Source organism: uncultured Sphingorhabdus sp. (genome assembly GCF_937872355.1).
Lineage (GTDB): Bacteria > Pseudomonadota > Alphaproteobacteria > Sphingomonadales > Sphingomonadaceae > Sphingorhabdus_B.
Map to the genome: position 1 here is coordinate 1 of NZ_CALMSV010000135.1, position 54,848 is coordinate 54,848.

At 59.1% G+C, this 54,848-nt stretch carries 44 protein-coding genes, 1 tRNA gene and 1 pseudogene; 34 read left to right on the forward strand and 12 right to left on the reverse strand.

From position 1 onward, the window contains the following. Both Q0239_RS08335 and Q0239_RS08340 read right to left on the reverse strand, forming a co-directional pair. Positions 1-1,124 (reverse strand): serine hydrolase (locus Q0239_RS08335; protein ID WP_298601089.1); only part of this gene is annotated, 1,124 nt, incomplete at its 3' end. Positions 1,125-1,134: 10 nt separating this feature from the next. Beyond that, a complete protein-coding gene (locus tag Q0239_RS08340) occupies positions 1,135-2,211 on the reverse strand; it encodes an A/G-specific adenine glycosylase (protein ID WP_298601091.1) in 1,077 nt (358 codons plus the stop codon). A gap of 21 nt (positions 2,212-2,232) precedes the next feature. Between Q0239_RS08340 and Q0239_RS08345 the strand changes: the two genes are divergently transcribed. Genes Q0239_RS08345 through smc form a run of 4 tightly spaced genes read left to right on the forward strand, consistent with a single transcriptional unit; the run spans position 2,233 to position 7,729 of the window. Continuing rightward, the gene (locus Q0239_RS08345) at positions 2,233-2,772 is read left to right on the forward strand and encodes a DUF721 domain-containing protein (protein WP_298601096.1); all 540 of its coding nucleotides are present in this window, start codon (positions 2,233-2,235) and stop codon (positions 2,770-2,772) included. Between the two features lie 6 nt (positions 2,773-2,778). Next, complete coding sequence (locus Q0239_RS08350) at positions 2,779-3,501, forward strand: thioredoxin domain-containing protein (RefSeq protein WP_298601099.1); 723 nt, start codon at positions 2,779-2,781, stop codon at positions 3,499-3,501. Between the two features lie 28 nt (positions 3,502-3,529). Next, the gene (locus Q0239_RS08355) at positions 3,530-4,273 is read left to right on the forward strand and encodes a thioredoxin domain-containing protein (protein ID WP_298601101.1); all 744 of its coding nucleotides are present in this window, start codon (positions 3,530-3,532) and stop codon (positions 4,271-4,273) included. A gap of 27 nt (positions 4,274-4,300) precedes the next feature. After that, positions 4,301-7,729 carry a chromosome segregation protein SMC gene (gene smc / locus Q0239_RS08360; protein WP_298601105.1) on the forward strand — a complete coding sequence of 1,143 codons (3,429 nt, stop codon included), beginning with the start codon at positions 4,301-4,303 and terminating at the stop codon, positions 7,727-7,729. Positions 7,730-7,732: 3 nt separating this feature from the next. Here the strand turns inward: smc and Q0239_RS08365 are convergent, their stop codons facing one another. Both Q0239_RS08365 and ubiA read right to left on the reverse strand, forming a co-directional pair. Continuing rightward, entirely contained in the window at positions 7,733-8,752 is a 1,020-nt protein-coding gene (locus tag Q0239_RS08365; RefSeq protein WP_298601108.1) for an aldo/keto reductase, read from the reverse strand. 15 nt (positions 8,753-8,767) lie between these two features. Next, on the reverse strand, positions 8,768-9,673 hold the full coding sequence (ubiA, locus tag Q0239_RS08370; protein WP_298601111.1) for a 4-hydroxybenzoate octaprenyltransferase: 906 nt from the start codon (positions 9,671-9,673) through the stop codon (positions 8,768-8,770). Positions 9,674-9,725: 52 nt separating this feature from the next. Between ubiA and Q0239_RS08375 the strand changes: the two genes are divergently transcribed. The 8 genes from Q0239_RS08375 (at position 9,726) to Q0239_RS08410 (ending at position 21,119) form a co-directional block, all read left to right on the forward strand. Beyond that, the gene (locus Q0239_RS08375) at positions 9,726-10,478 is read left to right on the forward strand and encodes a 16S rRNA (uracil(1498)-N(3))-methyltransferase (protein WP_298601115.1); all 753 of its coding nucleotides are present in this window, start codon (positions 9,726-9,728) and stop codon (positions 10,476-10,478) included. A 106-nt stretch (positions 10,479-10,584) separates the two neighbouring features. Continuing rightward, positions 10,585-13,704, forward strand: a complete 3,120-nt coding sequence (locus Q0239_RS08380) for a GEVED domain-containing protein (protein ID WP_298601117.1) — start codon at positions 10,585-10,587, stop codon at positions 13,702-13,704. A 79-nt stretch (positions 13,705-13,783) separates the two neighbouring features. Beyond that, positions 13,784-14,755: a proprotein convertase P-domain-containing protein gene (locus Q0239_RS08385; RefSeq protein ID WP_298601121.1), complete on the forward strand. Its 972-nt coding sequence runs from the start codon at positions 13,784-13,786 to the stop codon at positions 14,753-14,755. A gap of 69 nt (positions 14,756-14,824) precedes the next feature. Continuing rightward, the gene (locus Q0239_RS08390; protein ID WP_298601124.1) at positions 14,825-16,198 is read left to right on the forward strand and encodes a glutamate--cysteine ligase; all 1,374 of its coding nucleotides are present in this window, start codon (positions 14,825-14,827) and stop codon (positions 16,196-16,198) included. A gap of 176 nt (positions 16,199-16,374) precedes the next feature. Then, positions 16,375-18,597: a TonB-dependent receptor gene (locus Q0239_RS08395; RefSeq protein ID WP_298601127.1), complete on the forward strand. Its 2,223-nt coding sequence runs from the start codon at positions 16,375-16,377 to the stop codon at positions 18,595-18,597. A 138-nt stretch (positions 18,598-18,735) separates the two neighbouring features. Next, a tRNA-Trp gene (locus tag Q0239_RS08400) sits at positions 18,736-18,811 on the forward strand. Positions 18,812-18,896: 85 nt separating this feature from the next. After that, positions 18,897-20,252 (forward strand): MFS transporter, encoded by a 1,356-nt coding sequence (locus tag Q0239_RS08405; RefSeq protein ID WP_298601130.1) that lies wholly within the window; start codon positions 18,897-18,899, stop codon positions 20,250-20,252. 9 nt (positions 20,253-20,261) lie between these two features. Next, complete coding sequence (locus Q0239_RS08410) at positions 20,262-21,119, forward strand: phytanoyl-CoA dioxygenase family protein (protein ID WP_298601133.1); 858 nt, start codon at positions 20,262-20,264, stop codon at positions 21,117-21,119. 9 nt (positions 21,120-21,128) lie between these two features. On the opposite strand, the gene Q0239_RS08415 is transcribed toward Q0239_RS08410, so the two are convergent. Both Q0239_RS08415 and Q0239_RS08420 read right to left on the reverse strand, forming a co-directional pair. Then, on the reverse strand, positions 21,129-22,202 hold the full coding sequence (locus Q0239_RS08415) for a phytase (RefSeq protein ID WP_298601136.1): 1,074 nt from the start codon (positions 22,200-22,202) through the stop codon (positions 21,129-21,131). Beyond that, positions 22,202-24,559, reverse strand: a complete 2,358-nt coding sequence (locus Q0239_RS08420) for a TonB-dependent siderophore receptor (protein ID WP_298601139.1) — start codon at positions 24,557-24,559, stop codon at positions 22,202-22,204. The genes Q0239_RS08415 and Q0239_RS08420 overlap by 1 nt, the downstream gene beginning before the upstream one ends. Positions 24,560-24,830: 271 nt before the next feature. Here Q0239_RS08420 and secE point away from each other — a divergent pair, with 271 nt between their 5' ends. The 5 genes from secE to Q0239_RS08445 all read left to right on the forward strand — a co-directional run bounded on the left by secE (position 24,831) and on the right by Q0239_RS08445 (position 29,669). Next, positions 24,831-25,028 (forward strand): preprotein translocase subunit SecE, encoded by a 198-nt coding sequence (gene secE, locus Q0239_RS08425; protein WP_298601141.1) that lies wholly within the window; start codon positions 24,831-24,833, stop codon positions 25,026-25,028. Positions 25,029-25,061: 33 nt separating this feature from the next. Next, the gene (gene nusG / locus Q0239_RS08430; protein ID WP_298601143.1) at positions 25,062-25,598 is read left to right on the forward strand and encodes a transcription termination/antitermination protein NusG; all 537 of its coding nucleotides are present in this window, start codon (positions 25,062-25,064) and stop codon (positions 25,596-25,598) included. A gap of 100 nt (positions 25,599-25,698) precedes the next feature. Next, the gene (locus Q0239_RS08435; protein ID WP_298601146.1) at positions 25,699-27,255 is read left to right on the forward strand and encodes a type II secretion system protein GspD; all 1,557 of its coding nucleotides are present in this window, start codon (positions 25,699-25,701) and stop codon (positions 27,253-27,255) included. A gap of 189 nt (positions 27,256-27,444) precedes the next feature. Next, positions 27,445-28,560 (forward strand): S8 family serine peptidase, encoded by a 1,116-nt coding sequence (locus tag Q0239_RS08440; RefSeq protein WP_298601149.1) that lies wholly within the window; start codon positions 27,445-27,447, stop codon positions 28,558-28,560. A gap of 176 nt (positions 28,561-28,736) precedes the next feature. Beyond that, positions 28,737-29,669, forward strand: a complete 933-nt coding sequence (locus Q0239_RS08445) for an acyl-CoA thioesterase II (protein WP_298601152.1) — start codon at positions 28,737-28,739, stop codon at positions 29,667-29,669. 83 nt (positions 29,670-29,752) lie between these two features. Here the strand turns inward: Q0239_RS08445 and Q0239_RS08450 are convergent, their stop codons facing one another. Further along, entirely contained in the window at positions 29,753-30,250 is a 498-nt protein-coding gene (locus tag Q0239_RS08450; protein WP_298601156.1) for a cupin domain-containing protein, read from the reverse strand. A 39-nt stretch (positions 30,251-30,289) separates the two neighbouring features. Continuing rightward, positions 30,290-31,051 carry an iron-containing redox enzyme family protein gene (locus Q0239_RS08455; protein WP_298601159.1) on the reverse strand — a complete coding sequence of 254 codons (762 nt, stop codon included), beginning with the start codon at positions 31,049-31,051 and terminating at the stop codon, positions 30,290-30,292. Between the two features lie 330 nt (positions 31,052-31,381). On the opposite strand from Q0239_RS08455, the gene rplK reads away from it, so the two are divergent. The 3 genes from rplK (at position 31,382) to Q0239_RS08470 (ending at position 33,859) form a co-directional block, all read left to right on the forward strand. Continuing rightward, entirely contained in the window at positions 31,382-31,813 is a 432-nt protein-coding gene (gene rplK, locus Q0239_RS08460; protein ID WP_298601162.1) for a 50S ribosomal protein L11, read from the forward strand. A 4-nt stretch (positions 31,814-31,817) separates the two neighbouring features. Continuing rightward, on the forward strand, positions 31,818-32,513 hold the full coding sequence (rplA, locus tag Q0239_RS08465) for a 50S ribosomal protein L1 (protein ID WP_298601165.1): 696 nt from the start codon (positions 31,818-31,820) through the stop codon (positions 32,511-32,513). An 89-nt stretch (positions 32,514-32,602) separates the two neighbouring features. Then, a complete protein-coding gene (locus Q0239_RS08470) occupies positions 32,603-33,859 on the forward strand; it encodes a DUF1343 domain-containing protein (protein WP_298601168.1) in 1,257 nt (418 codons plus the stop codon). Here the strand turns inward: Q0239_RS08470 and Q0239_RS08475 are convergent. From Q0239_RS08475 to Q0239_RS08485, 3 genes are all read right to left on the reverse strand, one after another. Continuing rightward, the gene (locus Q0239_RS08475; protein ID WP_298601170.1) at positions 33,846-35,387 is read right to left on the reverse strand and encodes a sodium:solute symporter; all 1,542 of its coding nucleotides are present in this window, start codon (positions 35,385-35,387) and stop codon (positions 33,846-33,848) included. The genes Q0239_RS08470 and Q0239_RS08475 overlap by 14 nt on opposite strands. A gap of 175 nt (positions 35,388-35,562) precedes the next feature. Beyond that, on the reverse strand, positions 35,563-36,339 hold the full coding sequence (locus Q0239_RS08480) for a sulfite exporter TauE/SafE family protein (protein WP_298601173.1): 777 nt from the start codon (positions 36,337-36,339) through the stop codon (positions 35,563-35,565). 147 nt (positions 36,340-36,486) lie between these two features. After that, positions 36,487-36,918 carry an Rrf2 family transcriptional regulator gene (locus tag Q0239_RS08485; protein ID WP_298601176.1) on the reverse strand — a complete coding sequence of 144 codons (432 nt, stop codon included), beginning with the start codon at positions 36,916-36,918 and terminating at the stop codon, positions 36,487-36,489. A gap of 228 nt (positions 36,919-37,146) precedes the next feature. Here Q0239_RS08485 and Q0239_RS08490 point away from each other — a divergent pair, with 228 nt between their 5' ends. The 4 genes and pseudogenes from Q0239_RS08490 to chrA all read left to right on the forward strand — a co-directional run bounded on the left by Q0239_RS08490 (position 37,147) and on the right by chrA (position 39,152). Beyond that, positions 37,147-37,356: a cold-shock protein gene (locus Q0239_RS08490; protein ID WP_298601179.1), complete on the forward strand. Its 210-nt coding sequence runs from the start codon at positions 37,147-37,149 to the stop codon at positions 37,354-37,356. 2 nt (positions 37,357-37,358) lie between these two features. Next, positions 37,359-37,616 (forward strand): translation initiation factor IF-1, encoded by a 258-nt coding sequence (infA, locus tag Q0239_RS08495; protein WP_298601182.1) that lies wholly within the window; start codon positions 37,359-37,361, stop codon positions 37,614-37,616. Between the two features lie 20 nt (positions 37,617-37,636). Continuing rightward, entirely contained in the window at positions 37,637-37,864 is a 228-nt protein-coding gene (locus Q0239_RS08500; RefSeq protein ID WP_298601185.1) for a hypothetical protein, read from the forward strand. After that, positions 37,848-39,152 (forward strand): annotated as a pseudogene (gene chrA / locus Q0239_RS08505) (chromate efflux transporter). Before Q0239_RS08500 ends, chrA begins: the two are co-directional and overlap by 17 nt. Before the next feature lie 6 nt (positions 39,153-39,158). Here chrA and Q0239_RS08510 read toward each other — a convergent pair. Further along, a complete protein-coding gene (locus Q0239_RS08510; protein ID WP_298601188.1) occupies positions 39,159-40,676 on the reverse strand; it encodes a S8 family serine peptidase in 1,518 nt (505 codons plus the stop codon). A gap of 228 nt (positions 40,677-40,904) precedes the next feature. On the opposite strand from Q0239_RS08510, the gene Q0239_RS08515 reads away from it, so the two are divergent. The 10 genes from Q0239_RS08515 to rpoC all read left to right on the forward strand — a co-directional run. After that, positions 40,905-41,384, forward strand: coding sequence for an RNA polymerase sigma factor (locus Q0239_RS08515; RefSeq protein ID WP_298601191.1), 480 nt, complete (start codon positions 40,905-40,907; stop codon positions 41,382-41,384). Further along, positions 41,377-42,087 carry a hypothetical protein gene (locus Q0239_RS08520; RefSeq protein ID WP_298601194.1) on the forward strand — a complete coding sequence of 237 codons (711 nt, stop codon included), beginning with the start codon at positions 41,377-41,379 and terminating at the stop codon, positions 42,085-42,087. Before Q0239_RS08515 ends, Q0239_RS08520 begins: the two co-directional genes overlap by 8 nt. 93 nt (positions 42,088-42,180) lie before the next feature. Next, on the forward strand, positions 42,181-42,642 hold the full coding sequence (locus tag Q0239_RS08525; protein ID WP_298601196.1) for a hypothetical protein: 462 nt from the start codon (positions 42,181-42,183) through the stop codon (positions 42,640-42,642). A 114-nt stretch (positions 42,643-42,756) separates the two neighbouring features. Next, positions 42,757-43,656 (forward strand): hypothetical protein, encoded by a 900-nt coding sequence (locus tag Q0239_RS08530; protein WP_298601199.1) that lies wholly within the window; start codon positions 42,757-42,759, stop codon positions 43,654-43,656. Positions 43,657-44,033: 377 nt separating this feature from the next. Further along, a complete protein-coding gene (rplJ, locus tag Q0239_RS08535) occupies positions 44,034-44,549 on the forward strand; it encodes a 50S ribosomal protein L10 (RefSeq protein WP_298601202.1) in 516 nt (171 codons plus the stop codon). A gap of 69 nt (positions 44,550-44,618) precedes the next feature. Further along, on the forward strand, positions 44,619-44,996 hold the full coding sequence (gene rplL, locus Q0239_RS08540) for a 50S ribosomal protein L7/L12 (protein WP_298601205.1): 378 nt from the start codon (positions 44,619-44,621) through the stop codon (positions 44,994-44,996). 95 nt (positions 44,997-45,091) lie between these two features. After that, on the forward strand, positions 45,092-45,628 hold the full coding sequence (locus Q0239_RS08545) for an adenine phosphoribosyltransferase (RefSeq protein ID WP_298601207.1): 537 nt from the start codon (positions 45,092-45,094) through the stop codon (positions 45,626-45,628). After that, positions 45,625-46,299: a purine phosphorylase gene (locus Q0239_RS08550; protein WP_298601210.1), complete on the forward strand. Its 675-nt coding sequence runs from the start codon at positions 45,625-45,627 to the stop codon at positions 46,297-46,299. Before Q0239_RS08545 ends, Q0239_RS08550 begins: the two co-directional genes overlap by 4 nt. Positions 46,300-46,512: 213 nt before the next feature. Continuing rightward, positions 46,513-50,685 (forward strand): DNA-directed RNA polymerase subunit beta, encoded by a 4,173-nt coding sequence (gene rpoB / locus Q0239_RS08555; RefSeq protein WP_298601213.1) that lies wholly within the window; start codon positions 46,513-46,515, stop codon positions 50,683-50,685. Positions 50,686-50,768: 83 nt separating this feature from the next. After that, positions 50,769-54,848, forward strand: a 4,080-nt coding sequence (gene rpoC / locus Q0239_RS08560) for a DNA-directed RNA polymerase subunit beta' (RefSeq protein WP_298601216.1), incomplete at its 3' end; no start/stop codon positions are given.

A 54,848-nucleotide genomic window follows, 5' to 3' on the forward strand; every position in this document is an offset into this window, starting at 1 on the left:
GTTGCACCGCGGCCGACGCGCCCGCCTGCGCCGAGGCCCGCGCCATGGGCAAAGGTTCCGTCAGTGCTGACACCGGCCGGTAGCAGGTCAGACATTCCAAGCGCGGCTATTTCAGGCGCCATCACCCGCGCACCGTCCAACTCGCCGCCGTTCAGCAGCATCGCCAGAAAGCGATCATAATCGCGGGTCGAACAGACCAGCCCGGCCCCGCCAAAGGCAAAGGCGGGCTTGTCGAGATAGATACTGGTTGCGGCAGGATCAATCGGGATCAACGCGCCGCCAAACACCGCATAGTTGGTGGCAAAGCGTTTCACCTCGGATTGCGGCACCTGAAAATAGGTACTCGACATTTTGAGCGGATCGAACAGGCGCGCCTTTAGGAAGGCTTCAAACTCCATGCCGCTCGCGACTTCGATCACCCGGCCCAGCAGGTCGAGCGAAATCGAATAGCTCCATTTGGTACCCGGCTCGGCAATCAGTGGCAACTTCGCAACGCGCTCGGCAAAGGTCTTGAGGTCCGGCGTCGGAGCGCCGGGTTCAAAGCCCGGAATTGGCATCCGGCTGATCGCGCCGGGGGTGATGCCATTGTCCATATAGGCCTTTAAGAGCGGCCCCTTGGTGATAATCGAATAGCCAAGCCCAGCCGTGTGCGTCAGTAAATGACGCAGCGTGATCTGTGTCTTTGCGGGCGCAGAATCGAGGCTGCTGTCGGGGCTGGTGAGCACGCGCATCTGGCCAAATTCGGGCAGGAAATCGGCAATCGGTTGATCGAGCTTTATTTTGCCATCGCCGACCAGAATCATCGCCGCCATGCCGGTGACCGGCTTGGTCATCGAATAGACACGGAACAAGGTGTCGATATCGACCGGTGTCGGATCGCCAATGGCCAATGTGCCGGCCGCAACGATTTCAGGCGCCGCAACACCGCGACCGATGGCCGCGACAACACCCGCCGCTTTCTTGCCTGCAACATAGCCCTCAACCTGCGATTTTAGAGTCGGATATTCCTGCGCGAGGAAACTCCATGCAGGTGTCGGCAGCATAGTCGCCATCGCGCCAAGCCCGGCCATCGAAAGGAAACCGCGACGGCTGGGTTGCATCAACGCTGTTTGTGCTTCGGACATGCTCTCTCCTCTAAAATTTCTCTCTCGCTCTGATGGCAAGCTTAGCTGCCTTGCTGAATAAGGTCGGCAAACCGGCGCTGTCCAATGATTTCAGCGGCCACCATTCGCCCGGCGGCAAGCTGCTTTCTTCGACCGGCGCTGCCGTAGCGGCAAGCCGCAACGTCAGGCGGAAATGGGTGAAGACATGCGCGACTTCGCCCGGCACAGCATTCCAGTTGGCCGCAAAAGGCGGCTGCGAGTCGCCATTTGCGCGGGAATTCCAGCCATCATCGGGCAGGCTGCGCATCCCGCCGAGCATACCGCGATCAGGTCGGCGGACCAGCCAGACATGATCGTTGCGTTCAATCCACCAAGCGGTGCCCGCGCGTTCGGGCTTGGCCTTCTTGGGGCCCTTGCGGGGTAGCGTCTCGGCGAACCCCGCCTTATGTGCCACACAACGCGATTGCAGCGGGCAGAGCAGGCACTGGGGGTTGCGCACTGAACAAAGACTTGCCCCCAGATCCATCATCGCTTGGGCGAAATCGCCGGGCCTGTCGTCAGGCGTGATCGCGTCTACCGCTATGCGTATCTCCGGTTTCGCGGCAGGCAACGGCGTTTCGATAGCGAACAACCGCGCCACCACCCTTTCAACATTCGCATCGACCACGGAGGCGCGTTCGCTGAATGCAATCGCGGCAATCGCGGCTGCAGTATAAGGCCCGATGCCGGGAAGCTTCGCCAGCGCAGCTGAATGTGCAGGGAGTTGCCCGCCATGCTCCACGACCACTGCGCGAGCGCATTTCAGCAGGTTCCGCGCGCGGCTATAATAGCCCAGCCCCGCCCATGCGGCCATGACATCGGCATCGTCGGCAGCAGCCAGCGTGGTGAAATCCGGCCAGCGGCGCGTGAACTTTTCGAAATAGCCGATGACTGCGGCAACCGTGGTCTGTTGCAGCATCACCTCTGACAGCCATACCCGATAGGGATCGGGCGGCGGCATTCCGGGAGGTGATCGCCAAGGGAGCTCACGCGCATGCCGATCATAATGGCCGAGCAAGGCGCTGGCGATATCCCCAGAAAAGTCATCACGCTGTTGGACGGAAGCCATGCAAAATGCGATAACCGGCTCATGGAGGAAGGCAAGCCATCAACCGCAGCCAAAAAGGCAAAAGCTGCCGCCAAGCCCGTTTTTGAACGGCGGCGCGGCGGCGAAGCGCGCGCGGTTTCCGATCTTGTCCCCGACATTGGCCGCGCCGCCTTTCGCCGCTTTGGCTTTGTACAAAGCTCGGTCGTTAGCCGCTGGGATGAAATTGTAGGCCCGCGCTATGCCGATGTGACCGCCCCTGAAATGATCCGCTTTCCCGCTGGCCAAAAAGCCGGTGGTACGTTGGAGCTGGTGGTCGAAGGTGCGCATGCGGTGATGATCCAGCACGTCATCCCTGAAATCATCGAGCGGGTGAACCGCTTTTTCGGCTATGATGCCGTGGCCAAGGTGAAGATGCGCCACGGGCAGGTGCAACGCACCGAACCCAGGCCGAAAGTCAGCGCGGCACCCGTTCTTCGCGCGCCGTCTGCTGAGTTGGGGGATTCTCTTCGCGAAATTGCCGACCCGGAATTGCAGGCAGTCCTCCAGAATCTGGCAAAAAGCCTTGCCAAAGAGGGCGAGTGAATGCAGATGCAGCGGTCCAATTTAGAGGCAAAGATGGCCACCCGATTCCCGACTGTTTTCCGTACATCGCTGATCCTGATCGCTGCCGCAACGCTGGGCAGCGCGGCGCTGATCGCAGCCCCCGCAAAGACCAACTGGCTGCTGGCCTTCAGCACCACGGCCAAGGGCAGCCATGTCATCGGCAATCCCGCCGCGCCGACCAAGCTGGTCGAATATGCCAGCTACACTTGCGGCCATTGCGCGCATTTCGAAATCGACGATGCGCCTCAGATCAAGAACCAGTTTGTCGCAACCGGCAAGGTCAGCTTTGAAATCCGCAATCTGGTGCGCGACCCGATGGATTTGACCGCTGCGATGCTCGCGCGCTGCGGCGGCAAGGGGCGCTTTTTCGGCAATCACCGGCACCTGATGGCAACGCAGGCGCAATGGGCCAATGGCAGCATGCTCGGCAAGGCGACGATTGCCTTGCTGGAGGCGAAGAATATCGTCGGCTTCATGCAGGGCGCCTATACCGAACTCGGGCTGGACAAGATCATGGCACAGCGGGGCGTCACCGCTGCGCAAGCCAAGGTCTGCCTCGCGGACAAGGCGGCGTTTAATGCGGTTATCGCGATGACCGACGAAGCCACCGAAAAACTGAAAATCAACTCGACGCCGACCTTGCTGGTCAATGGCAAGGTCATCGAAGGTCACGACTTCGCGACCATCAAGACCCATCTCGCTCCCTGAATTTCAACGACGCAAAGGACATCAAAATATGCGCAGTCTGAAAATCCTCACCGCTTCCATCGCCGCGCTGGCCCTCGCATCCTGTGGTGGCAGCGAAACTGGCGAAGCACCCAAGGGCGAACCGGTAACCGCCGTCGCTCCGCCCGCTGGCAAGCAATGGATCGATGTAGTCAGCAAGACGGCCGAGGGCGGCTATCTGATCGGCAACCCCGATGCAAAAATCAAACTGGTCGAATATGCTTCGCTCACCTGCCATGTCTGTGCTCAGTTCAGCAACGATGCTGGGACCGACCTGCACGACAATTTCATCAACAATGGTAAGATTTCCTACGAATTCCGCAATTTCGTCCGCGATGAATTTGACCTTATGGCGGCGCGCGTCACCCGTTGCGGCGCGAATGAGGCGATGCTGCCTTTGACCGAACAGTTTATGGGCTTCCAGGAAACATTGTTCGAAAATGCCAACAAGATCGGCACCGACAAGGCACTGGAAGCGAAAATAACGTCGCTAAAGGGTGGCGAGCGCTTCTTTGCCCTGGCAGATGCCGTGGGTATCGTTGAGTTCTTTGCCCAGCGGGGTGTTTCGCGCGACCAGAGCAAGGCCTGCCTTTCCGACACCGCCGAAATGCAGAAACTTGCCGACCTGACCGCCGAATATGGCAAGAAATACACCATCCAGGGCACGCCGACCTTCTATCTCAACGGCGCGCGCCTCGACGTGACCGCGTGGCCGCAGGTCAAGGGCAAGCTGCAAGAGGCTGGCGCGCGGTAAGCCTTCGGGCACCGCGTCGGGGGACATATGCGGATCAAGCGGCTCAAACTGACAGGCTTCAAAAGCTTTGTTGAGCCAACCGAGCTGCATATCGAGGCCGGGCTGACCGGTGTGGTCGGCCCCAATGGGTGCGGTAAATCGAACCTGCTAGAGGCCCTCCGATGGGTGATGGGTGAAAACTCGCCCAAGTCAATGCGCGGCGGCGGGATGGAGGATGTGATCTTCGCCGGCACCGCGCAACGCCCGTCGCGCGATTTCGCTGAGGTCACGCTGCTCGCCGAACATGGGCCTGATGAGAATATCCCCGGTATAATTGCCAATGACGACGATCAGGAACTCGAAGTCGTCCGCCGGATCGAACGTGGCGCGGGCAGCGCCTATCGCGCCAATGGCCGCGATGTGCGTGCGAAAGACATCGCACTGATCTTTGCTGACGCGGCCACCGGTGCGCACAGCCCTGCGCTGGTCAGTCAGGGTCGAATCGGCTCAATCATTTCCGCCAAGCCGCAAGAACGGCGCATGATGCTCGAAGAGGCGGCTGGGATTTCTGGCCTGCATGTGCGCCGCAAAGATGCCGAGCAGAAATTGCGCGCGGCAGAGACCAACCTCAATCGCTTGGCGACGATATTGGGCGATATGGATGCGCGCGCGCAAAGCCTGAAGAAACAGGCGCGACAGGCCGAGCGTTACCGCAAATTGTCGGGTGAGATCACGCAGGCCGAAGCACGGCTGATCTTCGTTCGCTGGCGAGAGGCCAAAGCATCGGCGGAAGCTGCACGGGCGGAAGCCGACGCAGCTGGCAAAGCGGTCGAGGAGGCCTCTATCCGCCAGCGCACTTTGGCCGAACAGCAGCAGGATGCTGTCCGCAAGCTGGCCGATGACCGGGCTGCGGCGATGGCGGCGCGTGATGCGGCGAGCGATCTATCGAATCGGCTGGTGCAACTCACCGGCGAACGCGACAGGCTGATCCAACGTCAGGCAGATCTCACCGCCCAAGGCCGTCGTATCGAAGAAGATGGCGCGCGCGAGGGCAAGTTGACCCATGACGCCGCTGAGGCGTTGGCCCGGTTGCAGGCTGAAGCCGCAACGCTCGCCGAGACAATCAAGGCGAGCGAGGAAGAACGTCCACGGCTTACCCGCGCACTTGATGATTCCGAACGCGCAACGCGTGAAGGCGAAGTGAAACTGGCCAAGGCAGTGGCCGAGCAGGCACGAGCCGAAGCCGAACTGCGTGTTGCCGAGGCAGCGCTGAACAATGCCCGAGCCCGCGTCGACCGTGCCGAACGGGACAAGGCGCGGCTCGACGCAGAGAGGTCAGCGCTCGGCGACGAGGCCGAACTGGCGACGGTGCGGGATAAAGCTCGCGACGAGGCCGGGCGGTTGCAGGTCGAGCTTGAGCAGCAGGCGATGGCGATCGAAGCCGCCGAGACCGCACGTGCAGCGCTGGTTGCTGAACGCGATGGCGCACAAAGCGCTCTCGCCAGTGCCAAGGCCGATCTGGCTGCCCTGCTAAGTGAGAAGAACGCTCTCGAACGCGCAACTTCAAAAAGCAGCGACAACCGTGCGCTCGACCGCATCAAGGTCAAGCCCGGCTATGAACGCGCGCTGGCGGCAGCGCTGGGCGACGATCTGAACGCAGCAGTTGGCGGAGTTATCGGACGGCGCTGGCAGGGCTTCACGTCGGTTCCACCAAAGCTATCGGGCGAACGCCTCTCGGATGTGGTCGAGGCACCCAGCGAACTGGCGCTGCGCCTAGCCATGGTGCGCGTGGTCGACACAGACGATGGCGCGATGCTGGAGATAGGCGAGCGACTGGTCACCCGCGATGGCAAGCTGCGCCGCTGGGATGGCTTTGCCGCCGAGGATGATGGTGCAGCGGCAGCAGAACAACTCGAACGAGCCAACCGATTGGAGGCTCTATTCGAAGCCATTCCGGCAGCGGAGGCCAAAGCCAATGAACAGGCCGCCGTTCTCGATGCGCTCGGAGAGCGAATCGTTGCGGCGCAGGATGAGGCACGGCGTGTAGCTTCGGCACAGTCGGCAACCGAAACCGCGCTGCGGCAAGCGCTGCGCGATGCCGACCGGGCCGAGGACGCGCTGACGCGCGCACAACAGGCGGCGACAGCACTGGCCGAGCGGAGCGAGCTGGCCGAACAGGAAGCCACGCAAGCCCGACTCGAATTTGAGTCAGCCGACAAGGCGCGCGCCGAACTGCCTGACGGTGAGCAGCAACGTGCACTTGTTGCCGCGCTGACCAGCGAAGGAGAGTCGTTACGGCAATTGTTCGTGCGGGCGCAGGCCGACCTTTCCGGCCTCGACCAGAAAATCGCACAGCAGCGGGAACGGCGTGCAGTGGCGCAGGCCGAAATTCGCGGCTGGCAGGAACGGGCGGGTGAAGCCGAGCGGCGCATCGCCGAAATGAACAAACGCAGCGCTGAAATTGCGAGCGAGCTGGAAACGATTGTCGGCAAGCCCGATATCATCGCGCACGAACTGACCACGCTGGAAGCTGACAAGGCGGCGGTAGGCGAAAAACTCGCCGCGCTACAGGCTGCCGAGCAGGCGAGCGAAACCTCGCTGAAGGCGCTCGAAGCCCAATTGGCTGCGGCTGCCGAAGCCGTATCCACCGCACGTGAACAACGCGCCGGGGCCGAGGCCCGCGCCGAAAATCAGGACGCCCGCCGCCGCGAAATGGCCGGAATATCAGGCGAGCGCTTCGAATGCCCGCCGCCGCTGTTGCCTGAGAAGCATGGCTTTGAAGAAAGCGAACTCGGCGATGCGTCGCTGGAATCAAACGGTCTGGAAAAGCTGCAATTTGATCGCGAACGGATCGGCCCGGTCAATCTGATCGCCGCCGACGAACTGGTCGAACTCGAAACCGAAATCGAGAAGGGGCAAAGCGAAAGCGAGGAACTGACGCAGGCCATAAATCGGCTGCGCGGCTCGATCGGCAGCCTCAATCGCGAAGGCCGCACCCGCTTGCTTGCCGCGTTCGAAACGGTCGACCAGCATTTCCAGCGGCTGTTCACGACATTGTTCAATGGCGGCCAGGCGCACCTCGCGCTGATCGACAGCGATGATCCGCTCGAAGCGGGCCTCGAAATCTTTGCGCAGCCGCCAGGCAAGAAACTGCAATCGCTGACGCTGCTTTCGGGCGGCGAACAGGCGCTGACCGCCGTTGCGCTCATCTTCGCGCTCTTCCTGACCAATCCCGCGCCGATCTGTGTGCTCGACGAAGTGGACGCTCCACTCGACGACGCCAATATCGAACGCTTCTGCGATCTTCTCGACGCGATGACGCGCGAAACCGATACCCGCTATCTGATCGTCACCCACAATGCCGTGACGATGAGCCGCATGCACCGCCTGTTTGGCGTGACGATGGTCGAACAGGGCGTATCGCGCCTTGTCAGCGTCGATCTGGGCGGTGCAGAGCAGTTGTTGGCGGCGGAATAACCCCTACCCCATAGGGTAGAGGATTTCCTTAGTCACCTTGTGGATGGCTTTCATCACATCGGCGGGCAGAACCAGATCATTAGCCGCAAAAATTTCGGCGCATTGTTCTACGCTGCTCACCCCGACGATGGTCGAGGCGACGAAATCATGCTGTTTCGACCATGCGGTCGCCAGCGTCACAGGTGACATCCCGGCTTCCTTGGCAATCTCCAAAATCTTGGCGGTCGATTCAAGCGCACGCGGCCCGGCAAAGCGCATGGCCATCGCTGCCTGACGCGCGTCGGCCATATCCATATAGCGGGTGAAGCGCGCCCCCTCGGGGCGGGCGCCATCCTGATATTTGCCCGAAAGAACCCCGCCAGCCAGCGGCGAATAGGGGATCAGGCTGACGCCTTCTTCGCGGCAGACTTGCGCCAGTTCATCCTCGAACCGACGGTTGTTGATTGAGAAATTATTCTGGATCGTCTGGTACCGGGCGACGCCCAATCGCTCGGACGCCTGAATCGACTTCATCAAGCCCCAGCTGGTTTCATTGGAGCAACCCAGAATGCGCACTTTGCCTGCGCGAACCAGCTCGTCCAGCACCTCCATCGTTTCCTCATAGGGTGTGCCATGGTCGGGCCAGTGCGTCTGATAAAGATCGATGTAATCGGTCTGCAACCGGCGCAGGCTGTCTTCTACGGCGACGGTAATCTGCCTCCGGTCGAGTGCCGTCATCCCGCCGCGCTTGGGCGATTTGAACCAGACATGGCTAGGGCCCGAAACTTTGGTGGCGATGATGATGGCATCGCGGTTCTTGCCCTTCAGCCAGCGGCCGACGATTTCCTCGGTGCGGCCAACCCATTTGACATCGGGCGGCACAGGATAGCCCTCGGCAGTATCGAAAAAATTGATGCCTGCGTCGAGGCTCATGTCCATCACGCGGTGCGCGACTGCCTCATCCGCCTGGGACCCGAAGGTCATCGTGCCCATGCAAATGTCGGAAACGACAATCGCGCTTTTGCCCAGCCGCCTGTTGCCCATAAACTCTCCTCCGTTTTAGCCTGAAGCGCCAACGACAAGGCAGGCGAGTGCAACCAGCAGCCCTGTTACCTTGTTCGACCGGAAATGGCCGAGCGCATTGCTCCCATCCTTTTTGAGCGAAGCGATTTGATATGCCAAGTGGAAAGCGGCAGGCGCGAGCGCGACCAGCGCCTGACCTTGCGGTCGCACGCTCCAGACCGCCATGCCCCATCCGGCGAGTGCCAGCAGATAGCAAAGGGCAACTCCGCTGCGGATATGTTCACCCATGCGCAGCGCGGTTGAACGGATGCCGACCAGCGCGTCATCCTCCCGGTCCTGCATCGCGTAGATCGTGTCATAGCCGACAACCCAGAATATCGTGCCGCCATAGAGCCAGAGCATGGCGGCGTCCGCCCTGCCCGTGACCGCCACCCATCCGACCGGCACGCCCCAACTGAACACCAGCCCGAGCCACAATTGCGGCCACCAGGTGATGCGCTTCATGAAGGGATAGGCAGCAACCAATGCAAGGCTGCACAATGCGACGAAAATCGCCTCGATACGCAATTGCACAAGCACCAGAAGGCCGATGCCGCACAGCAGCAACAGCCAGCCCCACGCCGCCTTCATGCTGACCGCGCCGCTGGCCAGTGGCCGGCTTGCCGTACGCGCCACCTTGGCATCAAGATCGCGGTCTACAATGTCATTATAGACACAGCCCGCCCCGCGCATCGCAATCGCGCCGAGCAGCATCCAGAGGACCAGATACCAATGGCTGAACGCGCCGCCAGCAAGTGTCAGCCCATAGACGCAGGGCCAGAAGAGCAGCCACCAGCCAATGGGGCGATCAAAGCGTGCGAGCAAGGCGAACGGCCGAACGCTTACCGGCAACAGGCGGACAAGGCCTTGAATTTCTGTGTCTGGGGGAGCGGTTGCGGACATCGAATCTGACATAACGCCTTGCCCGCTGCTTGTCGAAGGCTATGCTTGGGCGATGGTTCAAACCCCCGCCTGGCCCCCGTATTCAACCCCGCGCCTCTTCGTTGACGAAGCGCTGACGGAGGGTAGCGAGCTGCGCATTGAGGGCGGACAGGCGCATTACCTGTTGCATGTGATGCGGCTGAAAGAGGGCGCGCCGGTCAAACTATTCGACGACCGGACAGGCGAATATCTGGCGACTGTTGCCGCTACCGGTAAGCGCGACCTTGTCGTAACGGTCGAAGCGAAACTGCGCGAGCGGGAGGAAGCGCCTGACCTGTGGCTCTGCCAGGCGCTGATCAAGAAAGATCGGCTCGACTGGATTGCGGAGAAAAGCTGCGAATTGGGGATCGCGCGTTTCGTGCCAGTTCTGACGCAGCGCTGTGTTGCCGACAAGCTGAAAGTAGACCGGCTGCGCAGCCAGATGATCGAAGCCGCCGAGCAATGCGAGCGAACGGCGCTCCCCGAAATCGCAGACCTGTCCAAATTGGATGCGCTGCTGCGGGGCTGGCCATCCGACCGCAGCTTGCTGTTTTGCGACGAACGCGGCGGGGAACCGCTGGCAGAGGTGCTGAGGGCGGGCGGGCATACAAGGTCGGCGATCTTGATCGGCCCCGAAGGTGGCTTCAGCGATGATGAGAATTCCGCAATCCGCGCGCATCCACACGCGGTACCCGTCTCGCTTGGCCCCAATATCCTGCGCGCCGACACAGCCGCGGTCGCGGCCATTGCTGTCTGGATGGCGCTAAACCCTGCCAATGAAGGTTAACGCCCGGCGCACAAATGGTCCGATTTGGCAAGATTTTACATGGCGAAAGCCGCAGAATCGCACGATTGTTTATCATTAATAAAGCAATTGCGGGCAATGCGGGCCTGTGTTTGAAAAGCGTGAAATACAGGAAAAAAACTTTAAACGTGAGCCGGTTGCGCTGCTGCGTATCTGGTTGCACGCCATGTTCGCTGCCATCCTGTGCCTGTGCGCAGGCTTTGCTAGCGCCAACCAGACGCCATCGAGCAGCAGCGGCACGGGACCGGTCACCAAGACCTATCCCGGCACTACCACGATGCAGGTTTCGCTATCCGGCGCAAACTCGGTTATTTTTGACAATTCGATCGCGCTCAATGGCATCGGCGGTGTAACCTCCGCCCAGCTTTCGCCCGCGATTTCGGCTACCACCGATTCCATCGAGATCGACGTCAGTCCCTCGGGATGTTCCACCGCAACTTTGCGTTGCGCCAACCGAGGCGTCATGACGCTGACCTTCAGTCAGCCGGTAACTAATCCGATCATTCACATTTCCGGGCTTGGCGCGAACCGTTCCAGCACGACTTTGTTCCACACCTCACTGGTAATGACGAGCTGGACAGCGGCGGCGAAGCCAACGTTCACAGTGACCAACAGCAATGGCAATCTCTCGATCAGCGGCGACGAGATCCGCTCGACAACGATCAATGGTCAACCTTCCTGCACCACAACGAACCGGGCCGGTTGCGGAAGTGTGCGCATGAATGGCACGATCACATCGGTCACGTTTCAACTCGACATGCTGATGGGCGGCAGCGGGACGGCGACCAATGTGGACGGTTGGAATTTCACCGTATCGCTCGACGAAGATTTCGGTGATGCCCCTGCCAGCTACGATCCGACCGCTGCTGCAAGCCATATCGTAGGCGGATATTATATGGGTGCGGGCGTGTCGGTCGAGAATGCAGGGGTCACCAACCTTAATGGCACACCCGTTACGCCCAGCCCGATCGCCAACGCCACCGCTTCCTCCGATACCAATGATGATGGCGCAACTTTCGGCACGCTTGTGCGTGGATTGGCCTCAACCATCGACGTATCCGTGACTGGCAGCGGCGGGCGGTTGCAGGGCTGGATCGACTGGGCCGGGGATGGCAGCTTTGCGCCCGCGGGGGACCAAACCGCCACCAATGCCGTCGATGGTGGAGCAGGCGAGCCCGATGGTGTAGCCAATGGCGTCATCCGCCTGTCGGTGACGCCGCCTGCCGGGACAACCCAGGTCACGCGATTTGCCCGCTTCCGCTGGTCACCTGCTACCGGTGTCGGCCCGACAGGACGCGGGACGGTCGGTGAAATCGAGGATTATCAAGTCACCATCTATCCGCAGCGTGCCGATCTTTCGTTGTCCAAGACCGTCAGCAATGCGTCGCCCGCACCAGGCGCTTCGCTGAGCTACACGCTGACGGTAACCAGCGAGGCCATAACTACATCGACTGCCACTGCGACCGGAATTACGGTTCAGGACACACTTCCTGCAGGTTTTACTTTTACCAGCGCGAGCGGGACGGGCAGCTATAGTAGTGGAACGGGCGTCTGGACTGTAGGCAGTCTTGCTCCGGGTGCGTCTGCCAGCATTACAATCAATGGTACGGCAACAGGCAGTGCTTCCACGACCGTAACAAATATTGCGCAGATCAGCGCCAGCAGCCTCACCGACCCGGATTCAACGCCCAATAATGGCCTGACCACCGAAGATGATTATGCCACGATTTCGTTCACGACTGCTGGCATCTATAACTGCCCGACGGGATCGACATCGACAGGCTCTGGATATGCCTCCAGCGGCAGCGGCGCATATCTGAATCAAATATTCTGGCTCGACTGGTCGTGCGGTGGGACAACCAGTTTCGCATCCGGGTCGATCATCAATAAAAGCTGGAACGCAGGCGATGGTTTGGTGATTACCGGGCAAGTCACAAACATTACAGGTGCGGCTGTTTCATCCTATTCATCCGGGGGTTGGGGGGGTGACACGCTCGACAATGTATATGGCGGCGTAAATCCGATCGGCTTGGGCGGCGTCGGCGGGCTCGATCCCGCTTATCGCGTAACCTATAGCGCAACTCTCAATGGTGTTTCGGTACCATTGCGCTACATCGTTGCCGACGCCGAGGATACAGGTACCGGTGAATCGATGTCTGTCACCACGACGGGCAGTGCATGGCAGACCGTAGAATCCGTTGGTGCGCTGAATGTATCGCTCGCCGGGACATCGGCATCCTGGTCGGGTAGCGCTGGTAGCAACAACGGAACGATTCTTTTGGAAACAACGGGTTCGACCGTGCAACTCGACACATCGATGGCAAATGTCGGCGGAGAACATTTCGCGTATGGAATATTTTTGCCATTCGATTTTTCCGACGCCCCAACGACTGGTACCAGCTATGGCGCGGCCAACCATCGGACCATTCCGATCCTGCGCATGGGCGCTGGCTATACGAATGAAACCACAGCCTATAATAGCTCCAACGCGTCGGCGGACGTCGATGATGGCGTGACCATTCCCTCGCTCTTCTGGGGTGCTGCATCGTCCATATCCGTGCAGGTTTCGGGCGGCGGCTATTTGTCTGGCTGGATCGATTTCAACGACGACGGAGACTTTGCCGACGCCGGGGAAAAGGTCGCAACCGACATAGTCGACGGCGGAACCGGCGACAGCGATGGCATCGTTAATGGCGTGATTGCTCTCGCCGTTACTCCACCAATTGGCTCGACAGGAACTGCGGTGACGATAGCCCGTTTCCGATACTCCTCGCTTACCTCCGCGCCATCTTCTGGCTTGCACGGCTTTGGCGAAATCGAGGATTATGAGCTCAGCATCGTCTACCCAAGCCTGAGTGTGGTCAAAACCAGTTCGGTGCTTTCGGACGGCGTCAGCGGTTCCAACCCCAAGGCTATCCCTGGGGCAACGGTGCGCTACTGTATCCTCGTGACCAATACAGGATCGGCTACGGCAACCAACATATCGGCAACGGATACTCTGCCAGCCGATGTGACTTATATCGCGGGCAGCCTTGCTTCGGGAACCAGTTGCAGCGGACCCTTCACTCTGGAAGATGATGACAGCAGTGGTACCGATGAGAGCGATCCGTTCGGAATGAACATCGCGGGTACCACGGTTACCGGATCGGCCGGATCGCTCGCCGCCGGCGCGACATTTGCGATGATCCTGCACACAACGGTCGACTAAGCCGTAACCTTAAATCATTGGTTATATTCGTAAACGCATCTTAGCAGGCCGTTAACCCTATTGGGTTATAAAGGGTGTGATGTCCAGCCGTCGGTACCTGTCAGCCCGGCCTGGTTCGCCAGATGCCGCAAAGGCTCCGGAGCACGATGTGGTCCGGAGATGCTGGAATGTTTTCATCTGGTTGGTCGCCCTCTGCGCCTTCCCGCAGACCGCCTTGGCCCAGCTGCAATATACCAACACAACCGACGGCGCGGTGAATGAAACCGCAACCCCATGCACCAATCCGTTGGTCCGCAACTTCACAGTCAGCGAGATTTACACCGTCGCCGACGTTAACATTGGTGTGCTGATGTCACACACCTATCGCGGCGATCTGCAATTCTACCTGCAATCGCCAGCGGGAACACGCGTGCAGCTTATCAACAATATCGGTGCTACGCGCAACAATGTGAATGTGTTGTTCGACGATGCAGCCGCCACCCCCATTTCCAATCATACAGCGAACAATGATACCGCTACTGCGGCCACAGTTGTTCCGCCCTATCAGAGGACCTTCCGCCCGTTTCAGGCGCTGTCGGCATTCAATGGCCAGGAAGCTGCGGGTACGTGGCGGCTCGAAATCTGCGATAGCCTGAACGCGGACTCAGGCACGTTCTTCCAGTCGGATCTGTTCCTGACGGCCGCCCCGGCGAGCATTGGCGTAACCAAGATCAGCTCGGTCGTCTCCGATGGGATCAGTGGATCGAACCCGAAAGCGATACCGGGTGCGATAATGCGCTATTGCATCACCATTTCCAACGCTGGCCCTGGAACCGCCACCAATATTTCGGCGACGGACGCGATTCCGGCAAACATGGCCTATGTCGCCGGATCGATGTTATCAGGATCTAGCTGCGGCACCGCAACGACTGCAGAGGATGACGATGCGAGCGGCGCCGATGAAACCGATCCGATTGGCGCGTCTTTTTCGTCAGGAACCGTAACCGTTAGCCGGGCTGCGCTGTTGAACGCTTCAAGTTTTGCGCTGGTTTTCAATGCAACGGTAAACTAGCCACCGAACCCCGTTCGGCCAGCGTCGAAAATGCTGGCAAAGCCTTGTTGCGCCTCGTAAAGCCTCGCCATGAGCACAAAAACAGTTTCGAATCGCAACGATCCTGTAATCGAAGATCGCGATCAGCTGATCGCCGCAATGGCCAAGGGTGAAAAGCCCAAGGACCGCTGGCGCATTGGCACCGAGCATGAGAAATTCGTCTATTGCACCGGCGATCATCATGCGCCTTCCTATGACGAGCCAGGCGGCATTCGCGACCTGTTGATGGCGCTGACAGAGTTTGGCTGGGAGCCGGTATATGAGGGCGACAATGTGATCGCGCTCAAAGGCGCGGACGGCGCGGTTAGCCTCGAACCGGCTGGCCAGTTGGAACTATCCGGCGCACCGCTTGAAAACCTGCACCAGACCTGCGCCGAAACCGGTCGCCACCTGCAACAGGTGAAAGCTATCGGCGACAAGACCGGAAAGGCCTTTTTGGGGCTTGGCCTATGGCCCGACAAGAAGCGTTCGGATCTGCCCATCATGCCCAAGGGGCGCTACGAAATCATGCTCCGCCACATGCCGCGGGTGGGATCGATGGGCCTCGACATGATGCTGCGCACCTGCACCATCCAGGTCAATCTCGATTATTCGAGTGAAACCGATATGGCGCACAAGTTCCGCACCTCGCTGGCGCTGCAGCCGCTGGCAACGGCACTGTTCGCCAACTCACCGTTCCTCGAAGGCAAGCCCAACGGCTTTCTCTCCTATCGCAGCCATATCTGGTCAGATACCGATCCGGCACGCACCGGCATGCTGCCCTTCGTGTTCGAAGACGGTTTCGGCTATGAACGTTATGCCGATTACATGCTCGATGTGCCAATGTACTTTGTCTATCGCGACGGCAAATATATCGATGCAGCGGGGCACAGCTTCCGCGATTTCCTGAAGGGCGAACTGTCGGTGCTGCCCGGCGAGAAGCCAACAGCGTCTGACTGGGAAGACCATATGTCGACCGCCTTCCCCGAAGTGCGGCTCAAGAGCTTCCTCGAAATGCGCGGAGCCGATGGTGGCCCGTGGAGCAAGATTTGCGCGCTGCCGGCTTTTTGGGTCGGGCTACTCTACGACCAGTCGGCGCTTGATGCGGCATGGGATGAGGTCAAACATTGGACGATGGAGGAACGCGAACTGCTCCGCTCTTCAGTCCCAAAAATGGGCCTTAATGCGCCGATTGGCGGCGGCGGAAAGCTGCGCGACATTGCCGGACGCATCGTCGAGATCGCATCCGCTGGGCTCACCGCACGCAACCGCCACAATAGCGGCGGCGACAATGAAAGCGGCTTCCTGGATCCGCTGCGTGAGGTCGTCGCCAGCGGCAAGACACCCGCCGAAGTGCTGCTCGACAAATACACGCACGAATGGGGTGGAGATATCTCCCGCGTTTACGGTGAAATGAGCTTCTAGACGGGCATTTTCCTACTGTAACATGGATGCAACATAGCGCAGGGAATCTGCCGCAAAAGCGGCGGATTTCCTTGACCTTGCGGCATTTGGTTCTAATGGCACGGCCCAGTTGTAACAGGGACCGGAATACCCTCCTCTTTCATCTCTCATCTGCAATTTCAGGGAGCAGTAGCATCATGCGCACCTTTGCATCGTCTTTTGTGGCCATTGCCATCGCCACCACCAGTTTCGCCACCCCGGCATTCGCGCAGACCGAAGCTGCCGCCGATGAAGGCCTTGGCGAAATCGTCGTCACCGCGCAGCGCCGCGAAGAAAATCTGCAGGACGTTCCGCTTTCGGTCGACGTTGTTTCGGGCGACAAGCTCGCTGCAATCAATTCGGGCGGCGGCGATATCCGCGCCTTTGCCGGCCGCGTTCCCAGCCTGAACATCGAAAGCTCGTTCGGTCGCACCTTCCCGCGTTTCTATATCCGCGGCCTTGGCAACACCGATTTCGACCTCAACGCTTCGCAGCCGGTCAGCCTCGTTTATGACGATGTTGTCCTTGAAAACCCGATCCTGAAGGGCTTCCCAGTTTTTGACGTGTCGCGCGTCGAAGTCCTCCGTGGGCCACAAGGTACGCTTTTCGGCCGCAACACCCCCGCCGGTATCGTGAAGTTTGAAAGCGTTCGCCCCGATGCGGAAGGTGCCAATTACGCCAAGGGCAGCTTTGGCCGCTTCAACTCGCTGTCGCTTGAAACCGGCATTGGCGGACAGTTGAGCGAGCAGGTTTCCGCCCGCGTTTCAGCCATGTATCAGCGCCGCAGCGACTGGGTCGACAATATCTCGACCCCTGCCGACAACGACCTTGAAGGCTATAAGGACTTTGCGATCCGCGGCCAGATCCAGTTCGAACCGACCGAAACCACCAGCCTGCGCGTCAAAGGCCAGTATCGCGATTTCAACGGTACCGCCCGCGTATTCCGAGCCAATATGTTCGTCCCCGGCAGCAATGACCTGCGCGGCCTTGCCAGCGCCGCTGCCGATTTTGATCGCGGCGAAGTGCAGACCGACGGCCTCAACTTCCAACGCATGAAGTTGTACGAAGTTGCCAGCACCTTTGAATGGGATCTTGGTCCAGCAACGCTGACCTCGGTCACATCCTGGTGGAGCGGCAAATATACCAGCCGCGGCGATATTGATGGCGGCACCCCCGCTGGCCCCGGCTTCATTCCGTTCAGCGCCAACTCGCAGGACGATGTTCCCGATCTCGACCAGCTGACCCAGGAAGTTCGCCTTGCATCGAACAATGATGAAGGGCTGACCTGGCAGGCTGGTGTCTTCTACTTCAACGAAGACCTCGCAATCGCATCGTATAACTATGACACGCCAACAGGCACTGTCCCTAGCGTTACCGCACTGCAGCAGCAGAATTCGAAGGCCTGGGGCGTATTCGGCAGCCTGACCTATCCGTTGAGCGAGCAATTCTCGATCACCGCAGGTGCCCGCTACAACAACGACAAGCGTCGTCTGGAAGTTGGCCGTGGCGGCTTCTTTGGTGCAATCGGTACCGGCTTTGCCCGCGTCAAGGATGACAATCTGACTTGGGATCTCAGCGCGACCTACGAAGCGAGCGATGACATCAACCTCTATGCCCGCGTCGCCAAGGGCTATCGCGCACCCTCGATCCAGGGGCGCGCGTTGTTTGTCTTCACCACTGTTCAGGACGCGATCAGCACCGCCGATTCGGAAACCATCCTGTCGTTCGAAGGCGGCGTGAAGGCCAATCTGGGTGGACGTTCGCGCTTCAACCTGTCGGTGTTCAAATATGACCTGAACGATGCGCAGTTGACTGCGGTTGGCGGCGCCAGCAACGCAGCCAAGCTGATCAACGCCGACAATGTCGATGGTTATGGCTTCGAAGCCGAATTCGAAACGCGCCCGGTCGACAATCTCGTGCTGACCGCTGGCCTCAGCTACAACCGCGCCAAGATTGACGATCCCAACGCCTTCATCACCGGCTGTGGTGGCGGCTGCACCGTCACCGATCCGGTGCGTGCAGGCAGCCCGGGCATTTACTCGATCGACGGCAACCAGCTTCCCCAGGCCCCGAAATGGTCTGCCAACTGGACCGCCGGTTATGGCGTTCCGATGGGCAATGGCGAGCTTTATGCCTTCACCGACTGGGCCTATCGTTCGAAGGTCAACTTCTTCCTCTACACCTCGGAAGAGTTTAACGACGATCATATGCTCGAAGGCGGTCTGCGCGTTGGCTACCGCACCGATGCGCTGGATATCGCAGCCTTTGTCCGCAACATCACCAACGATGTCTCGGCCGTGGGCGGCATCGATTTCAACAACCTGACCGGTTTCGTCAACGAACCGCGCATCTGGGGCCTGGAACTCGGCTACAAATTCTGAACCCAAAACAATTTCGAAAGGGCAGGCTTGCACCCGCAGGCCTGCCCTTTTGCATTCCGGTGCATTGTGCCCGCATCTGATGATTGCATCTGGCGCGGAATCGCTTTAAGGGCGCTGGTCTTCGCTTCGGCGGAGCGCAGGAGTTTAGCTCAGTTGGTAGAGCATCGGTCTCCAAAACCGAGGGTCGTGGGTTCGAGTCCCCCAACTCCTGCCATTTCTCTTTTGGCACCATTTTTCGCTTGAACCGCGGCCAAAGCCTATTCACACAGCTGTAAACAACGCTGTGGGAGGAGAATGGCGTGCAAGACGGCAGCGGCTTGACCACCGACAGCAGCAGCGCGGACATTAGCCGCAAGACCGCCATCTATTATTCCGCCAGCGTCGGCCCGATTGCCATCATGGGCCTGCCGCTGTCTATCTATCTGCCACCCTATATCAGCGAAGGCGGGGTCGTGGCTGTGGCGCTGGTAGGCCTGATGTTTTCGATTAGCACCTTGTGGGACGGCGTGGTCGATCCGCTGATCGGAACGATGATTGATAGGAAATCAAAAGGCGACGCCCCGCACCGCCGTTGGATGGCGATGGCTGCCCTGCCACTGATGCTTCTCCTTGCGCTTCTGGTGACGGTTGGCGACCGGCTCGATTTCTGGGCGCTGCTGCCGCTGCTGTTACTTTATTATTCCTGCTATAGCCTGTTCGACGTAGCCCACCTCGCCTGGGGATCGGCGTTGTCCAATGGCAGGTCAGAAGTGAGCGCCCGGCTGTTTGGCGCACGCGAATATAGTGCGAAGCTCGTATTGGTCATTGCCTTCGCCGCGCCTGCGCTGGCCCAATATCTGCTGCCTGATATCAGCCTGCAAGGACGCATCATTGCCTATGTCAGCCTCGTTCTGATCGCGATGCCGCTGGCGTTGATCGCAAACCAAAAGGTGCCTTGCCGGCCCGTGGTCATCGAACCCGGTTTTGGTTGGCGCAGGGAACTCAAGCTGTCCCTGCAATCGCCCTCGCTGCTGCTGATCATGGCCGTGCACTTTCTCAACGCCTTTGCCTTTGGCGCGATGGCGGCGACCTATATCTTCTTTGCTGAAGCCTATCTCCGGCTCGATCAATATGGCTCGCTACTGTTGTTCCTCACCTTTGTCGGCGGTGCGATTACGACGCCGCTTTGGGTTTATGCAGCCCGCAAATTGGGCAAGCCCAAGGGGATGATATTGATGTGCGTAACGCTCGTCCTCCTGCTGATCGGTGGCATGCAGTTACCTCTCGCCGGACAATTGCTGCCATCCGCCGCCTTCACGATCACCCTTGGCGGCGCCTTCATGGGTTTGATCTTCATTTTCGGGATGATTGCGGATTATGCCCCTGTCGATGCGCAGATTTGCGGACGTGACCGCACGGCATTCATCTTCGCCACCGGCAATTTGATGCAGAAACTGGGCAATGCATTGGCACTCACCCTTTCTTATTCGCTGCTCGGCTATTTCGGTTTCGATGCCACCCGCCCGCATGAACATGGAGAGGTGGTGCGCAATATCTGGGCGGGCTTGCCAATTGTGGCCTGGGGTATGGCTGCCTTGGTCGCGCTGTTCCTTGTCCGCCAGCCCTGGGCGCAAGTGCGTCAGTTGCCACTTCCCCACAGGGCCGTGTCGGGTTAGGCTGCGGTCATGGAGAGAGAGAATTGGCAAGAGTCGATCGCCGATCCGGCACGCTTTGCGACGCTGCGCGCACAATATGATCACGACGGCTTTCTGATATTCCCGTCTGTGCTGAGCGCGGAAAAAGTTGCCGCCCTGCGGGCAGAACTTGCGCCGCACCTCGAACAGAACATAGCTGGCCGCAATGATTTCGAGGGGCTGAAGACCAACCGCGTCTATGCGATGCTGGCCAAATCGCCGCTCTTTGCCGACCTCGCCATCCACCCGCTTGTGCTGGCCTTTGCTGAGGCCGAATTGGGCCGCGAGTGCCTGCTCTCCGCCTGCCTTGCGATCAACATCCATCCGGGCGAAACGGTGCAGCCCTGGCATTATGACGACAGCCATTTCCGCCTGCCACGCCCGCGGGAGTCGCTGGGGCTCAGTGCTTTCTGGACGATCGATGAGACCACGGAGGAAAATGGCGCGACAGAAATCCTTCCAGGCAGCCACCTCTGGCCCGAGCAGCAAATAGAAGGCGGCAACACCTTCTCGACATTCAAAGATCGAACCGAAAAGAGCCAGGATGACGACCCCGGCGCGCGGCCCGATGCCGTCAAAGCGGTAATGCCATCAGGCTCGCTGATGATCGCAAAGGGCACGTTATGGCATCGCGGCGGCGCGAACCGGTCGAACAAGCCGCGGCTCATCGTCACGCCGCAATATTGCCCCGGCTGGACACGCACGCTGGAGAATATGAGCCTCGCCGTCCCGCCCGAAATTGCCGTGACCTTGCCCGAGCGCGCGCGTGAACTGATCGGCTATTCGATCCATCCGCCTTTCATGGGCTATGTCGACGGCATGCACCCCGCAAGGCGGCTACCGCACTGAGCGCGAAGCCTATTTGAGCTTGAGCGCTTTCAGCACGTCTGCCCATGCGACATATTTGAAGTTCTGCGTCTCAGGGGCGTTATCGCCATCCTGCACGACAAACAGGCCGCCCGGATAATCTGGTCCAAAATCGCCCAGAACCAGTTCCAGCCCGTCGGTTTCCTGAACACCGTCGACCATGCCATCGCTAATGCGGAAGCGACCGAGATAGCGACCGTCCTTTAGGCGGTAGAGCGTATAGGCATAGTCGCCCTGGCTCGACGCGATCAGATAGCCGCCACTTTTGCCTGACGGCGCAATGGCCAGTCCTTCGGCATCGGCGACCAGCCTCTTGCCATCGGTGCGGCCAAGCCGTTTGGGCTTTTTCGAACCATTGGGCCGGGCATCGAAACGCCACAGGCCGACATCCTCTTCGGCCACATAGAGCAGGCCGGTGCGATCATCGACGACGCAGCCTTCCGATTGGGTGCCCAGCTTCATGCTGCGCACGACCTTGCCGGTCGGCTGTGCTCCGCGAAGGTCGAGTTCGACCTGATCGATGCGGCCATCCTTGAGGAAAAGGAAAGCATAGACCTGACCGTTACTTTTGCGCTGCCAAAGGCACATGCCATAGGCCTCGCCGGGACCAACCGGCAGGCTGCCGATCGGGATCAGCTTCTGCGCAGCGGTGTCCAGCGTGAACAGCGCCGCTGCGGCATTGCCCTCATCACGCCGGTCGCTGGCGACGACGAGCACCGAAGGTTTTCCATTGACCAGCACATTGGCGCGCAGGTCGACATTATTGAGGCGCGGCGAGGGGGTGAACGAGACCGCCTTGCCGGTCATGTCGAACACATGGATGCCAGCCTTCTTGTCGGTGCCGACCACAAGGCTTTTCGCCGGGTCGCTCGGGTGCCGCCAGATTGCCGGATCATCCGCCGCGTCATCGGCCGTGCCAACGGGCGTGGTTTCCGCCCGCGCCTGCACCGATTTGGCCGGCAGCGCCTTTGCAATCAACTGTTCAACCGGGATTTCCACCTCATCCTGGGCGATGGCCGGTACAGCCAGAGACGCCGCTGCGAGAATTGTCAGGGCGCGCACCATCAGAATGCCAACCGCGCCATGACCTGGAACACCGGACCCGCTTCCTCGGCCTCCAGCTCATATTCGTCAAAATCGCGGGCAAGCTGATCGGCAATGGTGGTGAATTTGTTGAAGCGCTCACGCTTTTTGCCGTTCAGCAGGTTCGATCCGACCGCACGGATAGTGAAGCTTTCACCAAACCGCTTTTCGACGAACAGTTCGAGGTCTGCACCATAAGAGGTGAAAATCTCTTCACCCACAATTCGGTCGAACGCCCCGCCTTGCTTGCGATAGGTGGCGCCGAAAGCAGCCCCCAATTTCGGCAGATCCTGGATGAAGCCGAAATTGTAGACATATTTAGATTGGCCATTGAAGCGGCGCTTGCCTTCAAAGTCGGTGATTTCGCTGTCGAGCAGCGAGAAGTTGCCGAAGATGCCGGTGTTTTCGAGGCCGATGAAACCAAGGTTGGTCGAAAGGTCGAATTCGATGCCGTAAACCTTGCCGTCACCGGTGTTTTGCGGCTGCAGCACAAAAGTTCCGGGGCCTTCCGAACCCTCGGTTCCGGTGTTGGCGAGTTCGATGAGATCGCTGACCTTGCGGTAGAACAGGTTGACGCCCACCACGCCGGTACGGCCGATACGATGCTCATAGCCCAGATCACCACCCCATGCAGTTTCAGGGCGCAGCGCCGGATTGCCGAGCAGGTCATTGTCGCCCAGTTCTGCCTCCAGCAGGGCAGGCGAGAGGAAATCAAGCCGCGGACGACGGTTGGTACGCGCGACTGATGCAGTGATCCGGCCGCCATTTTGAAGGTCAATCTTCAGCGACGCCGAAGGCAACAGGAAGGAATAGTCATTGGACTGCTCGGCAAGCGCAGGTGCAACCGTCAGATCGTCCACTGAAAAATCGGTGCTTTCATAGCGTACCCCGGCAAGGAAAGTCAGGTTGCCCGATTTGCCTTCGATTTCGGCATACAGATCGCGCCGGTCTTCCTCTATGATGTTGAGGCCGCCGGGGGGCGACAAAAGCGGATCAGGAACCGTTGCAAATTGCGTCGGATTGGCTGCCTGCTGATTCCATATATGGGCGGCTGTGGTCAGGTTGAAGCGGTTCCGGTCTTCAGCGATGCTCGTGTCGCGATCCTTGTTTTGCACGAACCCACCGACAATCAGTTTGACGTCGTCTGAAAGGTCAAAGGCATGTTCGAGGTTGAACGACAGTTCCTTGTCGGTGATCCGGCGCGCGGTGACATCGCCGGTGAAGCGCGGCGTCGTCCGGTCGAAATCGATCTCATATTCTGTCTCGTCCTGCGCATCGTCAAAACGTGAATAGCCGACCTTGAACTTGGTTTCGCCGAGCGACCATCGATGCGCCAGCTTGCCCGAAAGGCTGAAACTTTCCTGCTCAATGTCGTTCACATTGGCATTGTCGGTCAAAAGGTTGCCGGCGGGCGTCCCGCGTACCGAGCCATTGATGTTGGTCGGGTGGTTATATTCGAAGGAACGTTCGGTTTCGGTTCGATCGGTTTTGACATAATAGCCCGCCAGTTCGAAATCGGTGGTTTCGCCATCAATGTCATAGGATGCGTTGAAGGTATAATCGGTGCCGTCGCGGGTATCGGTCTGGTCTTCACGATTGTCGAAATCGTCGGTGGCGTAATCGGGGTTATTTTCTGGCGAATCCGAATAGCGGAAGCTTGATTTGAGCTTCGGATTGTACCGCCCCTGCACATTGGCACCGAGCAGGATACGGCCCGGGCCGAGGGCACCGCCAAATACCGCTCCGACGCTGGGTTTCACCTCGCCATCGTCAAAGAACAGCGCACCCCCGCGCACATAGCCGCCATCCAGCTGATAGCCGTCACGCAAGACGATGTTGAGTGTACCGGCAACGGCATCGCCGGTTCGGCGCGCCGATGAGGAGCGAACGATCTCAACCTGCTTAATGAGTTCGGCGGGAATGCGGTCGAGGAAGAAGGAACGGTCGGCGTTCGAACCCGGCACCTTTTCGCCGTTTATCAGTATCTGCGTATAGCCCGGCTCAAGCCCGCGCAAGCGCGCTCCATCGCTTTCGATCACATCCGACAGGAAGGTGACCGAAGGCACGCGCTTGAGCGCATCGCCAGCGGTCAGCGGTTCGAAGCGCTGGAAATATTGTTCATCATAAACAAGGATTGGTTCAGCTGCATCGTCACGGTTGCGATAACCAATCTGCCCCTGCACCACGATCTCGCGCGCGGTCTGGATGCCTTCACCGCCTTCATCGACCGGAGCGACCTCTTCCTGTGCCATTGCAGGCGATGCCAGCAATGCAGCGCCCGCCAGAAGCAGGTTACGAATACGGAAAGCGCGACCGGTTTGATGATGATTGAATTGCATGTCTTTGCCCCATTCAGCGTTAGTGATGGGGCGCCGCTAACCGCGCATTGTGAAAGCTTGACGATGTTTCGGCGACACTTTGGTGACATAATAAGTGCAGTTGTGCGTTCCGTTCTCACTTGCCCCGGGCTACATCAGCTTCACGCTTGCGACTCCGCGAAATCGGCGCTAAAGGCCTAGTCTTTCCGAAATCGGAACCTATATCGCTCCCGGCCTGAAACCGAGAGCGATGGCGGCTATCCGGTGGGCGCGATTACAGGAAGCAAGCAAAATGGCAAAAACCAGCCCCGGTGAATTCATTCGTCAGGTGCGTGCCGAAATCGGCAAGGTCGTGTGGCCGACCCGTGCGGAAACCACACAGACCGCGATCATGGTGCTGATTATGACGATCATTCTTGCCGTCTTCTTCCTGGGCGTCGACGCCTTTTTCAACATGGTCGTAAAAGGCCTGTTGAGCTTCGCGCAATAATTCCACGAACGTTCAGGCCGAAAGACAGACAACATGGCACGCTGGTACATCATCCACGCTTATTCGGGTTTCGAAAACAAGGTTCGCGACCAGATCCTCGCTGAAGCGGAACGCAAGGGCCTTTCCGCGCTCGTCGAATCGGTTGAAGTGCCTACGGAGCAGGTTACCGAAGTTCGCCGTGGCAAGAAGGTGAAGGCCGAGCGCAAATTCTTCCCCGGCTATGTGCTGGCGAAGCTGAACATGAATGACGATGTCTATCACCTCGTCAAGAACACTCCCAAGGTGACCGGCTTCCTCGGCGCGAACAACAAGCCGCAGCCGATCAGCGAAGCCGAAGCAGCACGCATCCTCAACACCAAGGAAGAACTGGCCGCCGCGCCGAAGAAGCGCGTCGCAGTCGATTACGAAATCGGCGATCAGGTGAAGGTGATGAGCGGACCGTTCGCCAGCTTCAACGGCGTGGTCGAGGAACTGGATTTCGACAAGAACCGCGTCAAGGTTTCGGTCTCGATCTTTGGCCGTGCAACACCTGTCGAACTCGATTTCGAAGAAGTCGAATTGATGAAATGACTCGCTTTAGACTTGGTTCGTAGCGCCTCCGAAGACAGGACTCGGACGAAGTTATAAAAGGCAGGTTGCAGTCAAAGTGCATATCTTGGAAGGAGGGGATGTGCTCGCGGTGACTCCACAAAGATTCGGCATCCTGCAGCAAGTGTTGCTTCTGCTGGCGCTGTGCTGTGCTATACTGACGCCCGCGTCGGCACAAACACCGTCGGTTGTCGAAGAGTTGCAACTGGTCACCGAAGATGCCGACCAGACTTCGTTCATCCTCCGCTTTTCGCCGCAGGAGCCGCAGGCTTCCCCGCTGAACACCGACCCCAGCCGCCCTGCGGTTGCCATGCGTGCAACGTTGCGGGCGCCACGCGTGGCCGAGTTCCACCGTTACCGGGGGCTGGTGCGTTCGGCCCGGTTTGAAACGACCGCAGGCAGCTTGGTTCTCCGTTTCGAAACCGGCGGTCCGGCAAGCGTTTCGGTGCAGCCTGCAGGTAACAAGGCATTGCAGATTCGTGTCGAACGTGTGTCCGTCGAGGAAGCAACCGGCACGCGTCCAATCGGATCGCAGAATGAGGCCGTCTACAAGGCCAGCGACCTTAGCGCTGCACAAGGTGCGAGTGAAGGCGACAGCTATGAACTCATCCCGCTCAAATATGCCGATGTCAGCGAGATTATCGGGCTGCTGGTAGAAGGCGCGACGGCCGAACCCAATAATGTCTTCATCCGTCGCGAGCCGGGCTTTGGATCGCCTGGCAGCAACAGCCAGGGCAATTATTTCAACCCGCCGCAACAGCAGCAGGAAGCCCAAAAACCGCTCGGCCAATCCTTTGGTAATGGCATAGCGATCGACCGGCGGCTGAACGCGATATGGGTCACTGGCTCGTCAGAAAAAATCGCCCGTATCAAGGAGCAGATTGCGATGATCGACGTACCCGTCGATAGCGTGATCCTGGAAACCCAGTTTGTCGAACTGACCGAACAGGGCGCCAAGAATCTGGGCATCGATCTGAACAATAATGCAGGACAACTGGCAGTCGGCACATTGCAGACCGGATCCTTCCTGCCCTTTGGTGTCGATCCTAACGACGTCTTGCCCTCTGGCGCGTTGCAGGCCGCCATTTATGCACAGGTCGAACGCGGCGAAGGACGTATCGTCTCGCGTCCAAGAATTGCCGCCCAAAGTGGCTCGACCGCAAAAATCATCACTGGCGATGCGCTACCGATCCTGACGGCGATCACACTTTCGGGCGTCAACGGCGTATCGCAACAAGTGCAATATGTGAATGTTGGCGTTACCCTGCAGATTGCTCCCCGCGTATCGGCCGATGGTTTCGTCACGTCGCAAATCTATGGCGTGGTTTCGTCGGTGACCGGCTTCTCGCAAGGCTATCCGACAATCAGCCAGCGCGAGGCCGAGACCTCAGCATCTGTCCGTGACGGTGAAACCTTTGTCGTCGGTGGACTGACACAGGAAAACGTCATCACCAACAAATCCAAGGTGCCGTTGCTGGGCGATATCCCGCTGGTTGGGAATCTGTTCAAACTCGAACGCTCAACCCGCAGCAAGACCGAGCTTTACATCGTGATCACGCCGCACATTGTGCGCCATCGCCGTTTTCAACCCGAGCAGGCGCAGGATATAATTGGAACAACCGAGAATATGCCAAACTGAAAAAGGGTATGTTTTCCTTTACTTGCGAATCATGTTTCACAGGCAAGTAACCTTATTGCAAACAACTTGTGTAAAATAATTTGCGGGCGTCATTTTCATACTCGACAGCCCGGCTCGGGTTAGTAATCTCTACCTCGATTTCCGCTTCGATTGCAGCAAGCGGACTTCAATGCTGGGGAGAATGATTTTATGAAAATGAAGATTTGGGGTGCAATTTCGCTTTTACCGGTGCTGGCCCTGGCCACGCCAGTCCAAGCACAGGTTGCCGGAGACAAGATTCCGGGCAGCTATATCTGCGTCTTCAACAAGGAAGTTTCGCGCGGTAACGCGCAAGCTGAGGCCAATCGTTCAGTGCAGGCACATGGCGGCCAGATCAAGCATGTTTACAGCGTTGCTCTGCGCGGGTTCGCTGCCAATATGGCACCGCAGGCGGTTGAGAATATGAAGGCCAACAATCCCAAGATCGCATATTGCGAGCAGGATCAAGTGATGACGGCCGGCCAGGTTCGCGGGATGGCAGGCAAGCCGGGCGGCGGCACGCAACCTGCACAGGAAACCCCCTGGGGCATCGCACGTGTTGGCGGCGGTGCTGCTGGTAACTTTGCAACCGCATGGGTTATCGATTCTGGCATCGACCTGACCCACCCTGACCTTAATGTCGATTTGACCCGTAGCCGTACCTTCCTGGGCGGCAACACGACGCCGCAGGACCAGAATGGTCACGGCACCCATGTCGCAGGAACAATAGCCGCGCGGGATAATAATATCGGCGTCATTGGAGTAGCCCCCGGCGCGCCCGTCGTCGCAGTTCGCGTTCTCGACCGTCGCGGATCAGGCTCGAATTCCGGCGTGATCGCTGGCGTGGATTATGTCGCGCAGAACGGTCGTCCGGGTGACGTTGCCAATATGAGCCTTGGCGGCGGTGTCAGCACTGCGCTCGACGCCGCAGTAGTTGCCGCAGCCGCAGGCGGTGTGCGCTTTGCACTTGCCGCTGGCAACGAGAGTGACAATGCAAACAACCACTCGCCTGCGCGCGCCAACGGAAACAATATCTTCACGGTTTCGGCATTCGCGGTAAATGATCGCTGGGCGACCTATTCCAACTTTGGAAACCCGCCGATTGATTATGCCGAGCCGGGCAGCTCGATCAAATCGACCTGGCTCAGCGGTGGGTATAACACCATCAGCGGCACGTCGATGGCGACCCCACACCTTGCTGGCCTGCTCCTTCAGGGTGCAGTACGCAACGGCGGAAACGTTATCGGCGATCCCGATGGAAATCCGGATGTAATCGGCGTTCGTTGATCCAGTTTCAGATCATGATTTGGGGCGGGCTGCCAATAGCGGCCCGCCCCTTGCTATTTGCTGCAAATTTGCCAAGAGGGTCAATTCTGGTCGCCAGGTTTTAGAATAGGGCGAATTGATGATGCGGGCTTCAGACCCCAGCCAAAATCTGGCCCGAGCAGAAGATCCCATACGCAATGACTCAACCACAACCATCCCCCGAGACGACACGACGCATCAAGCAGGCCCGGGCGCTTTTCGATTCGGTTCCGGCAGAAGAGATGGTGGCCAGCGTCAGCCGCCTGTTCGATCTGTTGCCCGACGAAGCGCCAGACGAGTTTGCCTTCCCCGCGCTTCCCAGCTCCAGCCGGGCACGGATTTTTGGCGGGCAGGTTGTAGCACAATCGCTGATGGCTGCCGCCCGCACGGTTGAGCCCGACAAGCAGATCCACTCGCTGCACGCCTATTTCCTGCGTGGCGGACAGGAAACGGCTCCGCTGCATTTCCGCGTACACCGCGATTTCGACGGTCGCAGCTTTTCCAACCGGCGCGTGGTGGTGCGTCAGGAAGGTAAGGTTATCTTCAACCTGACCGCTTCTTTCCAGACGCCCGATCCGGGCCTCGCGCATCAGGTGCCGATGCCTGATCTGCTGCCGCCCGAGGAATGTTGGGACTTTACCGATTTCATCGCGGTGAGCCCGAAAATGGATGATCGGTTGCTGCATCAAATGGCGCGACCGCGTCCTTTTGAGATGCGCAGTTTTCGCCCTGCCCCCAAGGAAAAGGCGACGCAGCATTACCAGTGGTTTCGCCTGCGCGGCTCGATTGGCGACGATCCATTGCTGAACCGCGCCTTCCTGTCTTTTGCCTCGGACATGGGCCTGCTGTCATCAGCAATGCTGCCCCACGGCCTCAACTGGACCACGCCCGGGCTATTCTCGACCAGCCTCGACCATGCGATGTGGTTCCACAACGATGTGCGCGTCGACGACTGGTTCGTCTATGTGATGGACAGCGGCTGGACCGGCAACAGCCGGGGCATCAATCATGGATATATCTATACCCGCGATGGCACCCTAATCGCTTCAGTCGTGCAGGAAGGGCTGTTGCGCTACAAACCGCCTGCTTGACCGAAACGACAGAATTCAACTTAAATCCGTTGGGTCCTTGACGAAATCGTAATGATGCAGGGCGGTTTCAGAAGACAGCGCGGCTAGCCATGCTCTTGAACGTCGGCACCTCGGACAGCCAGTCTGGTTCGCTTGTCATAGTCACCCAGAACTGCCTTTGTTAGCCCAAAGTCTGTAACCGCCAGAATAACCAGCTCCTCTGTTTCCGACAGATTCCGCGACTGATGAAACGCCCAACGGGGAACAAATGCCACTTCGCCCTGGCTAACCCGAAGACTTGCGTCGGCGATCCGCACCTCTCCTTCACCGCTAATCACATAGAATAGCGATTCATGGGCATGCTTGTGCAATTCATTATTGCATCCGGCGGCTATCCGCACGACGCGCACGTCAAAGGCCTGTGCGCCCGGAAAATCGAGCACGTCGACTGTAAAGTCGATGCCCAGTTTTGCATTGCGATTGCGGTAAAGTTCGCGATGGCTGCGCGTTGGATCCGCGCCAAAATCCGCAATCGCCCGTTCCTTTGCCAGTGGCTGGCGCGCCTCGATAGCGCCCAAAAGCGCAAGCAATTCTGCATTCATATCGGAAATCCCATAATGTCGGTAAAGATGCGGCCAGACTCAATAGGAGAGCGCTGCTTCGGTCCGCTCCGCACATGTCAGTGCGCGTTCGTATAACCAGTCCCAAAAGGAGGAGCGCAACGACAAGGCTTTGATCATGCCACGGCGCAAATCGGATTTGCCCTGCGGCGTGGCCGCGAAAGCCAGCGAAATCTCTTCGAGTGCTTCCTGATGGTGATCATCGACCGCCGTATGCAGCGGAAAGAACACCGTGTCGCGCGGATGCAGATCGGTACGCGCCAACGCCTTCACAAAAGGCTGGTATATGGTGCTCACGATATTCTCGGTGCCAAGCCCCAAAGCCCCTAACGCTTCGGCGGCCGATCCGTGTGTGAGCGTCGCCAGAAAGGATTCACGCCAGCAAACCAGCTCGATCGCTTCGGCTTCCGCCGCATAGGGTGCGGTCAAACCGTTGGCCTGTCGGAACCTGAGGAATAATTGCGGATGTGGGACACCCTCAATCCAAGACCGGTCGACGCCAACCGCCGCGAGTTCGGCATATTCCTCTTCTTCATAGTGCCCGGACTCCTCGGTCAGGTTCTGAAGCAGAATGTTACGATGAACAGGATTTTCCAGTTTTGAGATGACTGTGGTCAGGTAACGCGGAAAATGCAGCGAATAGCCATAATAATGATCGGCAAAATCACGCAACGCCCAGCCTGTATCCGGCAAATCGCCCGTATCGAGTGCCCGCAGATAGGGGTGCTGAACAGCACGGTGGTTCAAAGATTCTTCGATGAGGTCATTTATTGAAACAGACATTTTACCTCCTAAAACAAATAACGTTTGCCGTCCGGGGCAGGCCTCTATCCCAAAGCCGGGCGTCTCTGGAGCCGTGCAGCGGTACCGGTGCATATTAAGTTCACCGTCAAAGCCCGGCGTGGTCCGTGCTGTTTTGCGGCGATATCCGGCCGTCTGCACCCCAGAACGCTTGATTTTGTTGCGTCGTTCACCTAATGGCCCGCCTTCGCTTGCCTCCAAGCAAGTGATTCCCGCGCGGGAGGATGGCTTCGGCTGTCTGTTTGACCGCTTAATTTGATCCTCCATCGCCTTCACAGGCTTTGGCGGAGAAAGAATGAAAGGAGGCCTCTCATGGCCAAGAAGATTGACGGCTATATCAGCCTGCAGGTGCCCGCGGGCGCTGCAACCCCCTCCCCGCCGATCGGCCCTGCGCTCGGTCAGCGTGGTGTGAACATCATGGAATTCTGCAAGGCGTTCAACGCCGCGACCGGTGACCTTGAAAAGGGTACGCCGATTCCGACCAAGATCACCGTATTTTCGGACAAGAGCTTCACGTTCGCGACCAAATCGCCGCCGGCAACCTTCCTCATAAAGAAGGTCCTCGGCCTGAAATCCGGTTCGAAGGAACCCGGCAAGGTGACCGCGGGCAAGATCACGCGCAAGCAGCTCGAAGAAGTTGCTACCTTGAAGATGAAGGATCTGAACGCGAACGATATGGACGCTGCGGTCAAGATCATTGCAGGCTCGGCTACGGCCATGGGCCTCGAAGTGGTGGAGGGCTAAGATCATGGCAAAGCTGACCAAGAAGGCAAAGACCCTCGCCGCGCTTGACGCAGAAAAGCTCTATGGCGTTGATGAAGCGCTGAAGACCATCAAGGAACTGGCCACCGCCAAGTTTGACGAAACCATCGAAGTCGCGCTGAACCTCGGCGTTGACCCGCGCCACGCTGACCAGATGGTCCGTGGCATGGTCTCGCTTCCGGCCGGTACGGGCAAGGACATGAAGGTTGCCGTGTTCGCTCGCGGTGACAAGGCCGAAGCCGCGACCGCCGCTGGTGCTGACAAGGTCGGTGCCGAAGACCTGATGGAAGACATGCTGGCCGGTAACCTCGATTACGACCGCGTGATCGCAACGCCCGACATGATGGGTATTGTTGGTCGCCTGGGTAAGACGCTCGGTCCCAAGGGCCTGATGCCGAACCCGAAGCTGGGCACTGTGACCATGGACGTTGCCGCTGCTGTAACAGCCGCAAAGGCCGGTCAGGTTGAGTTCCGCGTTGAAAAGCAGGGCATCATCCACAGCGGCATCGGCAAGAAGAGCTTCTCCGACGCTGACCTGCGCTCGAATTTCGACGCACTGGTTGACGCTGTGATCAAGGCGAAGCCGTCGGGATCGAAGGGCAAATATGTCCGCAAGATCGCGATCAGCTCGACAATGGGCCCCGGCCTGAAGGTCGACGTAGCGGACGTCGCTGGCGCCTAAGCCAAGCCAAAGGCAAATTATGGAAGGGCCGGGGGCAACCCTGGCCCTTTTGCTTTGCCAGGCAGAGCTTTGTCCCATAGCTTTGCACCATGCGGTATCTGCCTGCCCTACTATTTGCATCCTTGGTTGCATCTCCACCGACTACCAACGCCGAGCCGGCCAAGCCGGCAAATGTGGCGTATGTTGCCATCAAGCACATCACACCCGGCATCGAAGTGCTGCTGGCCGAGCGGATGGCGCTGCTGCAGGGCAAGCGTATCGCGCTGCTGACCAACCAAACCGGCGTCGATCGCCGAGGCGTGAGCAGCATCGACCTGTTGCGGGCACAGGAGAGTGTGGAGCTTGCCGCGCTGTTCAGTCCCGAACATGGGGTGCGTGGTACGGCGCAGGCGGGGGAAAGGGTTGCCTCTGGCGTTGATACGCAAACCGGATTGCCGATCCACAGCCTTTATGGCGAGACAAAGGTGCCCACCCCTGAAATGCTGGCAGGGATAGATGTGGTGCTGGTCGATTTGCAGGATGTTGGCTCGCGGTTTTACACTTACTCGACGACGCTCCTCTTCATGTTGCGCGCGGCGGAAAAATCGGGCGTCGAGGTCATCATTCTGGACCGCCCCAATCCGCAAGACGGAGTCAAGGTCGAGGGGCCGGTGCTGGAGCCTCCATTTAGATCCTTTGTCGGCAGCTTTGCCATGCCAGTGCGTCACGGCATGACATTGGGCGAACTTGCGCGGATGTTTGTTGGTGAAGAAAGGTTGCGCACAAAACTCCGCGTCATCCCAGTGCGGGGTTGGCGGCGCGACATGCTCCCCTATTTCGCCTGGGATTTGCCCTGGGTGCCACCGTCGCCTAATATGCCGACGCCAAAGACAGCAGCGGTCTATTCGGGCACCGCGCTATTAGAGGGCACCAATATTTCCGAAGGGCGCGGCAGCGAGAAGCCATTTGAATATATTGGCGCGCCCTTCATTGACGGAGCAGAGCTCGCCGAGCGGATGAACGCAGCCGGGCTGCCCGGCGTTGCATTCAAACAAATATCCTTCGCACCGACTTTTTCCAAATTTGCGGGGCAGGTTTGCAATGGAGTTTGGGTGATCCCTACTGACCGCAGGACTTTCATGTCTGTACGGACAGGAATCGCCTTGGTGAAGGCCGTGCACGATCTGTATCCGGAGCATTTCCGGTTCCGCGAAGGTACCCCGTCATTTTTCGACCAGCTTGCCGGGACCGACACGGTGCGTAAAGGCATAATCGCGGGCGAGACAGTCGAAACAATCGAGGCGGGTTGGCAAGCGGAGCTCATCGAGTTCAACACAATCCGCGCACGTTACCTCATCTATCGCTGAACAGGGGTTTCCCGGCAAGGCACACCAGAAACGCCAGCCCCGCCCCTATGCACAGCTGCCAGGGGAAGGCGAGGCCCTTCATCGCGGGGGGCAGACCAAAGCTATCGACGATATAATGCTGTTGCAGCAGGATCGCGGCAAAGCCCACCGCCAGCGCCGCGATCACCGATGCGGTTGATCCGCGCTTGGTGAACAGCACCGTCGCATAGACGCCCAATAGCCCCGAATAGGCAAAGGCCATCACGCCGAGCACGAATTCGAGCAAGGGCATGTCGGTATAACGCTGCCAGTAGAAGCATAGGATCGACATTGCGAACAAGGCGAGTGCGAGCAGCAGCATCGCCCCGCGCCCGGCGTTGACATAATGATGCTCCCCCACCTGTGCGCCATGGCGTTCCTTCCACGGCCGGTAGAAATCGCTCACCAGCACCGCGGACATAGAGATCAGCCCCGAATTGATCGCCGCCGCCGCAATCACGCCGACGGTGATCAGCCCGCGCACCCCTGGCGGAATTTCGGAGAGGATGAACGACATGAAGATGGTGATCTTTTCCCCCGAAAAGCCCTGCATCGCGCTGGCACTCGCACCCATCAGCTCGGGCCGTTCGTAGAAGATGTGGAGCAACGAACCGATGGCCATGAACAACGCCACCACCGGGATCGTCATCCACATCGACAGATAGAGCGCACGGTTGCCCGCCTTGGCATCTTCGCACGCCAGAAAGCGCTGGCTGGTATCCTGATCGAGCCCGGCATTGCCGATATTGAGCAGCACCAGCCCGGTCAGGATCGCCCAGACGGTAAACGGCTTTGACCAATCGAGCGACCAGTCGAACAGCCGCAATTTGTCGACACCCCCGGGCGCTTGGCGCAGCCCCTCCCAAATCTCCGCCGCTGGTGCAGGGATGCGGTTCCAGAGCAGCCCAAAGACGATCAGCGCGCCGCCGACATAAAGCACCACCTGCACCAGATCGCTCCAGATCACCGCATTCAGCCCGCCGAACAAAGTGAAGACAATACCGAATACCACCAGCACCGCAGAGGCGATCAAGATATGCTGCGGCTCGACATCCAGAAAGATGATCATCGAAACCGCAATCGCCGCTAGATAGAGCCGCGCCCCGCTCGCCAATATTCGCCCGACCAGATACATCCCCGCCGCCGCGCGCCGCGCGGTCCGGTCGAACCGCACCTCGAGCAGCTCGTACACCGTGGTCACGCCCAGCGCATAATAACGCGGGATCAGCAGCCGGGCGACGAAGACCGCCGCGATGATCGCCGCGAAATTGCTGGTGAGGTAACTCCAGTCGCCGCGATAACTGTTGTCGGGCGCGCCGAGAAAGGTCGCGGCAGACTGCATCGTCGACAGCGCGGAAATTGCGACCAACCAGGCGGGCGCATGGTGGCCCGCAAGGAAATAATCCTCCGCCTTCGCCGGATTGCGCGTCGACCACCAGGCCGCGAGCGCGAGCAACGCAACATAGCCCCCGAGCACCGCCCAGTCATATCCGGTATAAGCCAGCGGCATCCCGTCCCCTTCCCCTTGGGGAGGAGTGAAAGCCTATTGGGAATGCGAATGCAAGCCGCGCTTTAAAGTAATGCTTCGTCACCCCCGCGAAGGCGGGGGTCCATCACCGGTGTTAGAAATTTTATCAGCAGGTGATGGATTCCCGCCTTCGCGGGAATGACGAATTGAATCGATGCTAACTCAACGCCTTATACAGGCTGAACAGGCTGGTCGCGGTCAGCACCACGCCCACCATCAACAACAAGGTCTTGGGCGGAACGCGCTTGGCGATGTACCCCCCTAACGGCGCGGCAAGCAGCCCGCCGACGAGCAAGCCACCAGTGACTTGCGTGAAGGCCTCAATCCCGATCGTGAAAAGGAACATCGCCGAAACGGTGAAGGTCAAAAAGAATTCCGCCGTATTCACCGTGCCCACGGTCTTGCGCGGATCGGTGCCCTGGATGAGGAGGTTTGATGTCACCACCGGCCCCCAGCCGCCCCCGCCCGAGGCATCAAGGAAACCGCCGATCAGCCCCAGCGGCACCGTGACTTTCGCATCCTTGGCCTTGGGCATTTGCGGGTATGTGAGCGCTTTATAGAGCAGGTAGAAACCGAGACAGGTGAGGTAGAGCATCACCAGCGGCCGCGCGACCTCTGCATGGATATTCGACAGCACATAGGCGCCAAGCGCGCCGCCAATCACCCCCGGCACCGCAATTCGCGCGAACAGTTTCCAATCGACATTTTTGTGGAGCACATGGCTGATCCCCGAGGCGCCGGTGGTAAACATCTCGACGAGATGCACCCCGGCGGAGGCCCGCGCGGGCGCCACCCCCATCACGCTGACCAGCAAGGTCGAACAGATCACGCCAAAGGCCATCCCCAGCGCGCCATCGACCAGCTGCGCGGCAAAGCCGATGGCGATAAAGGGCAGCAGCGCGTTCCAATCGATGGACCAGAGAAAGTCGAACATCGCACACCGCTCCCAAAACGCCGCACCGAATCGCGGCAGAACAGCGGCGATGTTATGTCAACCATTGCGCTAGACAATGGGAGTAAGGCTTGGGTGCGGTAAAGCGGGGCTTTGCTGGGGTGGGTTATGAAGCGAGCGAAGCTACCCTCAGCCCTCGGCCATCACGCCCATATCGATCGGGTCGGCAAGGCTGATCCGGTCGAGCACCGCTGCGGTCTCGTCACGCACCTTGAGCATCAGTGCGCGCATCCGGCAATTGCTTTCCTCAAGGCAGTTCTTGCATTTTTCATGCGCGAAACGGCTGGCGCAGGGGACGAGCGCGAGCGAACCACGGCTGATGCGGATGATATCGCCATAGCTGATATCAACAGGTGGCAGCGCCAGTTCATAGCCGCCATCCCGCCCGCGCTGCGACACGACCAGACCCGCGCGGCTCATTTCCGACAATATCACGGTCAGGAATTTGGCGGGGATATTCTGCGCCTCGGCAATATCCGTCAGTGGCACCAGCCCCTGCTGGTACTTGTCCGCCAGATGCATCAGCGCGCGGATGGTGTAGCGGGTCTTTTGCGAGAGCATTCTCTACTTATGGAGTAGAGAGCGCCGTGCCGCAAGGCCGTTTGCCATATTGCACCACTTATGTTATACACAGGATGCTATCGTCGAACGCGACGGAAATTTGAGGTGCAATTCGGGCCAAGTCCAACGGACAGGTCTGGCACGCGCAACGTCTTTTCTCACACGACCCTGGCTTCCCCGTGCGGCGCTGTTGCCGCGCGGGCAATAGTTTCGTGAAAGGAACGACTAATGACCACAGGCACCGTAAAATTCTTCAACACCGAAAAAGGCTATGGCTTTATTGCGCCCGATGGCGGCGGCGATGACAGCTTCGTCCACATCACTGCCGTGATGGCAGCCGGCATGTCGACGCTCGATAAGGACCAGCGCCTCAACTATGAAGTCGAAGCTGGACGCGACGGCAAGAAAGCCGCCGTCAACCTTTCGGCGGCTGACTAAGTTTGGCCAAAGAAGAGCTTCTGACGCTCGAAGGTGTAATCGATGAAATCCTGCCCGATGGCCGCTTTGGCGTCGTGCTGGAAAACGAGCACCGGATAATCGCTTACACGGCGGGGAAGATGCGGAAATTCCGCATCCGCTCCGTCGTGGGCGACCGCGTCCATGTCGAGATGACACCCTATGACCTCTCCAAAGGGCGCATCATTTTCCGCGAGCGCACCCCCGGCGTAGGCCCCGGCCCACGCAACATGCGCCGCTGAACCAGAAAGGAGCCGCTCCCATGGCTACCGTTGAATTCTATCGCGAGCGTGCCGCGCAGGCCTCACGCGATGCCGATCAGGCTACCCTCGCCAATGTCCGCGAGCGCCACTTGGTGGCGCGCGATACCTGGACCGAAATGGCCGACAAGGCCGAAGGCGTGATCGCATCGCGTGCCGCCGCCGAAGCGGAAAAGCTGGCCATGCAGCAGGCCAATGCGCTACTCGAACTGGATGCGGCCCACTCCTAGTCTCGGCGAACTGACGCGCCTGTTCGGCAAAATTGGCCTGATCAGTTTTGGCGGGCCCGCCGGCCAGATCGCGCTGATGCACGACGAAGTGGTCGACCGGAAGCAGTGGGTTTCCGAAGACGAATATCTACAGGCATTGAACCTGTGCCATCTGCTGCCAGGGCCCGAGGCGCAGCAACTTGCGGCTTGGATCGGTTGGCGGCTGCACGGCACGCTGGGCGGCCTGATTGCTGGACTGTTGTTTGTTATCCCCGGCGCGCTGGTGATGCTCGGGCTGTCGGCGCTTTACGTGCTCGCGATGGAAGTCAGTTGGCTGCAAGGGCTCTTCTTTGGCGTTAAGGCCGCTGTGCTCGCCATTGTCGTGCAGGCGCTGTTGCGGATAGGCGGCAAGGCTTTGACCACTCCCGCCAAACGGGCACTCGCGCTTGCGGCCTTTTTTGCGCTGTTCGCGCTGCACATTCCATTTCCGCTGCTGATACTGGCTGCCGCGATCATCGGCGCTATCGTCGCGCGGAAAGCCCCGGAGCTTTTTGCGCTGAAGCCGGTGGCTGCCCCAACCAACGCGCCGACCGGCCATTGGCTGGCGCACATCATCAAGACCGTACTGACATGGGGCATTATCTGGGCGGCACCTATGATCGCCATCCTGCTGACGCTGGGGCAAGACCATGTCCTTTGGAAAGTCGGCAGCTTCTTTTCCCAACTAGCGATCGTCACCTTTGGCGGCGCCTATGCGGTGCTCGCCTATATGGCGCAGGCGGCTGTGACCGGCTTTGGCTGGCTGAATGCGGGCGAGATGGCCGACGGATTGGGCCTTTCCGAAACCACGCCGGGGCCACTGATCCTCGTCACGCAGTTTGTCGGCTTCCTCGCAGGCTTCCGCGCGCCCGAGCCGTTTGATGCGTAGACAGCCGCTCTGCTCGCGGCGGGCCTCACCACCTGGGTCACCTTCGCCCCCTGCTTCCTTTGGATCTTCGCGCTCGCGCCATTGATGGAACGGATGCGCAGCATCGCCTGGCTGCAGGGCAGCCTTGCGGCGATTACGGCGGCAGTGGTCGGGGTGATTGCCAACCTCTCGCTCTGGTTCTCCCTGCATGTTCTATTCCACAAAGTGGTTCAAGCCGATATCGGCATCGGTTCAATCTGGTGGCCCGATAGGACCTCATTGGATGTGAAGGCACTCGCCATTGGTATCGCGGCAGCAACCATTCTGTTCGGTTTCAAATGGGGAATCATCCGCACCTTGGCGATTTGCGCTGTTTTCGGGCTGGCGCTGTCATCTCTTTAGTCTGGCTCAGGAAACAAAGCCGAAGCCGTAAACGGCATCTCGGCCGGGTTCGCCCAGATCGCGCGCTTCATTTTCCAGCCGTTTGAGGCATTTGATCCGTGAGGAGGGGCTTTTGCCACCCGTACAGCGGGCCATCCATGCTGCGACATGGGGTGTCGCAAATGACGTACCGCTCTGCCGCGCAGTTTTGCCTCCCGGCGCCGCCGCAGAGACGTCGACTCCCAGTGCGGCGACACGAACATACCGTCCCTGGTTGGCATAACGATAAATCCGCAAATCCTTGTCGACTGCAGTGACCGCCACGACATCAGGCAGAGCAGCTGGATAGGCCGGCGGGGCTGTTGGGCCGCCATTACCAGCAGCGGCTACGATAACATGGCCAAGGCCGCTTGCCTTGCGGACCAAGGTATCGAGAATGCGATTACGCGGACCGGCCAGGCTGATGTTGATAACCGGCACTTGCTGTTGCACCATCCAGTCAAGCGCACGCACAATGGCATCAGCGGATGTGTAGGGCTTTCCGCCGTTTCCCTGAAAAATGTTGGCAGCAACGATTGTCGCGGTGCCTTCGCTCGCAAGCAATGAGGCGATGGCGGTTCCGTGTTCGGTTGGTACCGCCTTTTCTCCGCCGCTGAAATCCCGCGTTTGCAACGCGACTTTTGCAAGAGACTTGTGACCAGCGACGCCCGTGTCGATCATGCCAATTTTCAATGAGCCCTGCTTCGCCCTGATGCTGCTACTGCCCTTGGTCGAGACACCCCCCTGCGGGCTGAATAACAGTCCATAATAATGCGAAAGATCGTAGCTACCCCGCGAATCTGTAGCACGAATCAGCTCAAGGGCTGCTTTTGATTCCATGTCCTTGGGTGATGCAAATCGGATCACTTCGCTGCCTAGGCCAGGTAGCTGGGCGCGTTCGATGACCGTAAAGCCAGCATTGACCGCAAGCGCCATTGAACTGTCATCAACGTCAATCCCGACAATTTCGCCCTTGCGAACCGGAAATCCTTTTTGATCGAATTCGGGGCTTTCGTTGCTGGCAAGATCGCGCATCGATTCCGACGATCCGTGGCTATCCTCCATTGCATCTTCCGCCGCCTTTGCCGCATCCTCTGCAGCATCGGCAGCGTCCTTTGCGGCCTCCTCAGCCGCTTTGGCGGCCTCTTCAGCGGCGTCGGCTGCGTCTTTAGCGGCCTGCTCTTCTGCATCCGCCGCATCCTTGATCGCCTGTTCCTGGGCGTCGGCTTCGGCTTTGGAGAGGTCTTCGGCGGCGCGAACCTTGGCTCGCTGGGCATCTTCACTGGCCTTGATTTCATCGATTCTGGTTCGCTCAGCAGCACGGGCTGCATCTTCGCTGGCACGGGCGCTGTCACGAGAGGCCCGCTCGGCAGCCCGGATCGACGCTTCCATAGCCTTGTCGGCGCGGTCTTCCCGGTCGAAGGCATTCAACTGGGCGGGCCCTACGACAAGGGCTGCCGCGAAGATTGCGGCCAGTGTTGACGGTATTCGTGACGATTGAGGCATCTCGAAAGTTTCATGCTTTTGGCAGCGTTTGGCAATATATTGTGTCATGCCCCGACAACGCCCGGCCTTGACAATTATTCCGCCTGTCCGGAGAAATAAAATCCAGTCTATCCATGCAGATAGATTTTTGGGGTTTCGAACACGGAATAAAATCCGCCTCGATACGTTAGGGCTTCGGACAGGATGCACTCCGGAAACGCAAATAGGGAAAGCGTCAGGGTGCGCGTCGTGGCATTTCTGCCGCGCCTTCGCCGTTTCTGTGCGGTGCTGGCGCGCAACGAAGATAGGGGCGATGATTTGATGCAAGCAACAGTCGAAAGGGCGTTGGCGCGGATCGACCAGTGGCAACCGGGCAGCAGCCTCGAAAGCTGGATGTTCCGGATCGCGCAAAATATCCACATTGATGAAGTTCGGGCACAGGCCCGGCGCGGGGTGTCGGTCGATATTGACGAGGCGGTTGCGCTTGTTGGCGAAGATGGGCGCGCTATTGTCGAAGAACGGTCTGATCTGGAAAAGGCCAGGTCGGCGATGGCTTTGCTACCCGACGAGCAACGCGCCTTAATGGCCCTCGTGGTGCTTGACGGTCGGTCTTACAAGGAAGCAGCCGAGATCCTCGATATACCTATCGGTACCGTGATGAGCCGATTAGCGCGCGCGCGTCAATCAATCGACCGCGCATTGCATGGCGAAGGACAGGGCAATGGTTGACCGGGCAGAACTTATCGCAGCTTATCTTGACGGGAGTTTGGACGGCGAGGCGTTGGTTGCGTTTGAAGCGGAAATGCGGGCAGACAGCGCACTCGCAGCAGACGTTCAACGGTGGCGGTCGAATGATAGCCTGCTGCACACTGCTTTCCCGCTTGATTCCAATGGCATTAATCCAGCCATGCTTGAAAAGCTGGGATTGGGTGAGCCGGTTCCACACGGAACTCCCATTCCTCTGGCAGCGAATGACAATCGTTGGTCGTGGGGTCGTTATGGCATTGCTGGCAGCGCGATCGCCGCATCTATTGCGGTTGCGTTGATTTTGTTCCAGCCTGACGATCAGGATGTGGCTGGCGACAGGCAATTTCAAATTGCGATGGAAACACTGCCATCTGGTCAGACTTTGAACTTGAGGGAAAAGGGCGAAGTAGGCCCGGTATTATCCTTCCGCGCCGGCGATGGGCGATATTGCCGTGAATTTTCCGGGGAACAGATAGGAGGCGGCATTGCCTGCCGTTCGTCTGACGGATGGACGGTTGAGGCGCAAACTGTGCGTGGCCCCGAAATCAGCACGAACGGGGAAATCCGAACTGCTGCAGGTAATGATCCGAAATCTTTGAATGCTGAAATGGATCGGCTGAACGCGTCCGACCCGCTTGATAAAGAAAAAGAAAATAAAGCAATTTCATCTGGTTGGAAGAATTAGGAGTTTTTTTGGAGCTACGCGCGGAATAATCGTCGCCCGCTCTCGTTGTGGAAAAACCGGCAACCCCCGCCGGGACCATTCGGGAGAAACAAGATGACTACTATCTGGAAACTGGGCGTAGCAACCGCCGCCATCTGTGCCGCAACGCTGACGGCTGGAAGCGCAATGGCGCGCCGTGGTGCCGATGACCCGGCGGGCCATGTCCGCCAATGCCGCGGCTGCGACGACGCGCCTGGCGATGTCCGCCAAGGGCGCGGTGCTGATGATCCTGCCGACCATGACATCAACGACGACAAGGGTGGCCTTCGCGAGCGCGGCCGTGGAGCTGACGATCCGGCTGACCATGACGTTAATGACGACAAGGGTGGCGATCGCGGTGGTCGTGGAGCGGATGATCCGGCTGATCATGATGCCAATGATGATCATGGCGGTGATCGTGTACGCGCTGCGGAAGATCGCGGTCAGGGACAGGGTCGTGGAAGAGGTCGCGGGCGCGGCGGTGACGACGCCCCGGGCGATGACCGTGGCGGTCGCGGCGCCGACGATCTGGGCTAACCGGATTGCTGGCGGTTCCGGGAAGGTCGCTCCTTCCCGGAACCCATTGCCATTTTTTATTGACGAGTGCGCCACGACGGGAAAGTCTGGTGCTCCAAGTTCCGGGGAAACAACATGAAAAAGCTATCAAGATGTGCAGCAGGTGCTTGCACTATTCTGGCGGCGATCGCCAGCCAGCCGGCCTTCGCCCAAAATCAAAGTCCGACGGGTGAAAGCGTCAAAGGCGTCCTGCGCTTTTCGACCGGCATCAACTATTCCAAAGGTGACTATGGCGAAGTGACTGCAACCAAAGTCGTTTCGACCCCTGTCAGCCTGAAATATAGCAAGGACAATTTCAGTATCCGGGTATCGGTGCCCTATGTACGCATCGACGGCCCTGGTTCACTAATCCAGACACCTGAAGGCCGTGACAGTGGTGGAGGCGGAGGCCGCACCGACAATAGCGGCCCAGGCAGTGCCAATTCCGGATCCGGTTCAAGCGGTTCCGGTGATGTTGAAGTTGACGACAGCGGCGGTGTTCCGGTCAGTACACGCCGCAGCGGTTTCGGTGATGTTGTGATCGCCGGTACATATTCGTTCGATCTCGGCAATGATTTCTTCATCGATGCCACTGGTAAAGTCAAAGTGCCGACAGCTTCAAAGTCGAAACGGCTTGGGACGGGCAAAGTCGATGTGACAGCTGCCCTCGACCTAGTGAAGGAGTTCGGCCCAACTACGCTATACGTACATGGTCGGCGCAAATTTGCTGGCAACTCTACCGCCGTTCCTGTTCGCGACACCTGGGGTGCCGGAGCAGGGGCAAGCGTGCGCGCCGGCAATGGCGTCACTCTTGGCGCGGATTACGACTGGCAGCAATCTTCCATAGCCGGAAACAAGGCATCGAGCGAAGTGACGGGCTGGGCAAGTTTCCGCCTTGCCAAAGGCTTTAACATGTCAGTGTTTGGCAGCACAGGTCTGAACAACAACAGCACCGGTTTTGCGGGCGGGCTTTCGCTGAGCATCAGGTTGAACTGATTTATGGTTCGGGAGCCGGTCCTTCGGGTCGCAAGAAGGCTGCTCCCACACCGCGCGATCGGGCAACGATGCCCCCCGCCCGGTCGCGCCTTTTCGGCGCAACGCTTGACTCTCGCCGCATAGCTGCTAATGGCCGCCCCCGACCGGAGGGTTCGCCCTCCATGTCACCGTCCGAGACAGTTGGTGACCGGAATTTGCCGGTCTTAATTTCCAGCCTAGACGGGGATAGACTCATTCAAGGCACGCCTCGCGTGTCCCCGGCTGTTCGCAGCTATGAACCTTCCCCACGGACTATGTATGCGGATCGCCCATCAGGGCGTTGCGCGATTTCGTGTTGGGTTGGCCTTCAAAAGCCAATCCTGTGATTGGAGTAATGCATGAACCGTTCTGAAAAGACCGAAGCGGTTGCTGCGCTGAATGCAACCTTTAACGAAGCCGCGGTTGTCGTGGTCACCCGTAATCTGGGCCTGACCGTCGCACAGTCGACCGACCTTCGTTTGAAGATGCGTGACGCGGGTGCCGGCTACAAGGTCGCCAAGAACCGCCTTGCCAAAATCGCATTGAACGACACGCAGTACAGCCCGCTCAGCGATCTGCTGACCGGCCCGACTGCGATTGCCACATCGGGTGATCCGGTGGCCGCCGCCAAGGTTGCCGTCGAATTCGCCAAGACCAACGACAAGCTTGAAATTGTCGGCGGTGCGATGGGCTCGACCGTCCTCGATGTTGAAGGTGTCAAGGCACTGGCTTCCATGCCGTCGCTCGATGAACTGCGCGCCAAGCTGATCGGCCTTGTCCAGGCCCCGGCTACCAAGGTTGTGCAGGTTATCTCGGCGCCTGCTGGACAGCTGGCACGGGTTTTTGGCGCATACGCCGCCAAGGAAGCCGCATAATTTTTTCACATCACTGCGCGGCGAGCGATCGCGCGGGTAGAATTGCATAGAAATTGGAGTGTTATTGAAATGGCTGATATTGAAAAGCTGGTAGAAGAACTGAGCAAGCTGACCGTTCTGGAAGCTGCTGACCTTGCCAAGGCTCTGGAAGAAAAGTGGGGCGTTTCGGCTGCTGCTGCTGTTGCTGTTGCAGCACCTGCTGCTGGCGGCGCTGCTGCTCCGGCTGCTGAAGAGCAGACCGAATTCGACGTCATCCTGACCGGCGACGGCGGCAACAAGATCGCTGTCATCAAGGAAGTCCGCGCCATCACCGCGCTCGGCCTGACCGAAGCCAAGGCTCTTGTTGAGTCGGCTCCGAAGGCGATCAAGGAAGGCGTGTCGAAGGCTGAAGCCGAAGAAATCAAGGCGAAGATCGTTGCCGCTGGCGGCACCGTCGACCTTAAGTAATCGACTTTTCCCCGACGGGGGAAATGAGAGGGCGGTCCAGAAATGGGCCGCCCTTTTTCTTTGCGCTTTCAAAATGGGCACGGCATTTAGCGACCATGACCAAAAATGCCGATCTCGCCGCGCTCATCCGCACCATTCCCGATTATCCCAAACCGGGCATATTGTTTCGCGATGTCTCCACGCTGTTGCTCGACGGGCAGGGTTTCCGGCAAACCATCGACCGGATGGCCGCGATGGTCTCGCCCGATACGCGACTGATCGCTGGCATTGAAGCACGGGGGTTTATTGTCGCGGCGGGGCTGAGCTATGCGCTGGGGCTCGGTAAGCTGATGCTGCGCAAACCCGGAAAGCTTCCGGGTGAGAAGATCGGCATCGACTACGCCCTTGAATATGGCACCGACCGAATTGAGCTGCACACTGGCCAAGTGCTGCCGGGGCAGAAAGTAGTGCTGGTCGATGACCTGATCGCCACAGGCGGTACTGCACTGGCAGGTATCGAATTGATCCGGCAGGCGGGCGGCGTAGTCGAGCAGGCGCTGTTCATTGTCGACCTGCCCGAGCTTGGCGGAGCGGAAAAGCTTCGCCAGGCAGGCGTAGAGCCGACCGCCCTCATCGGCTTTGACGGACATTGAAGCAGGTTCTCCTCCTCGCAGCGCTGCCCGAAGAAGCGGATGCCTTCCTCCCCGGTCAGGGTCGTGTCATCGAAGGCGAGCCGGTACAGGTCCGTGTGGTCGAAACGGGTGGAGTCCGGATCACTATTGTCACCTGCGGCCTTGGCAAGGTCAATGCCGCGCTGGCGGTCGGGCGGTATGCCGACGCCGAAGCCGCACTCGTCGCGATGACCGGAACGTGCGGGCGGATCGGCCCGATATCAGGGGATTGCTTCTGGATCGAAAGGGCCATCCAGCACGATTATGGCGCACAGCAGTCATCAGGCTTCACCCATTATCGCGCGGGCGACTGGCCGATGGGTGCGGCACGCGACCACGCCTTTACAGCAATGTCCGACCCCGGATTGGGACTTCCGCACGCTAGCATCGCCAGCGGCGACCTATTTCTCGAATGCACGGACACAGCAGAGGCACTTGCCGAGCGGTTGGGCACCCACCTCGTAGACATGGAAGTTGCCGCCGTCGCTCAAGCTGCCGAAGTCCTCGGCCTGCCTTGGGCTGCCATAAAAGCGGAAACCGACGGTGCAGACGGCGATAGCGCGGGCGATTTCAGCGCAAACCTGAAACGAGCTGCGAGGAAAGCGGCGGAAGCCATGGAGCAACTGCTTGTCAAAAGCGCCCCTTCGGCTTGACCCCAACCGGCCAAAACCCTATAAGGTTTCTTATCCACCCTATCTTTCGGGATCGGGGCAAAACGCGCATTGCCTCCAACGAATTGAAAGATAAGGTTTTCTGACGCGCTAAGGCTGCTGGTTGCATCCCGAATCCGGGGGCGATGCCATGCGGCCTTTTCGTTGTCGGAAATTGCGCTCAATGTTTTGATATAGACGAGGCTGAGCAACTCCATGGCTAAAGCAGCGGTTTCCGCATCGCTGGGCGCATCCACCGCCCTGTCGCGCTCCAAGCGCATTCGCAAGATTTTCGGCAACATCCACGAAGTGATCGATATGCCGAACCTGATCGAGGTTCAGCGCGAGAGCTATGAACAGTTCCTGCGTAGCGATCCGTCGATCGGCTATGTGTCTGGTCTCGAAAAGACTCTGCGCAGCGTCTTCCCGATCCGCGACTTCGCCGGAACCTGCGAGCTCGACTTCGTCAATTACGAACTCGAAGATCCGAAATATGACGTTGAGGAGTGCCGCCAGCGCGGGATCACTTACTCGGCACAGATGAAGGTCACGCTCCGCCTGATCGTCTTTGAAGTCGACCCCGATACCGAAGCGCGTTCGGTTCTCGATATCAAGGAGCAGGACGTCTATATGGGCGAAATGCCCCTGATGACGGGCAATGGCACCTTCTTCATCAACGGCACCGAGCGCGTCATCGTTTCGCAGATGCACCGTTCGCCGGGCGTGCTGTTCGACCATGACCGTGGCAAGACCCACTCGTCGGGCAAATATCTGTTCGCTGCACGCGTCATTCCATATCGCGGTTCATGGCTCGATTTTGAGTTCGACGCGAAGGACATCGTCAACGTCCGTATCGACCGCAAGCGCAAGCTGCCGGTCACGACCTTGCTCTATTCACTCGGCCTCAACAGCGAAGAAATCCTCAACCATTTCTATGACCGCGTGACCTTTGCTCGCGCCAAGGGTGGCTGGAAGATTCCGTTCAACGCCGAACAATGGCGCGCGTCGAAGCCGAGCTTTGACATTGTCGATGCCAAGTCGGGCGAGGTGATCTTCCCCGCAGGGCAGAAGATCACGCCGCGCGCGGCCAACAAGGCGGTCAAGGACGGTCTTGAAGAGCTGTTGATCCCGACCGAGGAAATCTTCGGCCGCTATTCGGCGTTCGATCTTGTCGACGACAAGACCGGTCGCATCTATGTCGAAGCAGGCGACGAAATCACCGCTGAAAACCTTGAAGCACTCGACAAAGCCGGCATCGACAGCCTCGAGCTGCTCGACATCGATCATGTCATCACCGGCGCCTGGATGCGCAACACGCTCAAGGCTGACAAGGCCGAGAATCGCGACATGGGTCTCGATGCGATCTACCGCGTCATGCGCCCCGGCGAACCGCCGACCCGCGAAACTGCAGAGGCACTGTTCGCTGGCCTGTTCTTCGACCCTGACCGGTACGACCTGTCGGCGGTTGGTCGCGTGAAGCTCAACATGCGCCTTGGCCTTGATGCCGAAGACACGCTGACCACGCTGCGCACCGAAGATATCCTCGCGGTGGTCAAGGAACTGGTCAACCTCAAGGACGGCAAGGGCGAAATCGACGATATCGACAATCTCGGCAATCGCCGTGTCCGTTCGGTCGGCGAATTGCTCGAAAACCAGTATCGCGTCGGCCTGCTGCGTATGGAACGCGCGGTCAAGGAACGCATGAGCTCGGTCGACGTTTCGACAGTGATGCCGAACGACCTGATCAACGCCAAGCCGGCAGTAGCAGCCGTGCGCGAATTCTTTGGTTCGTCGCAGCTGTCGCAGTTTATGGACCAGACCAATCCGCTGTCGGAAGTCACCCACAAGCGCCGCGTTTCGGCACTTGGGCCGGGTGGTCTGACCCGCGAGCGCGCAGGCTTCGAAGTCCGCGACGTTCACCCGACGCACTATGGCCGTATCTGCCCGATTGAAACGCCGGAAGGCCCGAACATCGGTCTGATCAACTCGCTGGCGTCATTCAGCCGGGTCAATAAATATGGCTTCATTGAAACGCCGTATCGCAAGATTGTCGACGGCAAGGTGACCGAAGAGGTCGTCTATCTGTCGGCAATGGAAGAAGCCAAGCACACGATCGCGCAGGCAAACGCAGAGCTGACCGCCGATGGCAGCTTTGTCGAGGAACTGATCTCGGCGCGTGAAGCCGGTGAATTCCTGATGGCACCTCGCGGCCAGATCACCTTGATGGACGTCAGCCCCAAGCAGCTGGTTTCGGTTGCAGCATCGCTCATTCCCTTCCTGGAAAATGACGACGCCAACCGCGCGCTGATGGGATCGAACATGCAACGTCAGGCTGTGCCACTGCTGCGTGCAGAGGCACCGTTTGTCGGTACCGGTATGGAAGCCACCGTGGCGCGCGATTCGGGCGCTGCAATTTCGGCCCGCCGCACCGGTATTGTCGATCAGGTCGACGCGACGCGTATCGTTGTCCGCGTCACCGGCGAAGTCGAAGCCGGCCAGTCGGGCGTCGACATCTACACGCTGCAGAAATATCAGCGTTCGAACCAGTCAACCTGCATCAACCAGAAGCCTCTGGTGAAAGTGGGTGACGCGATCGAGGCAGGCGATATCATCGCCGACGGCCCGTCGACCGAACTGGGTGAACTCGCTCTCGGCAAGAACGCGCTCGTCGCCTTCATGCCCTGGAACGGCTATAACTACGAAGACTCGATCCTGATTTCGGAACGCATCGTGAAGGACGACGTGTTCACTTCGATCCATATCGAGGAATTCGAAGTCATGGCCCGCGACACCAAGCTTGGGCCCGAAGATATTACCCGCGACATCCCCAATGTGGGTGAGGAAGCTCTGCGCAACCTCGACGAAGCGGGCATCGTCTATATCGGTGCAGAAGTGCATCCGGGCGACATCCTCGTCGGCAAAATCACTCCCAAGGGTGAATCGCCGATGACCCCGGAAGAAAAGCTGCTGCGCGCGATCTTTGGTGAAAAAGCCAGCGATGTGCGCGACACCTCGCTCCGCCTGCCGCCGGGCGTTTCGGGTACCATCGTTGAAGTGCGCGTCTTCAACCGCCACGGCATCGACAAGGACGAGCGCGCGATGGCCATCGAACGCGAGGAAATCGAACGCCTTGCGAAGGACCGCGAAGACGAACGCTCGATCCTCAACCGCGCAACCTACAACCGTCTGAAGGACATGCTGGTCGGCCAGACTGCTGCCGCCAGCCCCAAGGGCATCAAGAAGGGCGAAAAGATTTCGGAAGAAAATCTTGCCGAAGTCGAACGTCACGAATGGTGGAAGATTGCGGTTACCGACGACAAGGTCCAGTCAGACCTTGAAGCGGTGAAGGCGCAGTATGACGAGACCGCCAAGGCGATTCAGGAGAAGTTCGAGGATCGCAAGGAAAAGCTCGAACGCGGCGACGAACTCGCCCCGGGCGTGCTCAAAATGGTCAAGGTTTTTGTCGCCATCAAGCGCAAGCTGCAGCCGGGCGACAAGATGGCCGGCCGCCATGGTAACAAGGGTATTATCAGCCGCATCCTGCCGCAGGAAGACATGCCTTTCCTCGCCGACGGTACGCCGGTCGATTTCGTGCTGAACCCGCTCGGCGTGCCTTCGCGCATGAATGTCGGGCAGATCTTCGAAACGCACCTTGGCTGGGCTGCCCGTGGTCTTGGCAAGCAGATCCAGACGGCACTTGAAGATTGGCGCGCTGCCAATCCGAACCCCGAAGCTGGTGCGCCACCCGAAGCCATCCGTGACCGTCTGGTCGATATCTATGGTGACAATTACACCGCAGAGATCAAGGGTCGCTCGGATAGCGACATCATCGAGCTGGCCGGAAATCTGACCGCAGGCGTACCGATGGGCACGCCGGTGTTCGACGGAGCGAAGGAGCAGGACGTTGCCGACATGCTGGCACGCGCCGGTTTCGACGTTTCGGGGCAGAGCGACCTTTATGATGGCCGTACCGGTGACAAGTTCGACCGCAAGGTGACCGTGGGCTACATGTATATGCTCAAACTGCACCACTTGGTCGACGACAAGATCCACGCCCGTTCGATCGGTCCCTACAGCCTCGTCACCCAGCAGCCGCTGGGCGGTAAGGCGCAGTTTGGTGGCCAGCGCTTCGGGGAAATGGAGGTCTGGGCGCTTCAGGCCTATGGCGCAGCCTATACGCTGCAGGAAATGCTGACGGTGAAATCGGACGACGTGGTCGGCCGCACCAAGGTGTACGAAGCGATCGTCAAGGGCGACGATACCTTCGAAGCCGGCATTCCGGAGAGCTTCAACGTTCTCGTCAAGGAAATGCGCTCGCTCGGTCTCAATGTCGACCTGAAGTCGATCAACGATGCCGAAGAAGACGATCTGCCGGAGGCTGCGGAATAAGAAAGCCGGGCGGCAGAAATGCCGCCCCTTTCCCGCCCTATGGATGAAATTTCGGAGCCTTTCTGCTCCATGAGGACACAAAGATGAACGATCTTACCAAATTCAGCAATCCGCTCGCCAAGCCGGAAACCTTCGACCAGATCCAGATTGGCATCGCGTCGCCGGAGAAAATCCGCAGCTGGTCTTTCGGCGAAATCAAGAAGCCGGAAACGATCAACTACCGCACTTTCAAGCCTGAGCGTGACGGCCTGTTCTGCGCCCGCATCTTCGGCCCCGTAAAGGACTATGAGTGCCTGTGCGGTAAGTATAAGCGTATGAAATATAAGGGCGTCGTCTGCGAAAAGTGCGGCGTCGAAGTAACCGTAACCAAGGTGCGCCGTGAGCGCATGGGCCATATCGAGCTCGCCGCTCCGGTCGCGCATATCTGGTTCCTGAAGTCGCTGCCGTCGCGCATCGGCTTGCTGCTCGACATGCAGTTGAAGCAGCTCGAACGCGTCCTCTATTTCGAGCATTATATCGTCACCGAACCCGGCCTGACCGCGCTTGAGAAGTTCCAGCTTCTGACCGAAGACGAACTGCTCGCAGCCCAGGACGAATATGGCGAAGACGCCTTCACCGCCGGCATCGGTGCCGAAGCGGTCAAGCAGATGCTGATGGACCTCGACCTCGAACAGGAACGGGTCGATCTGATGGAAGAACTGGCAACGACCAAGTCGGAGCTGAAGCCCAAGAAGATCATCAAGCGCCTGAAGGTCGTCGAAAGCTTCATCGATTCGGGCAACCGCCCCGAATGGATGATCCTAGACGTCATCCCCGTCATTCCGCCCGAACTGCGCCCGCTGGTTCCGCTGGATGGCGGCCGTTTCGCGACTTCGGATCTGAACGATCTCTATCGTCGCGTGATCAACCGTAACAACCGCTTGAAGCGCCTGATTGAATTGCGCGCGCCGGACATCATCGTCCGCAACGAAAAGCGCATGCTGCAGGAAGCCGTCGACGCACTGTTCGACAATGGCCGTCGCGGCCGCACCATCACCGGTGCCAACAAGCGTCCGCTGAAGTCGCTGTCTGACATGCTCAAGGGCAAGCAGGGCCGCTTCCGTCAGAACCTGCTCGGTAAGCGCGTCGACTATTCGGGCCGTTCGGTCATCGTGACCGGTCCGGAACTCAAGCTGCACCAGTGCGGTCTGCCGAAGAAGATGGCGCTCGAGCTGTTCAAGCCGTTCATTTACTCGCGCCTCGACGCCAAGGGTCTTTCGATGACCCTGAAGCAGGCGAAGAAGTGGGTGGAAAAGGAACGCAAAGAAGTCTGGGACATCCTTGACGAGGTGATCCGCGAGCATCCGGTTCTGCTGAACCGCGCGCCGACGCTGCACCGTTTGGGTATCCAGGCGTTCGAACCCGTCCTCATCGAGGGCAAGGCGATCCAGCTTCACCCACTCGTTTGCTCAGCCTTCAACGCCGACTTTGACGGTGACCAGATGGCCGTCCACGTGCCGCTGAGCCTTGAAGCCCAGCTTGAAGCGCGCGTGCTGATGATGTCGACCAACAACATCCTTTCGCCCGCCAATGGTAAACCGATCATCGTTCCTTCGCAGGATATGGTGCTTGGCCTCTATTATCTGTCGATGGACCGCGAAGGCGAGCCGGGCGAAGGTATGATCCTTTCGGACATGGCCGAAGTCCACCAGGCGCTCGAAGTCGGTGCCGTTACCCTGCACTCGAAGATCACCAGCCGCGTTCCGCAGACCGGTGAAGACAAAGTCGAACGCATGGTGCGTTACCAGACCACCCCGGGCCGCATGCTGATCGGTGAATGCCTGCCGAAATCGCACACCGTGCCCTTCGACGTGGTCAACCGCCTGCTCACCAAGAAGGAAATCGGCGACGTTATCGACCAAGTCTATCGTCACACCGGCCAGAAGGACACCGTCCTCTTCGCTGACGCGATCATGGGCCTCGGTTTCCGCCACGCCTTCAAGGCCGGCATCAGCTTTGGCAAGGACGACATGATCATCCCGCACGAAAAGGATGGTCTGGTCAATGAAACCAAAGCGATCGTTGCAGACTTCGAACAGCAATATCAGGACGGTCTGATCACCCAGCAGGAAAAGTACAACAAGGTGATCGACGCCTGGAGCCGTTGCGGTGACCAGGTGGCGAACGCCATGATGGACAAACTGAAAGCGACACCGAAGGACGAGCATGGCCGTGAAGCGCCGATCAACTCGATCTACATGATGGCCCACTCGGGCGCTCGTGGTTCGCCGGCGCAGATGAAGCAGCTGGGCGGGATGCGCGGCCTGATGGCCAAGCCGTCGGGCGAGATCATCGAAACCCCGATCATCTCGAACTTCAAGGAAGGCCTGACCGTTCTTGAATATTTCAACTCGACCCACGGTGCCCGTAAGGGCCTCGCTGACACCGCGCTGAAGACGGCAAACTCCGGTTACCTGACCCGTCGTCTTGTCGACGTATCGCAGGATTGCACCATCGTCGAAATCGACTGCGGCACCGAACGCGCGCTCGAAATGCGCGCCATCGTGCAGGGTGGTTCAACCATCGCTTCGCTCGGCGAACGCGTGCTTGGCCGCACCACGGCAGAAGACATTGTCGGCCCCGATGGCAAGGTTGCCATCCCGACCGGCAGCTTGCTTGACGAAGCCGCGATCACCCAGATTGAGGAAATCGGCCTGCAAGCCCTCAAGATCCGCAGCCCGCTGGTTTGCGAATCGAAGGTTGGCGTCTGCGGAACCTGCTATGGTCGCGATCTGGCTCGCGGTACCCCGGTCAATATCGGTGAAGCTGTCGGCGTTATCGCCGCGCAGTCGATCGGTGAACCGGGCACGCAGCTGACCATGCGTACCTTCCACATCGGTGGTGCAGCACAGCTGAACGAAACGTCGAACCTCGACGCTTCGGTCGATGGCGTTGTCACCTATCGCGATCTGCCAACGCTGGTTGACAAGCGCGGTCGCCGTATCGCCATGGCGCGCAACGGTGAACTGATCCTGTCGGACAAGGAAGGCCGTGAACTCGAAATGCACCGTCTGCCCTTCGGCGCGACGCTGGCATTTGAAGACGGAGCCAAGGTGAAAGCGGGTGACCGCCTCGCTGAATGGGATCCGTTCACCATGCCGGTCATCACCGAAAAGCCGGGTATCGTGAAGTTCCAGGATCTGCTCGACGGCAAGACCCTGATCGAACAGACCGACGATGCCACCGGCATCGCCCAACGCGTCGTGATCGAATATCGCGGTGCGGCTCGCGGCAAAAAGGAAGACCTGCGTCCCCGCCTGACCCTGCTTGATGACGATAGCGGCGAAGCTGCGCGCTATCTGCTGAGCGTCGGTACGATGCTGTCGGTTGAAGACGGTACGAAGGTAGAAGCGGGCGACGTTCTCGCTCGTGTGACCCGCGAATCGGCCAAGACCCGCGACATCACCGGCGGTCTGCCGCGCGTTGCCGAACTGTTCGAAGCGCGCGTTCCCAAGGACAATGCGATCATCGCCAAAATTTCGGGCCGGATCGAATTCGTCCGCGACTATAAGGCGAAGCGCAAAATCGCGATTGTTCCCGAGGAAGGTGATCGGATTGAATATCTGATCCCGAAATCGAAGGTGCTCGACGTGCAGGAAGGCGATTTCGTCCGTAAGGGCGACAACCTGATTGCCGGTTCGCCAAACCCGCACGACATCCTCGAAGTGTTGGGCGTGGAAGCCTTGGCCGAATATCTGGTCGCCGAAATCCAGGAAGTCTATCGATTGCAGGGCGTGAAAATCAACGACAAGCACATCGAGGTGATCGTTCGCCAGATGCTGCAGAAGGTTGAGATCACCAATGGCGGTGACACCACTTTGCTGGCCGGCGAACAGGTCGACCGCGAAGAAATGGACGCGATCAACGCCAAGCTGCAGCCGGGCCAGGCCTTCGCCGAAGGCAACCCTGTCCTGCTCGGCATCACCAAGGCGTCGCTGCAAACCCGCAGCTTCATCTCGGCAGCGTCCTTCCAGGAAACGACCCGCGTGCTCACCGAGGCTTCGGTGCAGGGCAAGGTCGATACGCTGACCGGCCTCAAGGAGAACGTCATCGTCGGCCGCCTGATCCCGGCGGGCACGGGTGCCGGCATGAACCGCCTGCGCGTCGCGGCCTCGTCGCGTGAC

Coding starts and splice junctions, on each gene's coding strand:
- Q0239_RS08340 (WP_298601091.1), bottom strand. CDS start 2,211: ATGGCTTCCGTCCAACAGCGTGATGACTTTTCTGGGGATATCGCCAGC.
- Q0239_RS08345 (WP_298601096.1), top strand. CDS start 2,233: ATGGAGGAAGGCAAGCCATCAACCGCAGCCAAAAAGGCAAAAGCTGCC.
- Q0239_RS08350 (WP_298601099.1), top strand. CDS start 2,779: ATGCAGCGGTCCAATTTAGAGGCAAAGATGGCCACCCGATTCCCGACT.
- Q0239_RS08355 (WP_298601101.1), top strand. CDS start 3,530: ATGCGCAGTCTGAAAATCCTCACCGCTTCCATCGCCGCGCTGGCCCTC.
- smc (WP_298601105.1), top strand. CDS start 4,301: ATGCGGATCAAGCGGCTCAAACTGACAGGCTTCAAAAGCTTTGTTGAG.
- Q0239_RS08365 (WP_298601108.1), bottom strand. CDS start 8,752: ATGGGCAACAGGCGGCTGGGCAAAAGCGCGATTGTCGTTTCCGACATT.
- ubiA (WP_298601111.1), bottom strand. CDS start 9,673: ATGTCCGCAACCGCTCCCCCAGACACAGAAATTCAAGGCCTTGTCCGC.
- Q0239_RS08375 (WP_298601115.1), top strand. CDS start 9,726: ATGGTTCAAACCCCCGCCTGGCCCCCGTATTCAACCCCGCGCCTCTTC.
- Q0239_RS08385 (WP_298601121.1), top strand. CDS start 13,784: ATGTCCAGCCGTCGGTACCTGTCAGCCCGGCCTGGTTCGCCAGATGCC.
- Q0239_RS08390 (WP_298601124.1), top strand. CDS start 14,825: ATGAGCACAAAAACAGTTTCGAATCGCAACGATCCTGTAATCGAAGAT.
- Q0239_RS08395 (WP_298601127.1), top strand. CDS start 16,375: ATGCGCACCTTTGCATCGTCTTTTGTGGCCATTGCCATCGCCACCACC.
- Q0239_RS08410 (WP_298601133.1), top strand. CDS start 20,262: ATGGAGAGAGAGAATTGGCAAGAGTCGATCGCCGATCCGGCACGCTTT.
- Q0239_RS08415 (WP_298601136.1), bottom strand. CDS start 22,202: ATGGTGCGCGCCCTGACAATTCTCGCAGCGGCGTCTCTGGCTGTACCG.
- Q0239_RS08420 (WP_298601139.1), bottom strand. CDS start 24,559: ATGCAATTCAATCATCATCAAACCGGTCGCGCTTTCCGTATTCGTAAC.
- secE (WP_298601141.1), top strand. CDS start 24,831: ATGGCAAAAACCAGCCCCGGTGAATTCATTCGTCAGGTGCGTGCCGAA.
- nusG (WP_298601143.1), top strand. CDS start 25,062: ATGGCACGCTGGTACATCATCCACGCTTATTCGGGTTTCGAAAACAAG.
- Q0239_RS08440 (WP_298601149.1), top strand. CDS start 27,445: ATGAAAATGAAGATTTGGGGTGCAATTTCGCTTTTACCGGTGCTGGCC.
- Q0239_RS08445 (WP_298601152.1), top strand. CDS start 28,737: ATGACTCAACCACAACCATCCCCCGAGACGACACGACGCATCAAGCAG.
- Q0239_RS08450 (WP_298601156.1), bottom strand. CDS start 30,250: ATGAATGCAGAATTGCTTGCGCTTTTGGGCGCTATCGAGGCGCGCCAG.
- Q0239_RS08455 (WP_298601159.1), bottom strand. CDS start 31,051: ATGTCTGTTTCAATAAATGACCTCATCGAAGAATCTTTGAACCACCGT.
- rplK (WP_298601162.1), top strand. CDS start 31,382: ATGGCCAAGAAGATTGACGGCTATATCAGCCTGCAGGTGCCCGCGGGC.
- rplA (WP_298601165.1), top strand. CDS start 31,818: ATGGCAAAGCTGACCAAGAAGGCAAAGACCCTCGCCGCGCTTGACGCA.
- Q0239_RS08470 (WP_298601168.1), top strand. CDS start 32,603: ATGCGGTATCTGCCTGCCCTACTATTTGCATCCTTGGTTGCATCTCCA.
- Q0239_RS08475 (WP_298601170.1), bottom strand. CDS start 35,387: ATGCCGCTGGCTTATACCGGATATGACTGGGCGGTGCTCGGGGGCTAT.
- Q0239_RS08480 (WP_298601173.1), bottom strand. CDS start 36,339: ATGTTCGACTTTCTCTGGTCCATCGATTGGAACGCGCTGCTGCCCTTT.
- Q0239_RS08485 (WP_298601176.1), bottom strand. CDS start 36,918: ATGCTCTCGCAAAAGACCCGCTACACCATCCGCGCGCTGATGCATCTG.
- Q0239_RS08490 (WP_298601179.1), top strand. CDS start 37,147: ATGACCACAGGCACCGTAAAATTCTTCAACACCGAAAAAGGCTATGGC.
- Q0239_RS08500 (WP_298601185.1), top strand. CDS start 37,637: ATGGCTACCGTTGAATTCTATCGCGAGCGTGCCGCGCAGGCCTCACGC.
- Q0239_RS08510 (WP_298601188.1), bottom strand. CDS start 40,676: ATGCCTCAATCGTCACGAATACCGTCAACACTGGCCGCAATCTTCGCG.
- Q0239_RS08520 (WP_298601194.1), top strand. CDS start 41,377: ATGGTTGACCGGGCAGAACTTATCGCAGCTTATCTTGACGGGAGTTTG.
- Q0239_RS08525 (WP_298601196.1), top strand. CDS start 42,181: ATGACTACTATCTGGAAACTGGGCGTAGCAACCGCCGCCATCTGTGCC.
- Q0239_RS08530 (WP_298601199.1), top strand. CDS start 42,757: ATGAAAAAGCTATCAAGATGTGCAGCAGGTGCTTGCACTATTCTGGCG.
- rplJ (WP_298601202.1), top strand. CDS start 44,034: ATGAACCGTTCTGAAAAGACCGAAGCGGTTGCTGCGCTGAATGCAACC.
- rplL (WP_298601205.1), top strand. CDS start 44,619: ATGGCTGATATTGAAAAGCTGGTAGAAGAACTGAGCAAGCTGACCGTT.
- Q0239_RS08545 (WP_298601207.1), top strand. CDS start 45,092: ATGACCAAAAATGCCGATCTCGCCGCGCTCATCCGCACCATTCCCGAT.
- rpoB (WP_298601213.1), top strand. CDS start 46,513: ATGGCTAAAGCAGCGGTTTCCGCATCGCTGGGCGCATCCACCGCCCTG.